Origin of the sequence: Azospirillum aestuarii (assembly GCF_016632405.1) — a bacterium.
Lineage (GTDB): Bacteria > Pseudomonadota > Alphaproteobacteria > Azospirillales > Azospirillaceae > Azospirillum > Azospirillum aestuarii.
The window spans coordinates 796,552-852,647 of the sequence record NZ_JAEPIV010000001.1 but is presented as its reverse complement, the minus strand read 5'-3'; the positions used below and the strand labels follow the sequence as shown (position 1 = coordinate 852,647).

Below are 56,096 nucleotides of genomic sequence, written 5' to 3'. Positions count from 1 at the left end.
TGGCGCGTTTCCATATCGGCAAGCAATCGGCGCAGGTGAAGCGGCGCTGGAAGATCCAGGACACCATCTCCTCGGTGATCGCCTCGGTGTCGCCGGCGGCGACCATGCTGGGGGAGCGGGGGGGAGCGGAAAAGCGCAAGACGTCAGGCGCTCCGGTCATCGTGGTGCGGCACCCCTATCATCTCCGCCATGTCTTCGAACTGATCCTGCAGACGCCGGACGACCTCGCGGCGGAGCGCCGGTTCCTCGAACTGCTGATGGGGCGCGTTCTGCGCAAGTACGGGGAGCAACTCGCGCAAAACCGCGGCTCCGCCTTTTCCTTTGAAAACGAAGCGCGTGAGTATTTCTTTGCGGGGTTCAAGCTGGAGCGGCAGATCAAGAAATACACAAGCCCTGAAGAACGGTTTGCCGCACTGCAATCGATCTACGTGAATTATTTCCATGGACGGAACTACTACCTTTACGCGCTGCTGCGCCGGGAGAAGATGGCGCCAGACAACAAGCTGTTCATGCTGAATTCCCGCGCCGTCTACTTCATGGCGCGGATCGGCTGGAACGGAGAGCTGCTGGACAAGCCCAACCCGCGCTCGCTGCCCAGCCGGGAAGACATCTTTTTCCTCGTTCAGCGTGACAAGACGGTCCTGACGCGCTATCGCAGCGATCAGGATTTCCAACGGCAGGTGAAGGCCGTCCTGGAAGCGTTTCCGGCGTAAGGGATTTTGTGCGATGCGGGCAGCGATTCTTCTGGCGGGCATGCTGATGGCCGGGACGGCCATGGCGGCGGACACCAGCGGGGAGGCCGCCAAGCCTGCGGACTGTGCCGGGGAAACGCCGGTGGCGCTGCTGCTGTGCCGCGACGCGTCTCTGGCGGCCACCGCCGAGATGCTCGATTCGGCGGTACGGGCGCTGACCGATGAGGCCGGGAAAGCGGGTGAGGAGGCGGTCGCCGCCGGCCAGCGCGCCTGGGTCCAGCGGCGGGACGCCGCCTGTCCGGTCGCGGAAACCGATCTCGCCGACCCGAAGAAGAGCAAGGACCGCGCCGCCTGTCTGGCACGCCAGATGGCCGAGCGCAGCAAGGCGCTGGAATTGGAACTGGCCGCCCGCCGCGCCCCGCTGGCCGACGAGCCGCTGACCGTCACCGCCTCCGCCCCGCAACGCCCGGTTCAGCCCATCGGCCAAGGCCAGGCCAAGCCGGTCTCGGCGAAGCGCACGGTGGATGTGCCGGCCCTGACCGGCCGCTGGGCCAAGGCCGATCCGGCCACCCGGACGCCGATCGACGATTGCCGGACCTCCTTCTTGGAGATCACCGGCGACGGCGCCTTCAGCCTGCACGATCCGCGCATTGCCGTCTTCCCGCTGGAAGGCCCGCTGGCGCCCGGCGAGGGCGACGTGGCGGAGGGGCTGTCCTTCGGCGGGGAGGAAGGGTTGCCGGCGGGCACGCTGCGCCTGGACGCCGCCGAGGCGCCGCGGCTGGACCGCCTGTTCCTGAGCCTTGACCAACCGGCCTTCGGCGCCACCTTCGTCCGCTGCCGGTAACGCTCGCGGCAGGCCCTCAACAGGCAAGCGGTTCCAGGCGAAGACGCAGGGTGCCGCTCAGTTCCTCACCCGGTTCGAGACGGCGCAGGCCGGTGTCGCGCTCCTCCGGATGGTTGACCGCGTCGGTCATGTGGGACACCGGCTCGACGCAGAGATAATCCTCGTCCGGTGGGGCATAGACGATGAGATGGCCGAATGGCCCTTCCGTCTCGATCGACAGCCGTCGGCCGAGCGTCGGCCAATCCAGCGCGGCCGCTCCGTCCCAGCCCGTGAAACCGTTGTCGAGGACGGTCCGGTCCATGACGATTCCGTCCGCAAAGGCCCAGCGGGGCGGCACCGCCACGCGCTCCACCGGAAGGATGGTCGGACCGTTCAGCCAGACGCCGGCGACCCAGGCGGTCAAACGGGTGCCCGGCGGCTTCGGGAAATAGGGGTGCAGCCCGATCCCGGCGGGCATCGGCGTATCGTCCTCGTTGACGAGAGAGAGAGTCAGGCTGGCCCCATCCTCCTCCAGCACCACGGTCTGCGTCGCGCGGTAGCGCCAGGGCCAGGCGTCGGCCGGGTGCCGGAAAACCATGCGCATGGCCGAGGCGCTGGCGTCCTCGACCGTCCAGGCGGCGCGCCAGCCATGGCCGTGGATGACGTGCGGGTTGCCGTCGCCGTCGAGCGGAAGCCGCACCCGCCGCCCGTCGAAGCTGAACTGCCCGCCGCCGATGCGATTGGAGAAGGGCACAAGCGGGAAGCAGCCCATGTCGTTGGCCGAACCGTGGCGCAACGCCCAATCGGAAGCCGGCCGCAAGAGGTCAATCGTTCGGTCCGCGCCGTGCCAGGCGAGGCGGGCCACGACGCCACCGCGCTGTGGGCACAGCGTGCATTCCAGAGAGCCGTTCGCAGCGCTGCGATGCAGCGTAAGGCTGTGGTCGCCGATTCCCTGGTCCAACTCGACCTGCTCCATCCGGACCTCGTGCCGGCGGTGGTTGGGCGCCGGTATCGGTTCGGGTATCGCACAGCCCGCAGGGGAAGGGAAGGGCGGGGCTGCGCGCAAAGGTGTGCCGTGGGCCAAGCCCAATGCCCCCTTGCGACACCTTTGCGCAAACATCCCCGGTCGTCGTGCAACCGTAACGATCGGCCATTTCGGCTCGCGTATACGGGCTGTTTACCGGATCGCGCGGATGATGACCGACCGTTCACGCCATCCGCCGCCGCGCCGATCCCGCCCAAAGGCCGCCCGTGTCAATGCCCGCCTCCAGGACGCCCGTCTCCGCCGGGGCAGCCGGCCCCGCCGGCATGCTCGACGAGGCGGCGCTGTGCCAGACGCTCGCCGATCACCATGGCGGGCCGGCGCGGATGGTCATCGGCATCGTCCTGCGTCCGCATCTCGACAGCCTCGTGCTGACTCCGATGGAGCTGATCCACAACAGCCGGCACATCAAGGCGCTCCAGGCCAAGGCCACGCTGATGGAATCCGCCCTGGGCCGGATCGCCACGGTGCAGGCCCGCCTTCCCGGCCAGGAGGCGAAGGCCCGCCGCCGTGCGCTGGACAACGCGCTTTCCGAAACCGTGGCGAAAGCCCGTGCCGCCCAACTCGCCTTCACCGGATTGGCGCGGGGGCGCGCCCTCATCGACCTCATCCTGCGCAGCGCGCCGGGAAAATCGCCGACCGGCGACGCGGGATTCGATTTGCGCGCGGCGGTTTGCCTGGAACTTGAGGACTGCCGGACCTGGGCGTCGAAGCTCGACGCGCTGATCCAGCTTTTTCCGGCGGAGCGGCAGGACGGCCTGTCCGCGGTGCTGGACGAGGTGATTGGCGATGTGCTGGCCTCGCCCGCCGCGACGCAGGAGCTGTTCGGAAACACGCCGGCCGGCGGCTCGCCGCTGGTGAGGCTGTGCGACCTTCTGTTCGGGCGCGTGCCGATGGAGGCGTTCGGGCCGAACCGGTTGGGCGTTCTTAACGGCCTGTTCCGCCAGGGGCGCTTGCCAGCCGCCCGCGACATGGTGCTGGAGCGCATCCGGCGCCAGCTTCGCGCGCCGCAGACGCTCGGGCGCGGCACGGCGGAACAGGAGGCCGACCTGCTGCGCGCACTGATGGGGCATCTGCTGACCCCGACAGGGCTGACCGGCGGGTCCGCCATGGCCGACGCGCTGACCGTCCGCTACTCCCGCCGGCTGGAACAAGGCGGGGCGAGCGCCTACCGGCGTTCCATCGTGGGGCTCAGCGAAACGCAGCCGGACCTGATCTGTCGAATCCACTACTTGGTTGCCGTCGCCACGGTGCCCGCCGCGGAGCGGCACATGGGCGAGATCGTGGACGCGTTGGACGCCGCGCTGAAGAACGAGCTGCTGGTGGAGAACATGGTGCTCCAGACGCCCGACACGGCGCTGGTGCGGCAGGCCCTGACCGGCGCGGTGGAGGCCATCCGCGGTTCGGCGCTGGCGGAGCATGATCGGGAACGGATCGCCGCCCGCGCGGATTCGGTGGTCGATGACTTCACCCGGCGGGGCCGGCTCGTCCAGCGGCTCCGCCTGATCGAACCGATGCCGCGCCGCCGGATCATTCGCCTTGCGGAACTCGCCTGTTCCGGCCTGATCGGCGACCACGGGGCGCTTTCGGTCCTGCGCCAGCACATTCTGGAGACGGCCCGCCAGCCGCAGTTCCAGGCCGAACTGGCCGGCGCCCAGGGCGACGACATCGCCCAGGCCGAGGTTCGCCGTCTGTACGAGCTGCTCGACCGTCTGAGCCAGATGCAGTTGCCTTCGGCCAAGCCATCGTCCCAGCGCGACTTGGCGACAGCACGGTCCGCCTTCGAGCCTTGCGGTGCGACGGCGCTGCCCACCGTCGTGGCTCCGCCGGTCCGCGGCATCGCCCTTCCGGTGAGCGCCGTCGCGGTGACGATGGATGCGCCGCCGGCCGGCAACGCCGCGTCGGGCCTGTGCCCGGCCTGCTTCGCGCCGAAGGCCCCGCGCGAGGTGTGCCGGGATTGCGGCTACCCGGTCCGCGTCCAGAACCGCAACGGGGTCCATCTGCTTCCGGGAACGCGGCTGCTGGGCCGCTATCTGGTGGGCCGTGTCCTGGGGCAGGGGGGCTTTGGTGCCACCTATCTCGGCTGGGACGAACGGCTTCAGATCAAGGTCGCGGTGAAGGAGTTCTACCCCACCAATCTGGTGTCGCGCGTCGCCGGATCGCCGGGCGTCGCTCCCTTCTCCGACGAGCATGCGGACAGTTTCTCCGCGGGGCTGGCGAAATTCCTGGAGGAGGCGCGGATGCTCGCCCGCCTGCGGGAGGTCAAGGAGATCGTCAGCGTTCAGGACTTCTTCGAGGAGAACGAAACCGCCTACATCGTCATGGAGCTTCTCGACGGACGGACTCTGAAGCGGCATGTCTCCGAAAACGGCGGGCGGATCGCCGCGCGCCCGACGCTGGCCCTGCTGTCACCGATCATCAAGGCGCTGCACGCCGTGCACGAGCAGGGCCTGATCCACCGCGACATCAGTCCCGACAATATTTTCCTGACCAGCTCCGGCGACCGCAAGCTGCTGGATTTCGGTGCCGCGCGCCACGCCGCGGGAAAGAGCGCCGACCTGACGGTGATCCTGAAGCCGGGCTATGCGCCGCCCGAACAATATGCGCCGGATGGAAAGCAGGGGCCTTGGACGGACGTCTACGCGCTGTGCGCCACCGCTTACTTCGCGCTGACCGGCAAGACACCCCCCGACGCCACCAGCCGTTTCATGAGCGACCGGGTGCCTCGTCTGGCCGAAGGCGGTGCCACGGTGCCTCCGGGGTTCGAGAAGGTTCTGTTGAGCGGCCTCTCGATGCGCTGGCAGGACCGTCCCCGCAGCATGCGGGATCTCCTGGTGGCGCTGACCGGGGCGATGAACGGGCCGTGACGACCCGGAGGAACGGGGCGGGAAACGGGGCGGTGCGCGGTTTCACCGCCCCAATCACCCGAATGAGGACCGCCGTGATCGGCGATCCTCATCTCCGGCGCCGTTACTTGGCGTCGGCGGCAACCTGCATCTTGACGATCTTGTCCGGGTCGCTGACCTGACCGTTGCGGGACTGGCTGCCCTTCTTGATCTTGTCGACGAACTCCATGCCTTCGACGACCTTGCCCCAGACGGTGTACTGCTTGTCCAGGAACGAGGACGTGGCGAAGCAGATGAAGAACTGGCTGTCGGCGCTGTCCGGGTCCGGCGTGCGGGCCATCGACAGCGTGCCGCGGACGTGCGGCTCGTTGCTGAACTCAGCCTTCAACTTCTTGCCGGAGCCGCCGGTGCCGGTGCCGGTCGGATCGCCGGTCTGGGCCATGAAGCCGTCGATCACGCGGTGGAAGACGACGCCGTTGTAGAAGCCCTGACGGGTCAGCTCCTTGATGCGGGCGACGTGGTTCGGTGCCAGGTCGGGGCGCAGTTCGATGACCACGCGGCCGTCCTTGAGGTCGAGATAGAGGGTGTTTTCCGGATCCAAGGCCTTGGCCTCCCCCTGAGCGAAGATGAATGTGGCGAACAGTGCCGCCATGAGAATGCGCGTCCACCGCAACATGCGAAACACTCCGATGTGCCGATTCCGCGGACGCGACCATAGGGGAAACCGGCGCCGATGCAAAGACGCCCTGCGGGGCTGCCTTCATCGGCGGGGTTCCGACCGGCGGCCAACCGTTGTCGCAACTCTGCATGGTCGCGCCGCGCCCGCGATGGACGATACACTGCCGTTCGGGTGTTCATACCCGAAAGAGACCGATGGCGATTTCGACGGCGAGGGGCAGGGCGTGCGGCAGCAAAGCGTGCGGCGGTTGAGGCGATGGCTGGTGTTGGTGAAACTGGCGCTGATCGGCGGCGCGGTCGCCCTGCTCGTTCAGAACCGGACCGATCTGGCCGGCTTCGCCGCCACACAGGCGCTGCGCCGCGCCGGCTTTCCGGACGCCGCCGTAACGGTGACCGACCTGTCCGTGGAGCGGACCCGCGCCCTGGTCCGTCTGGACCGGCAGGGTTCGGTTGGCGGCACCCTCACCGTCCGTCACCCGCTGGACGCCCTCATGGAAGGGCGAATCGAGCGCCTTGACCTTGGGGACGCCCGCCTGCGGCTGGACGCGGTCAAGGACGGCAGCCTGCGCATCGCCGGCTACCCGTTGACCGGTTCCGCCGGGACGGCGGGAAGCGGTGGCGCGGCGGGCGGTGGCTCCATCGCGATCCCCATAGACACCATTCAACTCGGCGATGCCGCGGTCACGCTGGCGACGCCGCGGGGGACGGCCATCGGGACCCTGCGCCTGACCATGACCCGCGATGGAGCGATTCACCGCGGGCAGGCGACGCTGACGGCTCCGGCCAAGGGGCTGCCGGTCCTCACCCATTGGACGGGTGCCGGCACCATCGCCGAGACGATGGGCACCCTGACGGCCAAGGCCCGCCTGACCTGGGATGGCGTGGCGTTGAAGGCCCAGGGCGACCTGCTGCTCGCGGACCTTGCTGGGCAATTCGGACCGGTGTCGGCCAGCGGAATCAACGGGGTGCTGTCCTTTCCCAGCCTGCTCCCCCCGGTGATCGCGGCGGGTCAGACGCTTGCGGTGAAGCTGCTCGACGTCGGGTTGCCGCTGACCGACGGCACCCTCCGCTTCGGCTATGGGGCGAAGGGTCGGCTGAGCGTGGAGCGCGCCGAATGGCATTGGGCCGGCGGCATTCTGCGGGCGGACCCCTTCACCATCGATCCGGTGGCGCCGCGGGGGACGGTGACGCTGCGGGCGGAGGGCGTCCATCTCGGCCCCATGCTGGCGATGGTCGCGGTGGACGGGCTGGAGGCGAGCGGAACGGTCAGCGGGCGCCTGCCGGTGCGCATCGGGGCCGATTCGGTCCATCTGAACGGCGGTTTGCTGGAGGCCGACGGTCCCGGCACGCTGCGCTACGACCCCGAGAACCCGCCCGGCTTCCTGAAGGGGGAGGAGGGCAGCCCGACGGCCCTGCTGATGGGGGCGCTGACCGACTTCCGCTACGACACGCTGAGCGCCACCGTCGAGGGGCAGGCCGGCGGAGAGCTGGCGGTCGGCATTGCCATCCGCGGCTCCAACCCGGCATTCTACGATGGCTATCCGGTCGCGCTTAATCTTAAGGTGAGCGGCGCGCTCGACCGGATTCTGCGGCAGAGCCTCGACACCTACCGCATCCCCGAGACGGTCCGCGACCGCATGACGGAGTTCCAACGAAGGAATCCATGAGACACACGGTTCGAAGCCGGCGCGTCCTGACCGCCGCACTCATCGCCGGGTTGGGAGCCGGATTGGGCGCCTGCACCCCGACCGTCAAGGTCGAGGCTCCCGACAAGCCCATCGAGATCAACCTGAACATCCGGATCGAACAGGAAGTCCGGGTGAAGGTCGAACGCGACCTGGAAAAGGCCATCGCGGACGATCCGGCCCTGTTCGGCCTGCCGCCGGCCCAGGACAGCTTGGGCGGTGCGAAGGGAGGGAAAAAGCCATGAAGCGCATGTTTGCCGCCGCCGGGCTGGTCCTGGCGCTCGCCCTGTCGGTTCCTGCGTTGGCCCCGGCCCAGGACGCCCTGGGCGCCGCCAAGGCCGCCGGGCAGATCGGCGAGCGGCCGGACGGGCTCGTCGGAGCGGTCCCCGGCGCGCCGGCCTCCGCCGCCCAGCTTGCCGAGCAGGTCAACGCCCAGCGCATCGCCCGTTACCGCGAGATCGCCGGAAGCAACGGCACCTCGGTGGATCAGGTCCAGGCCCTGGCCGGAAAGCAACTGATCGAGCGCACCCCCGCCGGCCAATATGTGCTGTCGGGCGGGCGCTGGGTCCGCAAGTAGGCCGCCAGCGGCGATGACCGCCGCCCTCTGCGCCCGGATCGGGGAGTGCCGTGCGGCCTTGGCCGCCATGCCCGGCAATTCCGTGGCGCTGGCCGGGCTGTTCGACGCGCTCGACGCGCTGGGCGAGGCCGGGACGCCGGAGGAGGCGGTGGCCCGCTCCGCCTTCGGCGAGGGACTGCGGCGACAGGGACGGGCGGCCGAGGCCGAGGCGCACCACCGCGCCGCCCTGTCCTGGCTGCCGGATTTCGGCGGCAACCATTTCAATCTGGGCCTGACGCTCCAGGCGCTGGGCCGCACCGCGGAGGCGGCCGATGCCTATGGCGAGGCCGCAAGGCTGATGCCGCGCTTCGCCCCGGCCCCCTGCAATCAGGGCGTCCTGCTTCGCGCGTTGGCCCGCCGCGAGGCGGCGGAGACGGCGCTGCGCCGGGCCTTATCGCTCGACCCCACTCTGGTTCCCGGCTGGCTCAATCTCGGCGCGGTGGTCCAGGAGTTGGGGCGGACGGAGGAGGCCGCCGGCTGTTACCGCAACGCCCTGGCCCTGCGTCCCGATCTGGCCGAAGCCCACGCCAATCTCGGGCTGGCGGTGAAGGAGGCCGGACGCCTCGCGGACAGCCTGCCGGCCTTCGAGCGCGCCCTGGCGCTCGGCCTGACCGACGCGGGCGGCGTGCTTGCCCAGCTCGTTCAGCAGATGCGGCATCTCTGCCGCTGGAATGGGCTGGCGGAGCGCTCCGCGCAGCTGGCCGCCCTGATGGGTGGCGGCGCGACACGGCAGGTCCATCCCTGGATCTTCCTTGGCGAAGGCGCCGGACCGGCGGCGGAACTGGCCTGCGCCCGCCGCTACGCGGAGTGGCGGACACGGGGCACCGCAGCCATGCCGGCCCAGCCCGATTCCGGACCGCGCGGCCGCCTGCGCGTCGGCTACCTGTCCGCGGACTATCACGAGCACGCCACCGCCGCCCTCATCGCGGAGCTGATCGAACGCCACGACCGGAGCCAACTGGAGGTTGTCGGTTACAGCTATGGCCCCGATGACGGCGGCCCGATGCGGCGCCGGCTCACCGCCGGATTCGACCGCTTCGTGGACATCTCCGACCGCTCACACGCCGACGCCGCGGCGCGCATCCGGGCGGACGGCATGGACATCCTGGTGGATTTGAAGGGATACACCCAGCACGCCAGACCGGAGATCGCCGCCCATCGGCCCGCCCCCGTGCAGGCGCAGTGGCTGGGCTATCCGGGGACGATGGGTGCCGGTTTCATCGACTACGTGATCGGCGACCCGCTGGTCACGCCGTTCGATCACCAGCCCTTCTATGCGGAGCGGATCGTCCAGCTTCCCGACTGTTACCAGCCCAACGACCGCAGCCGGCCGATCGGTCCGACTCCATCGCGCGCCGCTTGCGGCCTGCCGGATCGGGGCACGGTCTTCTGCTGCTTCAACGCCGCCTACAAGATCACGCCGGACCTGTTCGACCGGTGGTGCCGCCTGCTGCGCGCGGTGCCGGACTGCGTGCTGTGGCTGCTCGACAGCCACCCGGAGGCGAGCGCGAATCTGCGGCGGGAGGCGGCACGCCGCGGCGTGGCGGCGAGCCGGCTGGTCTTCGCGCCCAGGCGCCCTCCGGCCGAGCATCTGGCGCGCTGCCGTTTGGCCGACCTGTTCCTGGACACCACGCCGATCGGAGCCCACACCACGGCCAGCGACGCGCTGTGGGCTGGCCTTCCGGTGCTGACGGTGACGGGGGAAGGGTTCGCGTCCCGCGTCGGGACGAGCCTGCTGCGCGCCGTCGGTCTGCCCGAACTGGCCGTCCGTTCGCTCGCCGATTATGAAGTCACCGCCTTGCGATTGGCCGGCGATCCGGACGGCCTCACCCGGTTGAAGGCGCGCCTCACCGCGGAGCGTGAACGCGCGCCGCTGTTCGACACCGAGCGCTTCGCCCGTGCCCTGGAGCGCGCCTACGCGACGATGTGGGACATCCACATGGCCGGCAAGCCGCCGCGCCCGTTCGCCGTCCGGGACGAGGATTAAGGGAAGGGGCAGCGGTCGGCGGTCACCTCCACGAAGGAACGGGCGCCGGGCGCGAAGGTGAAACGGTACTCGCTGTTGTCGAGCACCACCGTCTGGTGCAGGGGCAGAACGCCCTTGGCGACCGTTTCCTTGCCACCCATGCCGGCGATCTTGATGGTCACCGGCTGCGACGGGTCGAACCAGCTTTCGGCGTTGCCCTGCGCGTTGCGCGACGATTGGCCCTCGCCGCTGACCGTCACCGCGCCGTTGTTGAAGCTGGTGCTGCGATTGCCCGATTTGAGGAGGGGGGTGGCCAGGGCGAAGCGCTTGGTTTCCGCCGGCTGGCAATTGCGCACCGCCTGGACCTGGGCGATCACGAAGGCGAGGCGGTTGGGGTCCATGCCGCCCTTCAGCCGCTCCGACACCAGGCCGGTCAGCCGCGCGAGATCGCCCGAGGGCACTTCGCGCTGGAGCCGGGCTTCCAGCTCCGCCGCGCGGGCCTCCGCAGTGCGGGCGGCGTGCTGCATCTGGCTGGCGAGCAGCTCAAGCTCCGCCTTCTGGCGCGACAGGGTGGAGATCTCTTCCCGCAACGTGACGTCGCGGCCCTTCAGCTGCTCGATGCCCATCTGGTAGGCGAACAGACCGACACCGAGGAGAACGGCGGCGAACAGACCGAACTTCGCGAACCCCGCCCAGAAGCGGCGGCGGTAACGGCGTTCGTAGTCGTAGCGTCCCAAGGCCATGTGCAGCAAACCCGAGCGGAAGACGAGGGGGCTATGGCTACCCAGATCGGCCGCCCGATGCAACCCCTTGACCTTGGCGAGAGACGCAACTCCAGGTCAGTTGCTGGCTCCGGACGGGCCAAGGAACCCGGCGCTGATGCCCGGCGTGCGGAACTCGCCCACATTCTTGAACACGAAGCGGAAGAAGATGGTGTTTCCTTCCTGCTCGCCGTTCTGGATCACGGTGTAGTCGCGCTGGGCGATGGTTTCGAAGATCAGGCATTCGTCCTGGTAGCGGAGCACGCCCGCGCTGGAGCGCGGCCCGGCATCGGGGCGGAAGGCCTGGGAATGGGACAGGCCGATCGACCAACGTTCTGAAAGCTGCGACGACACCGAGACGCCCGCCTGCTCCACCTCGTTCCGCTCGACGACGTAGGGGTTCTCGGTCTGGTCGACATAGGTGTAGGTGCCGGCAACGCGCAGCAGCGGCACGCCGGCCGATGCGTTGACCGAATGCCGGCGCGGCTTCAGCGTGTCGTGGTCGATGCGGAAGCTGTAATTCACGTCCAGCCAGTCCGCCGGGCGCAGGTCAAGGCGACCGACGTAATCCGACGACTTCTTGTCGAGGCCCGACCCGCCACGGAAGTTCTCCGTATCGTCGGCGCGGAAGCTCTGGCCGACGAACAGGCTTGCCGAACCGGTCTTGTAGCCCTGAAACGTCGTGCGCAGGCCGTAGGTGGCGCGAAGGCCGCCGTCCAGCCGGTCGATGCCGGTGAAGCGGTTGGGCATCAGCAGGTTGACCTCGTCGAACTCGACGTCGAGGCTGTCCTCGTTCGGGAAGGCCGGATCATTGTCCACCTTCGGCGACACGCTGATCTGTCCGATGGGCTCGATGGTCTGGAAGTTGTTCTCGCCATAGCGGACGAAGGGGTAACGGACCGTGGTCGTGGCCTGCGGGAAGAAGCGCAGACGCTGAACGCTGTCGTTGCCGGTCCCGCCGGCCGGGTCGTTCGGATCGAACCGCTGGGCGGTGTAGCCGGCCAGAAGGACGCTGCCTTCGACGGTGGTGACGAAACCCAGGTTGGAGTAAATGTCCCGCTGCCAGCCGGGCTGCACGGCCATCCGCTGGGTGTCGGGGCCGCCGCTGCCCGGCCGGGCGATCGCCAGCAGGCTGCTGTCCAGGGACCAGCGCCCGCCCAGCAGGCTGCCCGGCTCACCCAGCGCGTTGTAGCGCGCCTCGGGAAGCACGTACGGCTCCTGCACCGGATTGCCCCAGCGCAGATCCTGGAAGCTGTAGGCATTGACCGCGGCGTAGTTGCGCCCGTTGAAGCCTTCGACGAAGGCCCGGCTGGTCAGCACCTCGTCGCGGATGTTGAAGTAGCGGCGCAGATACAGCTCGTCGCTCGCCCGCTTCAGATCGAAGCCCCAGCGCCATGTCTCGTCGATGTCGAACAGGCCGCTGGCAAAGGCGTGGCCGCGCCAGCGGCGATCGTCGGCGCCCTTCAGCGTGCCGTTGGGAATCTCGCCCTGCGTCCCCGACGCGTCGAGCTGCAGCCGTCCGTTCTCGAAGCGCTTGCGGTACTGGCCGCCGAGGAACAGGCCCTGTTCCGAATAGCCGCCGACGTCGAAGGTCGCGTCCTGATCCGGCGCGATGTCCCAATAATAGTGGGAGATGACGCCGAAGCCGAGATTCGAGTTGTTGCGGAAGCTGGGCGTCAGGAAGCCGGAGCGCCGGTCCACCGTGGGATCGGGGTGGGACAGGTAGGGGGTGTAGAAGAACGGAACGCCGAACATTTCCATGAAGGCGTCGCGGTAGCGGACCTCGTGATCCTCGTTGTCCTGGACCACGCGGGCGGCCCGGATCTGCCAGACCGGCGCGCGGGTCGGATCGGACTTGCAGAGGTCGCAGGGGCTGTAGACGGCCCGGTTCAGGCGGATCAGGCGTCCGCCGCGGCGCTCGCCCTCGTTGCCGGCCATGCGGCTGTTGTCGGTCATCAGCACACGGACGTTCTCGACGAACGCGTCGCGCATGTCGTCGGTCAGTTCCGCGTAATTGGAGAACAGAATGTCGCCCGACGGCTCGACCAGACGGACATTGCCGGAGGCGATGACCACCTTGGTCTTTTGGTTGTAGGTGATCGTGTCGGCATGGACCGTCCGCGGTCCCTGCGACAGTTCGACGTTGCCCGACGCCGTCACAAGGCTGTTGGCCTCGTCGAAGGTGACCGAGTCCGCTCCCAGAAGAACTGGGGGGTCCTGCGGCTTTCCGTTGGACGGTCCCGGCGATGGAACGACGACTTCGAGCCGTTCGCCCTGATTCTGCCCGCCCGGCGGGGCGGCGTTCGCCTGTGGCACCGGAGCCGGAGGCTGCTGCGCGTCGGCCAGATCGGCCAGGACAATGCCGCAGGCGGCCATCAGGGCGACGATGCCTGATCGCAGGACCAGCGACCGGCGGTCCAACGGGCGGTGCATCTTCGGGCTGGTGGCGCGGACGCGCCGGGCATGTCGGGACGGGAGCTGGGACATGCCGAACGTTTGAGGTAACGAACCGGCCAAGTCAACGGTTTCGCGGGGCGTCTCGCGAATTGTCCAACGCCTGTTGCCGTAAGGCGGAGGCATGAAAAAGGGGACCGGCCGCGACAGGCGGACGTCCCCTTTTTCGTGCCCGGCCCGCCCCTTTTCAGGGCGGTTTCCGCAACCGTCAACCCTCTAGGCGAAGGCCTTGAAGGCGATGAGGGTGAAGGTGTCGCGCACCCCCGTCAGGGTCTGGATGTTTTCGGTCACGAATCGGCCGATGTCCAGATCCTGGGGCAGATAGCACTTCATCAGCAGATCGTACTGGCCGGAGGTGGAGTGCACCTCCGACACCTGCTCGATGTCCTGAACGGCCTGATCGGCCACCTGATAGGCTTTGCCAAGCTCACACTTGACCATGACGAAGATGGTCTGCATGGCGCTCAGCCCTCCTGCGAGGATTGCTCGGTGGACTCGACCGGGGTCGGGCGCCGCACGGAGCGGAGCATGAACGCCGGCATATGGTCGCCGAAGCCGATCACGGCTGTGTCGTCCTCGTCCTCGTCGCGGCGGCGGCGGCGGTCACGATCGCGGTCACGATCCCGGCGCGGTTCCTGGCGGCGGCTCTCGGCGGCGGCCAGCGATTCGCGCGGCTGGCGCTCCTCCCGAGGCTGGCGCTCCTCGCGCACCGGACGCTCCTCGCGGCTCGGCCGCTCTTCGCGCGGTTGACGGTCCTCACGCGGCTGACGATCGTCGCGGGCCTGACGCTCCTCGCGGGGCGCCCGTTCCTCGCGGTCCGGACGTTCGGCGCGCTCGGCGCGCGGCGCGCGGTCGCCGCGCTCCTTGTCCTTGCCGCGACCCCGGCTGCGGCCACGACGCGCCTCGTCCTCGCTGAGGAACTCGGCCGACTCGAGGCCGTCAATGGCGATCAACGGAATCTCCCGCTTGATGAGACGGCCGATAGCCGAAACCTGCTTGCCGTCCAGCGGACTGGCCAGCGTGAAGGCGCGGCCCGAACGGCCCGCCCGGCCGGTGCGTCCGATGCGGTGGACATAATCTTCCGCGCTGATCGGCACGTCGAAGTTGAAGACGTGGCTGAGCCCCTGCACGTCCAGGCCGCGCGCCGCCACGTCGGAACAGACGAGCAGCGTGATCTCGCCCTTCTTGAAGGCCTCCAGCGTCTCCGTCCGCTTCGACTGAACCATGTCGCCGTGCAGCGCGCCGGCGTTGAAGCCGTGGCTCTCCAGCGACTTCTGCAGGATGGCGACGTCGCGCTTGCGGTTGCAGAAGATGAAGGCGTTCTTGACGTCCTCGGTACGCAGCAGGTGGCGCAGCGCCTTGCGCTTGTCCTCCTCGTGCACCAGGACCATGGCCTGGGTCACCGTCTCCGACGGGGAGGCCGGCGGGGCGACGGTCACTTCCTTCGGGTTCGATAGGAAGGCGTCGGCCAGACGGCGGATTTCCGGCGGCATGGTGGCGGAGAAGAACAGCGTCTGGCGCAGCTTGGGCAGCTTGCTGACGATCCGTTCGATGTCCGGGATGAAGCCCATGTCGAGCATCCGGTCCGCTTCGTCAATGACGAAGACCTTGATGTCGTTGAGCATGATGTTGCCGCGCTCGAACAGGTCGATCAGACGGCCCGGCGTCGCGATAAGCACGTCCACCCCGCGGTCCAGCCGCTTCACCTGCTCGGTGAAGGTTTCGCCGCCGATCAGGAGCGCCATGCTGAGCTTATGGTGCTTGCCGTAGGTCTCGAAGCTTTCAGCGACCTGGGCAGCCAGCTCCCGAGTCGGCTCCAGGATGAGCGAACGGGGCATGCGCGCCCGCGCCCGGCCCGACGCCAGGATGCTGATCATCGGCAAGGTGAAGCTGGCCGTCTTCCCGGTGCCGGTTTGCGCGCAGCCGAGCACGTCGCGGCCTTGCAGGACCCAGGGAATGGCCTGTTCCTGAATTGGCGTCGGCTGGGTGTAACCCTTGTCCTCGATTGCCCGCAGGACGTCAGGTCCAAGCCCAAGTTCCGAAAAGAGCATCCAACCTGTTTCTGTCTGGAGTGCGAAAATCGTGCCGGTACGGCCCGACGAGTAGATGGTGCGGCAGAATATGAAGTCAAAGGGCGCTGTCAATAGACCTTGTGATGAAATCGCGCATTGTGCGGGCCCGGATGGGCCGCTTGGCGTTCCGCGTCCGCTCGGCTAGGCTATGAAAAGGCCGCGAAAACCGCGGAAATCCTGGGCCTGGGAGGGTGAAAGGGCAGGTTTTGGCCTTTTCCACCCCCCGGACCGGACAAGGAAAAAAGGCACCCCTCCGATGCTTCTGTCCTCCGAACGTTCCGTCCTGGTGGTGGTCGATATCCAGGAAAAGCTGATGCCGGCCATCGCCGAGTCCGCGCGGGTGGAGCGCAACGCCGCCACCCTGCTGAAGGCCGCCGCCCTGCTCGGCGTGCCGGCCTTCGCCACTGAACAGTATCCCAGAGGCCTCGGTCCGACGGCCGCCTCCCTGCGCGCCCTGCTGCCGCCGGACGGGGTGGTGGAGAAGATCACCTTCTCCGCCGCGCGGGAGCCGGCATTCCTGGAACGGCTGGAGCGGCTCGGCCGCCGACAGGTGGTGCTGGCCGGGTCGGAGGCTCATGTGTGCGTGATGCAGACGGCGCTGTCGCTGGTCGGGCTGGGGTTCGAGGTGGTGTTGGTGGCGGACGCCGTATCGTCGCGCGTTCCCGCCAACGCGGAACTTGGCATCGCCCGCATGCGCGCCGCCGGGGCGACCATCGTCAGCACGGAAATGGTCCTGTTCGAATGGATGGAGCGGTCGGACATTCCGGCCTTCAAGGCGGTGCTGGAACTGATCCGCTGACCGGATAAAGAACGTCAGAACGAGGAAGGACGAGGGATGAGCGACCGGATGCCTCTGATCCTGCTTCCCGGCATGCCGCTGGACGCCGCGCTGTGGGAACACCAGACCGACCATCTCGCCGATGTGGCGGAGCCGACCGTCGGCGACCTGACCGGCCACGACTCGGTGACCGCCCTTGCCGCCGCGCTGCTTGCGCAGGCGCCCGAGCGATTCGCGCTCGCCGGCTTGTCGATGGGGGGCTACGTCGCCTTCGAGATTCTGCGTCAGGCGCCGGAGCGGGTGGCGAAGCTCGCCCTGCTCGACACCAGCGCCCGTCCGGACACGCCGGAGCAGACCGCCACACGCCAGGACGCCGTTCGTCTGGTGGGGCAGGGGCGGTTGCGTCAGGTGGTGGCTGCCGGCATGCCGCGCCTCGTCCATCCCGACCGCACCGCGGACGCCGCCCTCGTCGAATCGGTTCAGGCCCAGGCCCAGCGGGTCGGGCCGGACGGCTATGCGCGCCAGCAGACCGCCATCATGAACCGTCCGGACAGCCGGCCCGGACTGGGAGCCATCGCCTGCCCGACGCTGGTGCTGTGCGGGCGGCAGGACGCCGTCACGCCCCCGGCGCTGCACGAGGAGATGGCCGGGAGCATCCCCGGCGCCCGCCTCGCCCTGATCGAGGATTGCGGCCATCTGTCGGCCATGGAGCGGCCGCAGGCGGTCACCGCCCTGCTGCGGCAGTGGCTTCTCTACGCCTGAACGCGGTCTCTCCCGCCTCAGCAGTCAGGACCCCCGCCGCAGCCGTCCAGGTCGGCGCGGCGGGCCGGAAAAAGGGAGAAGGTCATGTCGCTGATGAGCGACCGGAAATCCGGATCGTTCGGCCCCTGCGGACGGTCGAGCCAGCCGGTGGCCGAGGACAGGGGGCCGCCGCCCCGGCAGAAGGCTCCCTGGACCACGATGGGGCCGCCGGGCGGGCTGGTGCGCAGGGGCTGGCCACTGCACAGATACGAGTTCAGGGTCGTCTCGGCGGGGTTGAAAGCCAGGACGACGCGGTAGTCCGGCCGCGCCGTCTGGTTCGGCGTGGTGGTGAAGTTGGTGCGCACGCCGGAAATGCGGTTCTGCATGTTGGCGGTCACCAGCGGCCCGAAGGTCTGCGGGTCCATGCCGAAGGGATTGCCGAGGATCACCACCCGCAGGTCGCGGTCGGAGGCCGCGTAGGACACCTCGCTCAGCGTGTAGGCCGGGACGGGCAGGTCGGCCACGACACGTTCGTTGGTGCAGGCCGCCGCCATCGCGCAGAGGGCGAGAACGCTGGCACGGGACAGGAAGGTCATGGCTCGCCTGGGCTGCTGAGTGGACATGCAGTGAACGATCATGGGGCGCCGCTTCGGTACCGGCAAGCCCGCGCCCCCGGAAGAGCCAGGGCTCAGCCGACGGCGTATCCCGGCGGTGTCCAGTCGGTGCGCAGCCAGTTTCGGGCGGAGCGCTCGATCAGGTCCGGATAGTTGGTGACCTCCGCCGGGCCGATCAGTGGCAGGCCCATATCCTCGACGATGCGGGCGACCGAGGCGCTGTCCAGAGGCAGGCCAAACTGGCGGGCGCGGTGGGCGATGTCCATCTCCTGGCCCCAGTAGTAGACCCGAGTGGCACCGGTGTTATCCCTCATGCGGCGGACCTGCTCCAGCCGGTCGTCACCATAGAGCGGCTGCCAGATGTCGGCCATGAGGGTGTCCGCCGGCTCGTCGGGCTCATAGGCGACGGCGTCGCCCTGGACCACCGTCACTTTGGCGGCGGCTTCGGGCGGAAGCTGGCCGAACACGTCCATGGTGGCGTTCACCGCGATCACCTCGGGGTCGAGTTCCACAACGGTGACGCGTGTGACCTCGGGCCGCAGGGCGGCGTTGGCGGCAGCCCAGCCCATGCCGAGCCCCATGACCAGCGTGTGCCCCTTTGCGAAGCGGCAGCCGATCTCCTGGCTCTCGATCTCCATCGGGGTCATTGACATCCAGGTGCGCGACGCCGGCCCGTCGTGGCGGATCAGCCCGGCCATGTCGGTGACCAGCATCGCCTCGCTCCAGTAGCCCTTGCAGATCAGCATCGGAGCGAGCAGGAGTTCCCACCGCTCCCCTTTCCACGGGCGGTAGGTCGGGCGGAACAGGTCCGTCTGGTACAGGGCGAGCGTCGAGGTCATTCGTCCAGGGTCCCGTGGCGTTGATGTGCACGCCTGTGAGCGTACAGCGCCGCGGGTTACACGTCGATGTCGTCAACCCGGACGAATTTTGCGTTCTCCTGGATGAACTGGAACCGCAGTTCCGGACGGCGGCCCATCAGCTCCTCCACCCGCGTCTTCGTGGCCTTCACGTCCTCCGCCTGTTCGGGGTCGGCGGCGTTCGGCACGACGACGCGAAGCAGCGTGCGCTTGGCCGGGTCCATGGTCGTCTCGCGGAGCTGGGCCGGCATCATCTCGCCCAAGCCTTTGAACCGGCTGATTTCCACTTTCTTGCCCTTGAACGTCTTGTTCATGAGCTGGTCCTTGTGGGCGTCGTCGCGGGCATAAACCGACTTGGCGCCGTGGCTGATGCGGTAGAGCGGCGGTAGGGCTAGGTACAGATGCCCGTTCTGGATCAGCCCGCCCATTTCCCGGTAGAAGAAGGTCATCAGGAGTGAGGCGATGTGCGCGCCGTCCACGTCGGCGTCGGTCATGATGATGACCCGCTCGTAGCGCAGCTTGTCGCTGGAGAAGTCCTTGCCCACCCCGCAGCCCAGCGCCTGGGTGAGGTCGTTCAGCTCCTGGTTGGCCTTCATCTTGTCGGCGGAGGCCGAGGCGACGTTGAGGATCTTGCCGCGCAGCGGCAGGATGGCCTGGGTCTCGCGGTTGCGCGCCTGCTTGGCCGAGCCGCCCGCCGAATCGCCCTCGACCAGAAAGATTTCGGTCCCCTCCGGCGAATTGCGGGAGCAGTCGGCCAGCTTGCCGGGCAGGCGCAGGCGGCGGGTCGCGGACTTGCGTCCCAACTCCTTGGACTGCTTGCGTTTGGCGCGCTCCTCCGCCTTCTCGATCAGCCGTTCCAGCAGGGCCTTGGACGAGGAGGGGTCGCCGGACAGCCAGTGGTCGAAATGGTCCTTGATCGCTGCCTCGACCAGCCGGTGGGCTTCCGCCGTCACCAGCTTCTCCTTGGTCTGGCCCTGGAAATGCGGCTCGCGGATGAACACCGACAGCAGGATGCAGGCGTCGCCCATCACGTCGTCCGCAGTGACCTGGGCGGCGCGCTTGTTGCTGGTCAGCTCGCCATAGCCCTTCAGGCCGCGGGTCAGCGCGGCGCGCAGGCCGGCCTCGTGGGTACCGCCCTGCGGGGTGGGGACCGTGTTGCAGTAGGTGTGGGAGAAGCCCTCGTCATCCTCCGGCCAGGCGATGGCCCATTCCACGCGGCCCTGCTGGTTCGGGAAGTCCAGCGCGCCGGAGAAGGGCAGGCGGGTCAGCGTCCGGCGTTCCTTCAGGGCGGCGTTCAGATAGTCCAGCAGGCCGCCGGGGAAGTGCAGCGTCTCCTGCGCCGGGGTGGTGCTGTCGGGCGCCAGCAGCACCGGGTCGCAGCTCCAGCGGATCTCGACGCCCCGGTACAGGTAGGCCTTGGAGCGCGCCAGCCGGTACAGCCGGTGCGGTTCGAAATGGGCGGCCTCGCCGAAGATCTCGGGGTCGGCGTGGAAGCGGATGGTCGTGCCGCGGCGATTGGCCGCGCCCTGGCGGGTCAGCGGTCCCTGGGGCAGGCCGCGGCTGTAGTGCTGCACGTAGAGCTGGCGGTCGCGCGCCACCTCGACCGCCAGCCGGTCGGACAGGGCGTTCACCACCGACAGGCCGACGCCGTGCAGGCCGCCGGAAGTCTGGTAGACCTTGTTGGAGAATTTGCCGCCCGAATGCAGGGTGGTGAGGATGACCTCCAGCGCCGACTTGCCCGGGTACTTTGGGTGGTCGTCGATCGGGATGCCGCGCCCGTTGTCGCGCACCACCACCGTGCCGTCGATGGTCAGTTCCAGGTCGATGCGGCTGGCGTGGCCGGCCACCGCCTCGTCCATGGCGTTGTCCAGAACCTCGGCCACCAGATGGTGCAGCGCCCGGTCGTCGGTGCCGCCGATGTACATGCCGGGGCGCCGGCGGACGGGCTCAAGCCCCTCCAGAACCTCGATATCCTGGGCGGAATAGGTCTCGGCCTTGCGCGCCGTGTTCTCGAAAAGATCGCTCATGGCCCAGTTATAGGAATTTCGTCAGGGCTGCGCAAGCGCATGCGGTGGCTTCTATATACTCTCCGCACCATATTTTGTGATGCGCTTTTTCGACCCCAGAATGAACGAGGGCGGAGGCACGATGAGCGACGGCACCCCCACCGATCAATCCCCGGTCAAGCCGGACGTCACCCATCCGGACATGGAGGGCGGCCCGGCGCTGCGCACCATCGCCATGCCGGCGGACACCAACCCCAACGGCGACATCTTCGGCGGCTGGCTGCTGGCCCAGATGGATCTGGCCGGCGGCGTCGCCGCCCTGCGCCGCGCGGGCGGGCGGGTGGCGACGGTGGGGATCGAGGCGATGACCTTCCACAAGCCGGTCTATGTCGGCGACGAGGTGAGCTGCTTCGCCCATGTCACCAGGGTGGGCCGCACCTCCATCCGCGTGCGCGTCGAGACCTGGGTGCGCCGCCAACGCAGCGCGGGGGAGGCGATTAAGGTGACAGAGGGTGTGTTCACTTACGTCGCCATTGGCGAGGACCGCCGCCCGCGCGAGGTCCCGCCAGAGTGAATCGGCGCCCGCCTTCTTTCGAAGGTTGCGCACCGTGTCACCTTCCTTTGAGGGTATATGCCGCCTATTACTCGGCGGCGCGAAGAGCATGCTGCGGTGAATTCTTTCGGATTGCTTCTTTTCCGTTTGACCGAAGGAATCGCGTATGATTCCATCATACCGCCATGACCATGCTCCAGAACCTCACCGACTCGCTGAAACGCGCCGCGAAAAGCGCCCTTCGCCAGGCCATCGGGCCGGCCATCGGCTCCTGCGTCGTCGCCTACTTCGTCTATTACGCCGTCCAGGGGGACCGCGGGCTGCTCGCCATGAACCACCTGAAGGCGGAGATCGCCACGGCGGAATCCGTCCTGGATCAGGTGAAGGCCGAGCGCGAGCGAATGGACCGCCGCGCGCAACTGATGCGCAGCGACCACCTGGACCGCGACATGCTGGACGAGCGTGCGCGCACGATGTTGAACCTTTCCGGCCCCCGGGACGTCATAATCGCACTCCCTCCGGCGCAGGACGCAGGGGATGCTAGCGCTGAGAAGTAGGTCATATCAGTGAATTAACCGAAAGCCGGTTAACGCCGAATTTCGCGTTTAAAAACAGATATTTGCGTCTCTCGCGCTTGTCGTGTACTGTGCGCCCCGCATCCGCTTCCGGTGCGAGGGGGATGCACCCTCATAATTGGGATGTACCCTCGCAACGTGCTGCAGCCCTGGCTGTTCGCTTGCCGTCGCTGCATAAACCCTGGGGAGGAAACATGGCCGCGTCACGACGCCGTCCGAAGGCGCAGACTGACTCCGCGTCGAAGCAGGCCGCTTCGGCCGAGGATCTGATCAAGTACTACCGTGAGATGCTGCTGATCCGCCGCTTCGAGGAGAAGGCGGGCCAGCTGTACGGCATGGGCCTCATCGGCGGTTTCTGCCACCTCTACATCGGCCAGGAAGCCGTCGTGGTCGGCATCCAGGCCGCGCTGAAGGACAACGACGACGTCATCACCAGCTACCGTGACCATGGCCATATGCTGGCCTGCGGCATGGACCCGAAGGGCGTGATGGCCGAGCTGACCGGTCGCCGTGGAGGCTACTCCAAGGGCAAGGGCGGCTCGATGCACATGTTCAGCCGCGAGAAGAACTTCTACGGCGGCCACGGCATCGTCGGCGCGCAGGTTCCGCTGGGCACCGGTCTCGCCTTCTCGCACAAGTACAACAAGGATGACGGCCTGTCCGCGGTCTATTGCGGCGACGGCGCCATCAACCAGGGTCAGGTTTACGAGAGCTTCAACATGGCGGCGCTGTGGAAGCTGCCGGTGCTCTACGTGATCGAGAACAACAAGTACGCCATGGGCACCTCGCAGGAGCGCGCCTCGGCGGGCGAGCTGCACCAGCGCGGCGCGGCTTACGGCATTCCCGGCCATCAGGTCAACGGCATGGACGTCCTCGAGGTCCGCGAGGCCGCCGACAAGTGGGTCGAGTACATCCGCGCCGGCAACGGCCCGGTCATCCTCGAGATGAAGACCTACCGCTACCGCGGCCACTCGATGTCCGACCCGGCCAAGTACCGGACCAAGGAGGAGGTCGAGAAGATGCGGAGCGAGTCCGATCCGATCGACAACCTGAAGCGCGTCCTTCTGGAAGGCGCTTACGTGACCGAGGACCAGCTCAAAGAGATCGACCGCGAGGTCAAGGCCGTGGTGACCGAGGCTGCCGAGTTCGCGCAGCAGAGCCCCGAGCCCGATCCGGCGGAGCTGTGGACGGACGTCCTGGTCGAAGCCTGACGACAACGATAAGCAGGAGCGGCGCCGAGGGCCGGAGGCTTCGCCTTCCGGTGAACCCGCGCCGCCGGAGGTTGAGGAATGCCGATCGAAGTGCTGATGCCGGCGCTGTCGCCCACAATGACCGAGGGCAAGCTGGCGAAATGGGTCAAAAAAGAAGGTGACGAGGTCAAGTCCGGCGACGTGCTTGCCGAGATCGAGACCGACAAGGCGACCATGGAGGTCGAGGCGGTCGATGAAGGCCGCATCGGCAAGATCCTGGTCGCCGAGGGCACCGAGAACGTCGCCGTGAACACCCCCATCGCCGTGATCCTGGAAGACGGCGAGGATTCGGTGGAGAGCAAGCCGGCGGTCGAAGAGTCGACCCCGAAGGTCGCCGCCCAGCCGGTGGTCCAGGACAGCGGCGCCCGTCCGGACTCCACCCTGCCGACCGGCCCGACCAAGGGTCCCGCTGCCGCGCCGCCGGCGTCGGACGAGGACAAGTTCTTCGACAAGACGGTGAAGAAGACCGTCCGCGAAGCGCTGCGCGACGCCATGGCGGAAGAGATGCGCCGCGACCCGACCGTCTTCCTGATGGGCGAAGAGGTCGCGCAGTACCAGGGCGCCTACAAGGTGTCGCAGGGCCTGCTCCAGGAGTTCGGCGCCGACCGCGTCATCGACACGCCGATCACCGAGATCGGCTTCGCCGGCCTGGGCGTCGGTGCGGCCTTCCGCGGCCTGCGCCCGATCGTCGAGTTCATGACGTTCAACTTCGCGATGCAGGCGATCGACCACATCGTGAACTCGGCGGCCAAGACGCTGTACATGTCCGGCGGCCAGATGGGCTGCCCGATCGTGTTCCGCGGCCCGAACGGCGCCGCCGCCCGCGTGGCCGCGCAGCACAGCCAGGATTTCACGCCCTGGTACGCCAGCGTGCCCGGCCTGAAGGTCGTCGCACCCTACAGTGCGTCGGACTTCAAGGGCCTGATGAAGTCGGCCATCCGCGATCCGAACCCGGTCATCTTCCTCGAGAACGAGATCCTCTACGGCCAGTCCTTCGAGGTGCCGGAGAGCGAGGACTTCATCGTTCCGATCGGCCGCGCCAAGATCCGCCGCGCCGGCACGGACGTGACCATCACCGCCCATTCGCTGATGGTCAGCTACGCGCTCGCCGCCGCGGAGCTGCTGGAGAAGGACGGAATCAGCGCCGAGGTCATCGACCTGCGCACGATCCGTCCGCTCGACACCGAGACCATCGTCAACTCCGTCAAGAAGACCAACCGCCTCGTCACCGTCGAGGAGGCCTGGCCGACCTGCGGCATCGGCGCCGAGCTGTCGGCCCTGATGATGGAGCAGGCCTTCGACTATCTGGACGCCCCGGTGATCCGCGTGACCGGCCTCGACGTGCCGATGCCGTATGCGGCGAACCTGGAAAAGCTCGTTCTTCCTTCGCCGGACCGCATCGCGGAAGCGGCGAAGAAGGCCTGCTACCGCAAGTAAGGAGGGCGAGCGAATGACCATCCAGATTCTCATGCCCGCCCTCTCTCCCACGATGACCGAGGGCAACCTCGCCAAGTGGCTGAAGAAGGAAGGCGACGCGGTGAAGTCCGGCGACGTGATCGCCGAGATCGAAACCGACAAGGCCACCATGGAAGTCGAGGCGGCGGACGAAGGCCGTCTCGGCAAGATCCTCGTGCAGGCCGGCACGCAGGGCGTCGCGGTGAACACCCCGATCGCCGTGCTGCTGGAAGAGGGCGAGGACGACAGCGCGCTGAACAAGGCCGCTGCCCCGGCTCCCGCTCCGGCGGCAGCGCCCGCTGCGGCTCCGGCCCCGGCGGCGTCCGCTCCCGCCGCTGCCCCGGCGCCTCAGGCCGCCCCCGCCCCCGCCCATGGCGGTGGCCGCGTGTTCGCCAGCCCGCTGGCCCGCCGTCTGGCCGAGCAGGCCGGTCTCGACCTGAAGGCCGTCAAGGGCACCGGCCCGAACGGCCGCATCGTCAAGGCCGACGTCGAGGCCGCCAAGGCCGGCGGCACCGCCAAGGCCGCCGCTCCGCAGGCCGCCGCCCAGGCTCCCGCCGCCGCCCCGGCGGCTGCTCCGGCCGCCGCCGCTCCGGCCCCGAAGGCCGCGGGCATCGACGCCAAGGACCTGTCGGACAAGCTGGGCATGCGCTACAAGGCGCAGCCGAACAGCTCGATGCGCAAGACGATCTCGCGTCGTCTGACCGAGGTGCAGCAGACGGTGCCGGACTACTTCCTGGCCATCGACTGCGAGCTGGACGCGCTGCTGAAGGTCCGCGCCGACCTGAACGCCCGCTCCAAGGACTACAAGCTGTCGGTCAACGACTTCATCATCCGCGCCGCCGCGCTGACGCTGAAGAAGTTCCCGAACATCAACGCCGCTTGGTCCGACGAGGCCATTCTGCGTTACGACCACGTCGACATCTCGGTCGCCGTGGCCACCCCGACCGGCCTGATCACGCCCATCGTCAAGAAGGCGGAGACCAAGGGGCTGGCCGAGATCTCCAACGAGATGAAGGGTCTGGCGGAGCGCGCCCGTGACGGCAAGCTGAAGCCGGAAGAGTTCCAGGGCGGCACCTTCTCGATTTCGAACCTCGGCATGTACGGCATCCGGGAGTTCGCGGCGATCATCAACCCGCCGCAAGCCTGCATCATGGCGGTCGGCGCCGGTGAGCAGCGTCCGGTCGTGAAGAACGGCGCGCTCGCCATCGCCACCGTGATGACCGTCTCGGTCACCGTGGACCACCGCGTCGCCGACGGCGCGCAGGGTGCGGAATTCCTCGCGGCTTTCAAGAAGCTGATCGAGGACCCGCTGAGCATGCTGCTGTAAGGGGGCGCCGACCATGGCTGACATGAACTACGATCTCATCGTCATCGGCGGCGGTCCGGGCGGCTATGTGGCGGCGATCCGCGCCGCCCAGCTCGGTCTCAGCACCGCGGTGGTGGAGCGTGAGAACCTCGGCGGCATCTGCCTCAATTGGGGCTGCATCCCGACCAAGGCGCTCCTGCGCTCCGCCGAGGTGCTGCGCAACGCCAAGCACGCCGCGGATTACGGGCTGGTCATCCAGAACCCGTCCTTCGACCTGGACAAGGTCGTTCAGCGGTCCCGCAAGGTGGCGGGGCAGCTCAACGGCGGCGTCAAGCACCTGCTGAAGAAGAACAAGGTCGCCGTCATCGAGGGCGAGGCCAAGCTGCTCGGCAAGGGGCAGGTGGCCGTGACCAAGGGCGGTGCGGCGGTCGGCACCTTCGGGGCGAAGAACATCATCATCGCCACGGGCGCCCGCGCCCGCACCCTTCCGGGGCTGGAGGACGACGGCAACCTCGTCTGGACCTACCGCAAGGCGATGACCCCAAACACGACGCCGAAGTCGCTGCTGGTCATCGGCTCCGGCGCCATCGGCATCGAGTTCGCCAGCTTCTACAACGAGCTGGGCGCCAAGGTGACGGTGGTCGAGGTGATGGACCGCATCCTGCCGGTCGAGGACGAGGAAATCTCGGCCTTCGCCCGCAAGCAGTTCGAAAAGCAGGGCATGCGCATCATCACCAACGGCAAGGCCGGCAACCTGCGCAAGGGTGCCGACAGCGTGACGGTGGCGGTGGAAGCCAACGGCAAGACCGAGGACATCACGGTCGACCGCGTGATCCTCGCCGTCGGCATCGCGCCGAACACGGAGAATCTGGGCCTGGAGAACACCAAGGTCCAGACCGACCGCGGCCACATCAAGACCAACGCCAACTGCCAGACCGACGAGCCGGGCGTCTACGCCATCGGCGACGTGACGGGGGCTCCCTGGCTCGCCCACAAGGCCAGCCACGAGGGCGTCATCGCCGTCGAGCACATCGCCGGCAAGCACCCGCACGCGCTGGACATCCGCAACATCCCGGGCTGCACCTACTCGCACCCGCAGATCGCGTCGGTCGGTCTGACCGAGAAGAAGGCGAAGGAGGCGGGCTACGAGGTCCGCGTCGGCCGCTTCCCCTTCATCGGCAACGGCAAGGCCATCGCGCTGGGCGAGGCGGACGGCATGGTGAAGACCGTGTTCGACGCCAAGACCGGCGAGCTGCTGGGCGCCCACATGGTTGGAGCCGAGGTGACGGAGCTGATCCAGGGCTACACGGTCGCCAAGACCATGGAGACCACCGAACAGGAGCTGATGCAGACGGTGTTCCCGCATCCGACCCTGTCGGAGATGATGCACGAGTCGGTTCTTGATGCCTACGGCCGGGCCATCCACTTCTAAGTGGAGAGCCTGATCGCTGGTCGTTTTCTCCCTCGCCCTCCGGGGTGGGGGAGCAACGATTCGGGCGCCGTCATCATTTTGGCGGTGTTGTTTCGTTGCGGCCGATAATCAGACTTGACCGGTTGGTCATTCCGGCCTATCCGGCGGGACCGCGTCCGCCGGCCTTGCGCCGTCCCTTGCGCCGTCGGCGGCGCGTTACCGTTCAGCATCGGCGCTGCCACCGGGCAGCCCGTGGGAGCACTTCAGACCATGACCGTGGCCGATCACCCCGAGAAGCTTCGCCATCCCGAAAAGGCCCACAAGCCCGACAACCCGATCCAGCGCAAACCGGGCTGGATTCGCGTCAAGGCGCCGACCAGCCAGGAATACAACGAGACGCGCAACCTGATGCGCGGGCTCAAGCTCAACACCGTGTGCGAAGAGGCGGCCTGCCCCAACATCGGGGAGTGCTGGAAGCACAAGCACGCGACCTTCATGATCCTCGGCGCCGTCTGCACCCGCGGCTGCGCCTTCTGCAACGTCGGCACCGGCCGCCCGGACCAGCTCGACCCGCACGAGCCGGACAATGTGGCGGAGGCGGTGGCCCAGTTGAAGCTGAGCCACGTCGTCGTCACCTCGGTGGACCGCGACGATCTGGAGGACGGCGGGGCGGAGCATTTCGCCCGCACCATCCGCGCCATCCGCGCGGCGTCACCGGACACCACCATCGAGATCCTCACCCCCGACTTCCAGAAGAAGAAGGGTGCGGTGGAGGTGGTGGTGGAGGCGAAGCCCGACGTCTTCAACCACAATCTGGAAACCGCCCCGCGCCTCTACCCGACGATCCGTCCGGGTGCGCGCTATTTCACCTCGCTGCAACTGTTGGCGCGGGTGAAGGAGCTGGACCCGTCGATGTTCACCAAGTCCGGCGTGATGGTCGGGCTGGGCGAGACGCGCGAGGAGGTTGGGCAGGTAATGGACGATCTGCGCGCCGCCGATGTTGACTTCATGACGATCGGCCAGTACCTCCAGCCGACGCCCAAGCACGCGGCGGTGGACCGGTTCGTGACTCCGGAAGAATTCCAGAGCTACGCAACACTTGGCCGCGGCAAGGGTTTCCTGATGGTGGCCTCGACGCCGCTGACCCGCTCCAGCTACCACGCGGGGGCGGACTTCGCGATGCTGCGGGAGGCTCGCCTCCGCAAGCTCGCGGCAGCGGCGGGCTGAGAGGCGGCCGAAAGAGAAACGGAGCGGGTATGCCGACGCACGCGGAAAAGAAGGTTCTTCCCTACACGCCGGAACAGATGTACCGGCTGGTCGCCGATGTGGAGAAGTATCCGGAGTTCCTGCCCTGGTGCCTCGCCGCCCGCATCCGCCGCCGCGAAGGCAACGTGATGTTCGCGGACCTCGTGATCGGCTTCAAGATGGTGCGGGAACGCTTCACCTCGCGCGTGGAACTGGACGAAGAGAGCCGTCGCATCAACGTCCAGTACACCGAGGGGCCGTTCCAGTACCTGAACAATCACTGGCTCTTCACCCCCCACGAGGGCGGAGTCTGCGTCGATTTCTACGTGGATTTCGAATTCCGCTCGAAGATGCTGCAGAAGATCATGGGCGTTCTGTTCAACGAGGCGGTGCGCCGGATGGTGCAGGCCTTCGAGACCCGCGCCAACCAGCTCTATGGTGCCGGCTCTGCCCGGCCCGCCGCCGCACGGACCGCCTGAAGCCGGTTCTCCGTCAGCGAATCGCGGTTTCCGGGCGGGCGGTGCGCAGCCGTTCCAGCGCAGTCTGCACGGTCGCGAGGCGCACCGCCTCGCGGTCGCCGGGGAAGGTGTATTCCTTGTGCTTGGCCGCGCCGCGGCGGACCGCCGTAGCGATGTGGACGCGGCCCACCGGCTTATCCGGCGTCCCGCCGCCGGGGCCGGCGACTCCGGTCACCGCCACCGTCACGTCGGCCTTCGACTTCGCCAGCGCCCCCACCGCCATGGCCACCGCCACCTCCGGACTGACCGCGCCGTGGGCGTAGATCAGGCTGGGCGGCACGCCGAGCATCTCGGACTTTGCGACGTTGGAGTAGGTGACGAAGCCGCGGTCCACCACCTTGGACGACCCCGCGATGTCGGTCAGCGCGCCCGCGATCAGACCGCCGGTGCAGGATTCGGCGGTCGCCAGGGTGTAGCCGGCCAGTTCGTATTCGGCGAGGAGCTTGGCGGCGAGTTCGCGGATGTGATCGGGAAACATGCGGGTCCCTTTCGTCGTCGTGCGAAGTCCCCTCTCCCCTGAGGGGAGAGGGCTTGAAGGACACTATCCCGGAAGGCGGACCGTTGCCACCGCCTGCGCCGCGATGCCCTCGCCGCGTCCGGTGAAGCCCAGCCGCTCCGTCGTCGTCGCCTTCACGCTGACCCGGTCCACCGGCATGCCCAGAATCTCGGCAACGCGCGCGGTCATCGCCTCGCGGTGCGGGCCGACCTTCGGGCGCTCGCAGATGATCGTCACGTCGACATGGGCGATCCGCCCGCCGCGCGCCGTCACCAGTTCCGCCGCGTGTTTCAGGAACAGCGCGCTGTCGGCGCCGCGCCATTGCGGGTCGCTGGGCGGGAAGTGACTGCCGATGTCACCGGCGCAGAGCGCCCCCAGGATGGCGTCGGTGAGCGCGTGCAGCCCGACGTCGGCGTCCGAATGGCCGTCCAGCCGCTGCGTGTGCGGCACCCGCACGCCGCAGAGCGTGACGTGATCGCCCTCGGCGAAGCGGTGCACGTCGAAGCCCGATCCGGTGCGGATGTCGGAGAGGGCGGAGTCGAGCGCACGGGCGGCGCGGGTCAGGTCGTCGGGGGTGGTCACCTTGAAATTCTCCTCCCTGGCGGGCACCAGCGCGACCGGCAGCCCGGCGCGTTCGGCGACCGCCGCATCGTCGGTCAGCTCCAGCCCGGCGGCGTCGCGGTGCGCGGCCAGAATCTCGGGAAAGCGGAAACCCTGCGGGGTCTGGGCGCGCCACAGGCCGCTGCGGTCCACCGTGCCGGCCACCAGCCCGCCGTCCGGACCGCCATTGCCGCGCTTCAGCGTGTCGGCGACCGGAACGGCGGCCAGCGCCGCGGGGTGGGTGCCCAGCGCCGCGATCACCGCGTCGATGGTGTCGGCGTCGATCAGCGGGCGGGCCGCGTCGTGGATCAGCACGAGGTCGGGCGCCGATTCGGCCAACGCCGCCAGCCCGTTGCGCACCGAGTCCTGGCGGGACGCTCCGCCGGCCACCGGCTCGGGCAAGTCCAGCCCCGCGACCGCCGCATCATAGAGATCCCGGAACGCGGGATTGATCACGACGCGCACCGCGCTCACCTTGGGATGGCGCCGGAAGGCGTCGATCGTGCGGCGCAGAACGGGCTGGCCCGCGAGGTCGAGGTACTGTTTGGGCCGCTCGGCGCCGAACCGCTGGCCGGTGCCGGCGGCGACGATCAGCGCGATGCAGGAAGACGCGTTCATGGAAGACGCGTTCATGGAAGACATGGGGCGTTTCCCTGCCGTTTGGGCTATGGTATCCGCGCTTGACGGACCGTCCGCGTGACGCTTACGTCATGGCGGTCGCACGCAGCGGAGCCTAGCCGCTCACCGGCGTTCCGCCAAGAGCCGCCGAGGCCGGAGCAGCGAAGACTTGTCCAACAGCGACTTTGGGTTTCCGCAGAGGGAAGGGCACGGGTCCGCCGCATGTCGCAGAACATCGTCTACAGCCTGACCGCGCTGATGGCGCTGCTGCCGGCGTCCCTCTACCCCTACCACCGGATCGCGGGGCAGGGGGCGGACGGGCGGTCCGCCTATTTCTGGGGCGCCCTGGCGTTGGGCTTCGCCGGGCCGGCGGCCTGGGCGCTGACCCAGGTGGCGGGACGCTGGCACACCGGCCTGTCCACCGCGCTGTGGATCACCATTGCCGCCTGCATGCTGCTGTTCATAGCAATGAGTGCGCTGACCCGGTCGGCGTGGCGGCTGTCGCCGCTGCTGCTGCCCTACCTGCTGACCGTCGGCGCCTTCGCGACGCTGGCCCAGCAGGCCCCGGCGCCGGTCCTGCGCGGCGGGGCGCCGGGCATCTGGATCGACCTGCACATCGCCGTGTCGGTCATCACCTACGCGCTGCTGACCATGTCCGCCGTGGCATCGCTCGCCGCCTTCCTGCAGGAGCGGGCGCTGAAGTCGAAACGCCCGACCCCGCTGACTCGCTTCCTGCCCCCGGTGGCGGAAAGCGAACGGATGCAGCTCCATCTGCTCGCCGCGTCGGAGGCGGTCCTGGGCGCCGGTCTCGCCACGGGAATGGCGGTGCTCTATTACGAAACCGGCGCGCTGCTGCGCGCCGATCACAAGACGCTTTTGTCGGTCGCCAGCTTCGTCGTCATCGGCGGGTTGCTGCTGGCCCATGCCCGCACCGGCGTGCGCGGGCGGATGGCGGCGCGTCTCGTGCTGATCGCCTATCTGCTGCTGACCCTCGCCTATCCGGGCGTCAAGTTCGTCACCGACGTCCTGCTCGGCTAGCCGTTGCGCATGACAGCCACCGTGGCGCTCGCGGGATGTGCACTTGCAACATGCCGAAACGCTGTGCTACCGTGCACAAATTCTCATCATATCGCTAATGTGCCCATCAAGTGGGCAGGTGAACATGGCCATTCAAATCGGCACCATCTCGCTTGAGGGTCCGGTGATCCTCGCCCCTATGTCCGGCGTCACCGACCTGCCGTTCCGGAGGCTGGTGAAGCAGTCCGGCTGCGGGCTGGTCGTGTCCGAGATGGTCGCGAGTCAGGCGATGATCCGCGAGAACCGCCAGACCCTGCGCATGGTCGAATGCGAGCCGGAGCAGTTCCCCATGGCGGTCCAGCTCGCCGGCTGCGAGCCCGACGTGATGGCCGAGGCGGCGAAGCTGAACGAGGACCGTGGGGCGGCCATCGTCGACATCAATTTCGGCTGCCCGGTGAAGAAGGTGGTCAACGGCCACGCCGGTTCCTCCCTGATGCGGGACGAGGCGCTCGCCGCCCGCATCCTGGAGGCCACGGTGAAGGCGGTTTCCATCCCCGTGACGCTGAAGATGCGCAAGGGTTGGGACGAGACGAGCCTGAACGCACCGCGGCTGGCCCGCATCGCGGAGGAGTGCGGCATCAAGCTGGTCACCGTCCACGGCCGCACCCGCGAGCAGTTCTACAACGGCACCGCCGACTGGTCCTTCATTCGCTCCGTGAAGGAGGCGGTGTCGATCCCGGTGGTGGTCAACGGTGACATCGCGTCCTTCGACGCTGTGGACCGCGCGCTTGCCGAGTCCGGCGCCGATGGGGTGATGATCGGGCGCGGCAGCTACGGGCGCCCCTGGTTCCCCGCCCAGGTGATGCATTACCTGCGCACCGGCGAAAAGCTGCCCGACCCGCCGCTCGACCGGCAGCTCGACACGCTGCTGGAGCATTACGACGCCATGCTGACCCATTACGGCGTCGAAGGCGGGCTGCGCGTCGCCCGCAAGCATATCTCCTGGTACTCCACGGGCCTGCGCGACTCCGCCGAATTCCGGTCGGAGGTCAACCGCATGTCCGATCCCGAACGAGTGCGCGGCTTCATCCGCGACTTCTACGCCCCGGCGATCGAAAGGATGGCTGCCTGATGGCCCGTGCATCTGCCGCTGCTCCATTGCCCCGCCGCCCGGCGCGGCCCCGTGCGCCCTCCGGTTCCTACCGCCCCGTCCGCTCCTGCATCGATCCGTCCGTCATGCTGAACGCGCTCCCCGACCCGGTTCTGGTCGTCGACGGCTCCGGCGATATCCGCTACGTGAATCTGGAGGCGCAGGAGTTCTTCGGCCTGTCGGCCGCCATGATGGAAGGCATGCCCCTCGCGGAGCTGCTGCCGCCCAACAGCCCGGTCAGCCAGCTGATCGAACAGGTTCAGCAAGGCCGCCACCGCGCCTCCCAGGAGGGCGTCGTCATCGACACGCCACGCATCGGCCCGCACCACGTCACCGTGCGGGTCACCGCGCTGGGCGAGCCCGCCGACCATGTGCTGCTGACGGTCAACGAACGCACGCTGGCCCGCAAGATCGACAATTCGCTGACCCACCGCAACTCCGCCCGCTCGGTCACCGCCATGGCGTCGATGCTCGGGCACGAGGTGAAGAACCCCCTGTCGGGCATCCGCGGGGCCGCGCAGCTCCTGGAAGAGAATTGCAGCGAGTCCGACCGGGTGCTGACCCGGCTGATCTGCGACGAGGCCGACCGCATCGTCGCCCTGGTCAACCGGATGGAGGTCTTTTCCGACCAGCGCCCGCTGGAGCGCGACGCCGTGAACATCCACACCGTTCTGGAGCATGTCCGCAAGGTGGCCCAGAGCGGCTTCGCCCGGAACATCCGCTTCATCGAGCGTTACGACCCGTCACTGCCGCCGGTTTACGGCAACCGCGACCAGCTCATTCAGATTTTCCTCAATCTGATTAAAAATGCGGCAGAGGCTGCACCAGAATCGGGCGGCGAGATCATTCTCAGCACATCTTATCAGCACGGCGTTCGCATGGCTCTGCCCGGCGGCGACACCCGCCTGCATCTGCCGTTGCTGGTGTCCGTTCAGGATAATGGGGATGGCATACCCGACGACCTGCGCTCCAACCTGTTCGATGCGTTCATTACGACCAAGGTCAATGGGACTGGCCTGGGGCTTGCATTGGTAGCCAAAATCGTCGGCGATCACGGCGGTGTCATCGAATTTGACAGCCAGCCGCGCCGCACCGTCTTCAAGGTCTCGCTACCCATGTTCGATGAAGCGCAGATGAGCGGCGATCCTGCACCGGCCAGAGGCATCCGAGGGGCCATCGGATGAGTGCAGCCACAATCCTGGTTGCGGACGACGACCGCGCCATCCGCACCGTTCTGACCCAGGCGCTCGCCCGCCTCGGCCACGAGGTGCGCACCACCGGCAACGCCTCCACGCTTTGGCGCTGGGTGGCGGACGGGCAGGGCGACCTCATCATCACCGACGTGGTGATGCCCGACGAGAACGGGCTGGACCTGATCCCGCGGATCAAGAAGATCCGGCCCGACCTGCGCATCATCGTGATGAGCGCGCAGAACACGCTGATCACCGCCGTGAAGGCGGCGGAGCGCGGCGCTTTCGAGTATCTGCCCAAGCCCTTCGACCTGAAGGAGTTGGTCTCGGTCGTCGAGCGGGCGCTGAATTCCAACACGCCGCCGGCGGCCCTGCCCGCCGACGCCGGCGAGGCGGACGAGCAGCTTCCCCTGATCGGCCGCTCGCCGGCCATGCAGGAGATCTACCGCGTCCTTGCCCGTTTGATGGGCACCGACCTGACAGTGACGATCACCGGCGAGTCGGGCACCGGCAAGGAGTTGGTGGCGCGCGCGCTGCACGACTACGGCAAGCGCCGCAACGGTCCCTTCGTCGCCATCAACATGGCGGCCATCCCGCGCGAGCTGATCGAGTCCGAGCTGTTCGGTCACGAGAAGGGCGCCTTCACCGGTGCCACCAACCGCTCGACCGGCCGGTTCGAACAGGCGCAGGGGGGCACCCTGTTCCTCGACGAGATCGGCGACATGCCGCTGGAGGCGCAGACCCGCCTGCTGCGCGTGCTTCAGGAGGGCGAGTACACCACGGTCGGCGGACGTACACCGATCAAGACGGACGTACGCATCGTCGCCGCGACCCACCGCGACCTGCGCACCCTGATCCGCCAGGGCCTGTTCCGCGAGGATCTGTTCTACCGCCTGTGCGTCGTTCCCATTCGTCTGCCGCCGCTGCGCGAGCGTACGGAGGACGTGCCCCTTCTCGTCCGCCACTTCCTGAATCAGTGCTCGGCCCAAGGGCTGCCGGTGAAGAGCATCGACCAGCCCGCCATGGACCGGTTGAAGCGCTACCGCTGGCCGGGCAACGTCCGCGAGTTGGAGAACCTCGTCCGCCGCCTCGCCGCCCTCTATTCCCAGGAGGTCATCGGGCTGGACGTGGTGGAGGCGGAGCTTGCCGACACCACACCCGCCGCCCAGCCGGTGGAGGAGCCGCAGGGCGAGGGCCTGTCCGCCGCCGTGGAGCGCCACCTGAAGGACTATTTCGCCGCGCACAAGGACGGCATGCCGTCGAACGGCCTGTATGACCGGGTGCTGCGCGAGGTGGAGCGGCCCTTGATCGCGCTCAGCCTCTCGGCCACGCGGGGGAATCAGATCAAGGCGGCGCAGCTGCTCGGCCTCAATCGCAACACGCTTCGCAAGAAGATCCGCGACCTCGACATCCAGGTGGTGCGCGGGCTGAAGTGATCCGACGCCCGGCGGGTCGGCCGGGCGTCGCTCCCATCCCACAGCGTGTTGTTTTTGCGACAGGCTCCCGGTGCCTCTGCCGTTTGCAATGCTCCTTAGGGACTGTGCGAAAGGCAGAGGGGTTGCCGCTTGGCAGGACGGCAACAGCTCGTGTATCATTCTGGCAACAGACTGGTTGCCGGAAGTCATGTCGTCCACACCCCCTGAAACCGCCACGCCGCTTTGGCAGCAGTTCCTTCGCTGGGCAACCCGGGTCGGGTTGGCGAAGCGCCTTGCCTTCGCGCTGTCGTTGGCCGCTCTGGTGGCGGGCTTCGCGACCTACACGGCGCTGACGGAGAGCGCGCCCTTCGGGGAAACCAACCCGCGCACTGTCACGTGGCTGCTGACCCTCGATCTGGCGCTCCTGCTCCTGCTCGGCGTGCTGATCGCGCGGCGAATCGTCTATCTGTGGATCGGGCGGCGGCGTGGTCTGGCCGGGTCGCAGATGCATGTGCGGCTGGTCGCGGTGTTCAGCTTGCTCGCCGTCGCGCCGGCCATCATCATGGCCATCTTCTCCACGGTCTTCTTCTACGTCGGCGTGCAGTCCTGGTTCAGCGAGCGGGTGCGCACGGCGGTGAACGAATCGCTGGCTGTGGCCAGCGCCTATCTCCACGAGCACCAGCAGAACATCCGCGCCGACGCGCTCGCCATGGCGAACGACCTGAACCAGGAGGCGGCGCGTCTCGCCAGCGATCCCGAGCGGTTCGAGCAGGTGGTCGCCACCCAGGCCATGCTGCGCGCCCTGTCGGAGGCCATTGTCTTCAACGGGACGACCGGCGCCATCGTCGCGCGCTCCGGCTACACCTTCGCCCTGGAATTCGACCCGATCCCCGACGACAAGCTCGCAACCGCCCGCCACGGCGAAGTGGCGATGATCGTCAGCGAGAACGACGACCGGGTTCGCGCGCTGGTCCGGCTCGATCGCTTCGCCGACACTTATCTCTATGTCGGGCGCATGGTGGAGCCGCGCGTGCTCTCGCACATGGCCTCGGCGGAAGGGGCGGTGCGGGAGTTCGGTGCGTTGGAAAGCCAGCGCGGCAGCCTGCAGATCACCTTCACCCTGATCTTCCTCGTCGTCGCTCTGCTCCTTCTGCTGGCGGCGGTCTGGGCGGGGCTGATCTTCGCGACGCGGCTGGCGCGGCCGATCAGCGCCCTGATCGGCGCCGCGGAGCGGGTGCGCGCCGGCGACCTGACCGTGCGGGTGACCGAACCGCCGGGCGAGGACGAGCTTGGCCTGCTGTCGCGCGCCTTCAACCGCATGACGACGGAAATCGAAAGCCAGCGGCACGAGCTTCTGTCGGCCAACCGCCTGATCGACGAGCGCCGCCGCTTCACCGAAACCGTGTTGGGCGGCGTGTCGGCGGGCGTGATCGGCTTGAACGCGGACGGGCGCATCACACTGCCCAACTTTTCCGCCGCGCGCCTTCTCGGCGTCGAGGACGCGGAAAGCATGATCGGGATGAAGCTCGCCGACCTGTCGCCGGAGATGGGGGAGCTTCTGGACCACGCACCGGGCCGTCCCGGCCGGGTGGTGCAGGACCAGATTCAGATCCGCCGTCCCGGCACGACGCCGCTGACCCTGCTCGTCCGCATTTCCACCGAAGGGCGGGGCAGCGGGGAGATCCGCGGCTATGTCGTGACCTTCGACGACATCACCGAACTGGTGTCCGCCCAGCGCAAGGCGGCCTGGGCCGACGTCGCCCGTCGCATCGCCCACGAGATCAAGAATCCGCTGACGCCGATCCAGCTCTCCGCCGAACGTCTGCGCCGCAAGTACCTGAAGGAAATCACCAGCGACACCGAGGTCTTCACCATGTGCACGGACACCATCGTCCGTCAGGTGGACGACATCCGGCGCATGGTGGACGAATTCTCGGCCTTCGCGCGCATGCCGCAGCCGGTGATGAAGCCCTGCAACCTCAACGACCTCGTCCGGCAGGCGGTGTTCCTGCAATCCAGCGCGCACGCCGGGAAGATCAGGTTCGACATGGAACTTCCCCAGGGGCCGCTGACCGTGCCGTGTGATAGCCGCCAGATCAGCCAGGCGCTGACCAACCTGCTGCAGAACGCCGCGGACGCCATCGAAGGGCGCCCGGCGCCCGCCGAAGGCGCGGAGCTGACGCCCGGCCACGTTTCCATCCGGGTCGAGACCGATGCCGAGCGCATCGCCGTGATCGTCGAGGACAACGGCAAGGGCCTGCCGACCGAGGAACGCGACCGGCTGACCGAACCCTACGTGACGACGCGCGCCAAGGGCACGGGACTGGGGCTGGCAATCGTCAAGAAGATCATGGAGGACCACGGTGGCGTGCTGACCCTGGAGGACCGCGAAGGCGGCGGGGCGCGCGTCGGTCTGGTCATCCCCAACACGTCCACCAGCTCCGGCACGACCGCGGGCGACGCCCACGGCGGCGTTGGCACGCCGGCGGAGACCGGTGAAGAGAAGAGGCACGCAGCCCATGGCGCATGACATTCTGATCGTCGACGACGAAGCGGACATCCGGATGCTGATCGCCGGCATCCTGAACGACGAAGGCATGAAGACGCGCGAGGCCGCCGACGCCGATCAGGCGTTCGCGCAGGTCTCCACGCGCAGGCCCAGTCTCGTGGTTCTGGACATCTGGCTCCAGGGCAGCCGGCTGGACGGGCTCCAGATTCTCGAACAGCTGATGCGGGATCACCGGAACCTGCCGGTCATCATGATCTCCGGCCACGGCAACATCGAAACCGCCGTCTCAGCCATCAAGATCGGCGCCTACGACTTCATCGAGAAGCCCTTCAAGGCCGACCGGCTGCTGCTGATGGTGGACCGCGCCATCGAGGCGGCCCGGCTGAAGCGCGAAAACGAGGAGTTGAAGCTGCGGGCCGGCGGCGAGGTCGAGCTGATCGGCCGGTCCACCGCGGTCAATCACGTCCGTCAGAGCATCGAGAAGGTGGCGCCCACCGGTAGCCGCGTCCTCGTCACCGGCCCCGCCGGCTCCGGCAAGGAGGTGGTGGCCCGGCTGATCCACACGCGGTCGCGCCGGGCCGGCGGTCCCTTCGTCGGGCTGAACTGCGCCACCATGCGTCCCGACCGGCTTGAGATGGAGCTGTTCGGGACGGAGGCCGGGGTGGACGGCGGCGGCCGCAAGATCGGCACCTTCGAACAGGCCCACGGCGGCACGCTGCTGCTCGACGAGGTGGCCGACATGCCGTTGGAAACCCAGGGCAAGATCGTCCGCGCCCTGCAGGAGCAGGTGTTCGAGCGGGTTGGCGGCGGCCAGCGGGTCGAGGTGGACGTGCGCGTCGTCGCGACCTCCAACCGCGACCTCCAGGCGGAGATCGACCAGGGCCGCTTCCGCCAGGACCTGTTCTATCGCCTCGCCGTCGTGCCGATCCGCGTGCCCTCGCTGGCCGAGCGGCGCGAGGACATTCCACTGCTGGCCCGTCACTTCATGCAGCGCTCGGCCGAAGCCGCCGGCCTGCCGGCCCGTGAGTTCGGCGAGGACGCCATGGCCGCGCTCCAGGCCTACGACTGGCCGGGCAACGTGCGCCAGCTGCGCAACGTGGTGGATTGGCTGCTCATCATGGCGCAGGGCGACCCCAAGGAGCCGATCCGCGCCGACCAGCTTCCGCCGGAGATCGGCGCCATCACACCCACAGTCCTGAAATGGGACAAGGGCGGCGAGATCATGGGGCTGCCGCTCCGCGAGGCCCGCGAAGTGTTCGAGCGCGAGTATCTGCTGGCCCAGGTGACCCGCTTCGGCGGCAACATCTCCCGCACCGCCTCCTTCGTGGGGATGGAGCGCTCCGCCCTGCACCGGAAGCTGAAATCGCTTGGTGTGCACGGCAGCGAGAAGGGCAAGCTGTTCGTCGAGTAGGCTTTCCCAGCATCGTCAAGCAAAAGGCACCGTCTTTTCTCCTGAAGCAGGTTTCCCAAGCATGTCCCGAATCCGGACAGCTTGAGGGCCTGCTTTTTTCTTTGTCTGAGATCGGCGCCTGCTGCCTTGCGCCTTTAGTATGTACTTTTTTTTGGATTGCGCTGCGTAGTCCTTTCTTTCCAAGTGTATTTATTAACATTATTTTATTTATGAATTGTATAAATACAATCGTGTTTATATATTTTATGAAATAAAAAATAGTATTTTTGGTGTTGATAGAAGGAAATTTCCTAAATATTTATTGTTTTGTGGGCGCGCTTAACAACAAATGTGCAGAATTTTCCTTTACATCGAGGAGTTACAAAATGGCGACAACAGCCGTTCTGACTGTCAATTACACCGATAACCAGCTTGTTGCTTATTTGAATGGCGCTCAAGTTTACAACCGCATTGGCGGCGGCGAAGCGATCAACGAACAGGTCGTGCTGACCGGCAATCTTCAGGCCGGCGTGAATCAGCTTCTGCTGATCGGGGTGAATTTCAACGGGCCAGCCCATCTCCAGGGATCGGTCAACATCGACGGCCGGTCGCAGGACTTCAACTTCGACACCCGCAAGGACGGTGCTCCGGAGGGAGTCGTCACGCAATTCTATTACACGATCGACAACAGCTGACGCCAAGGCCAGCAAACACGTTTCCATTTCGCGATGACTACTTGGGGAGGGTGATGGGGCAGCCCGCATCCGTCACCCTTCTCCCTGCCCATGCTTGCATGTTGACCCGCATTTCCCTTCACGAACATAGAGTTGGTGCGCCCTACCGCAAAATGATAAGGTCCTTGGCTTGAGTGCCTGGACAATGGGCGGGGAAGGGTAAGAAGGCCGTGAAGGTCATCGTTTGCGGAGCCGGGCAGGTCGGCTCGAACATCGCGCGTTATCTGGCGTCCGAAGGCAACAACGTCACGGTGATCGACCATTCGCCGGAACTCATCCAGCGGATCAGCGACACGCTCGACGTGCAGGCCATGGTCGGCCACGCCTCGCACCCCGACGTTCTGGAGTCGGCCGGCGCGGGCGAGACCGACATGATCATCGCGGTCACCCAGATCGACGAGATCAACATGGTTGCCTGCGAGGTCGCGCACGCCCTGTTCAAGGTGCCGACCAAGATCGCCCGCGTGCGCAACCAGAGCTATCTGAAGCCGATCTGGGCGGACCTGTTCAGCCGCGACCACATGCCGATCGATGTCATCATCTCGCCGGAAATCGCGGTGGCGCGGGCCATCGCACGCCGGCTCCAGGTGCCGGGCGCCTTCGACATGATCCCGCTGGCGGACGGCAAGGTCCGCGTCGTCGGCGTGCTGTGCACGGAAAGCTGTCCGGTGCTGCACACGCCGCTGCGCCAACTGACCGGCCTGTTTCCCGATCTCGGGCTGGAGGTGGTGGCGATCATCCGCAACGACCGGTCTTTCATCCCCGGCGGCGACGACCAGATGCTGCCCGGCGACGAGGTCTACTTCGCCTGCGACAACCGCCATCTGAACCGCGCCATGGCCGCCTTCGGCCATGAGGAGGTGGAAGCCCGCCGCATCATCATCCTGGGCGGCGGCAACATCGGGCTGTGTCTGGCGGAGGAGCTTGAAGCGAAATACCCTCAGGTCACCGCGCGCATCATCGAGATGAACCGCAGCCGCGCCCAGTTCGTGGCGCAGCGCCTGTCGCGCACCATGGTGCTGCACGGCGACGGGCTCGACCCGGAAATCCTCGAGGAAGCCAACGTCCGCGCCACCGAGACGGTGGTCGCCGTGACCAACGACGACGAGGGCAACATCCTGTCCTCGCTGCTCGCCAAACGGCATGGGGCGAAGCGCGCCATCACGCTGATCAACAAGGCGTCCTACAGCTCGCTGGTGTCGCCGCTGGGAATCGACGCGGTGGTCAGCCCGCGGGCCATCACCGTGTCGAACATCCTCCAGCACGTCCGGCGCGGCCGCATCCGCGCGGTGCACAGCCTGCGCGACGGCTTCGCCGAAGTCATCGAGGCGGAGGCGCTGGAAACCTCCGCGGTGGTGAACACGCCGCTGCGGGAGGTGAAGCTGCCGTCCGGGGTCATCGTCGGCGCCATCGTGCGCGGCGACGAGGTCATCATCCCGCGCCCCGCCACGGTGATCCGCCCGAAGGACCGCGTCATCATCCTCGCCACCACCGGCCAGGTGAAAAAGGTGGAGAAGATGTTCGCCGTCCGGCTTGAATTCTTCTGATCGCCTCCCGTATCGTTTTCGGCACCAACAAAAAGAACATCCATGGCTCGATGGGCATACGTCAACGGCCGTTACCTGCCGCACCGGCAGGCGGCGGTCCATGTGGAAGACCGCGGATTCCAGTTCGCCGACGGCGTCTATGAGGTGGTGACCCTCCTCGACGGACGCTTCGCGGACCTGGACGGCCATATGGAGCGTCTGGGCCGCAGCCTGTCGGAGCTGCGCATGGACTGGCCGGCGGCGCCGCGCGTCGTGACGATGGTCGCCCGCGAACTGGTGCGGCGGAACGGCGTCCGCAACGGTTCGCTCTACATCCAGGTCACCCGCGGCGTCGCTCCGCGCGACTTCAAGTTTCCGGCGGACGTCCCGGCGACCCTGGTGATGACGGTCAAGCGGGTCACCGCCTTTGCAAAGCCGGAGCAGCTCGAGAAGGGTGTGGCCGTCGTCACGGTGCCCGACATCCGCTGGGGTCGGTGCGACATCAAGACGGTCGGTCTCCTCGCCCCGGTGCTGGCCAAGCAGCAGGCCGCCGAATTGGGCGCTTACGAGGCGTGGCTGACCGACCCGGACGGCACGGTGACGGAGGGGTCCTCCTCCAACGCCTGGATCGTCACGCAGGACGGCGTTCTGGTGACCCGCGCCCCGTCGCAGAAGATCCTGAACGGCATCACCCGCCAGTCGCTCCTGCGGTTGGCCGGCGAACGGGGAATCCCAATGGAGGAGCGCAGCTTTACGGTGGAAGAGGCGCTCGCCGCGCGCGAAGCTTTCGTGTCCTCCGCCGGCACCTTCGCGCTGCCGGTGACCCGCATCGACGGGAAGCCGGTGGGCGACGGCAAGCCGGGGCCGATCACCCGGACGCTGCGGCAGGCCTATCTCGATTATGTGGCCGGACGGAAGCCGTCATGAGCGACGCTGCCGCCGTCATCGACCGCCTGCCCGTTCTGCCGCGCGCCGTCCTCTACGACTGGGACAACACGCTGGTGGACAACTGGGGAACCGTGCGCGCCGCGCTGAACCACGCGCTGGTCACCTTCGGCCATCCGGCCTGGACGGAGGAGGAGGCGCGGGCGCGCATCAAGCAGTCGATGCGCGACAGCTTCCCCCGCATCTTCGGGGAGCGCTGGACCGACGCGCGCGACCTCTTCTACGCCTATTTCGAGGCCCATCACCTGGAGCATCTCCGGCCCCTGCCGGGTGCCGAATCCCTGCTGCGCGGCTTTGCGGAGCGTGGAATCTATCAGGCGGTGGTGTCGAACAAGACCGGCCGCTTCCTGCGGGCGGAAGCCGACGCGTTGGGTTGGACCGGCTATTTCGGCCGTCTGGTCGGCGCCCAGGATGCCGAATTCGACAAGCCGCACGGCGCGCCGGTGCTGATGGCTCTGGAGCCGGCGGACATTCCGCCCGGCCCGGACGTCTGGTTCGTGGGGGACGCCGACATCGACATGGAATGTGCCCATGGCGCGGGAATGGTACCGGTGCTAATAGGGGCGGGCGAGGGCAGCGGCTTCACCCGCTTCCCTCCGGCCCACCGGTACGACACGTGCCATGCATTGTGCGGCTTGGTGGGCAGCGGTGGTGACACCATATCGGATGACCAGTAGTCGAGACGGTTGCGACCAACCATACCTTATCGCTGCAGGGGGCGGGCTTCTAACAAGAGGCCCCAAAAAACACTGAAGAAGGGGGCGACATAAAATGTCTGAAAAAAGCCAAAATGTGCAGGACGTGTTCCTCAACCACGTCCGCAAGAACAAGACTCCCGTAACCGTGTTCCTCGTGAACGGTGTTAAACTTCAGGGAATCATCACCTGGTTCGACAACTTCTCGGTACTGCTGCGGCGCGATGCGCATTCGCAGCTCGTCTACAAGCACGCCATCTCCACCGTGATGCCCGCGCATCCAATCCAACTCTTCGAGCCGCCCAAGGAAGGTGAAAACGTCTGATTTTTCGACCAATGGCAATGGCCGGACGCCTGATGCCTCCGGCCGCGCCATCGTGGTCCACCCCGTCCTCCGCAATGAGGCGGACGGGGTCCTGCGCCATCCCGAATCCTGCCTGGACGAGGCGGTGGGCCTTGCCCGCGCCATCGATCTGGAGGTCGTGCACGCCGAATGCGCGCGGGTGAACCGCCCGCAGCCTTCGATCCTTCTGGGGTCGGGGACGGTGGAGCATTTCGCCCAGATCGTGGAGGAGACGGAGGCATCCCTCGTCATCCTCGACCACGCGCTGTCGCCGGTGCAGCAGCGCAATCTGGAAAAGGCCCTGAAGGTCAAGGTTATCGACCGCACCGGTCTGATCCTGGAAATCTTCGGCGCCCGCGCCCGCACGCGCGAAGGCATGCTCCAGGTCGAACTGGCCGCCCTGACCTACCAGAAATCGCGCCTCGTCCGCTCCTGGACCCACCTGGAACGCCAGCGCGGCGGCTTCGGCTTCCTCGGCGGTCCCGGCGAATCCCAGCTTGAGATGGACCGCCGGTTGATCGGCGACCGCATCGTCAAGATCAAGAAGGAGCTGGAGGAGGTCCGCCGGACCCGTGGTCTGCACCGCAAGGCCCGCGCCAAGGTGCCGTACCCCGTGGTGGCGCTGGTCGGCTACACCAACGCCGGCAAGTCGACGCTGTTCAACCGGCTGGCCAACGCCGACGTCTTCGCCAAGGACCTGCTGTTCGCCACGCTGGACCCGACGATGCGTCAGGTGACCCTGCCGTCCGGGCGCAAGGTGATCCTGTCGGACACGGTGGGCTTCATCTCCGACCTGCCGCACGGCCTCGTCGCCGCCTTCCGCGCCACGCTGGAGGAGGTCGACGCCGCCGACATCATCCTGCACGTCCGCGACGTGTCCCATCAGGACAGCGAGGCCCAGAAGGCCGACGTGCACGAGGTCATGAGCGACATGGGCATCGACCCGGAGGCCGACGACCGGGTGATCGAGGTGCTGAACAAGATCGACGCGCTGGACGAGGAGTCCCGCGAGGCGATCCTGGCCCAGACGGCCCGCAACCCGCGCGCGGTCGCGGTGTCCGCCCTGTCGGGGGCGGGGATCGCCGATCTTGATCGGCTGCTCGACCAGCGGATGAACGCCCACCGCCATGTGGTGGACCTCTCCGTCGAACTGGGGGATGGGGCGGCGCTCGCGTGGCTCTATGAAAAAGGTGAGGTGCTGGATCGGCGCGACGACGAGGCCCAAGCCCACATCCAGGTGGCCATCGACCCGGCGGATCTGGCCCGTTTCGAGAAACGGTTCGTGCACGGCTGATCTTTCGCCATAGAGGCATCGGGCGCGTCATAATTCGTTCGTGCACGTGCGACGACATGACGCGCCCGATTTCAGACCCGGCCTACGACGTCCGAGGTGTAGCCTTTTCCCAACGCGCCCCCGATATTCGAGACGGGGAGCCGATGGGTTATCCCCGGGAGGAGGCCCGCCTATGCGTTTGCAGACCGATCCAACACACTTTTCGATCACCGCCTTCCTGGCCGATCAGGTGACCCTGGTCGCCCGGCAGGAGCAGTTGTCGCCCGGTGCCGCGGTGCTGCGCATCCAGGAACTGTCGCGCGACAACGCTGGCCGCGCCCGTCTTCTGGAAATCATCAGTGACGCCTGGCGCAAGGAAACCAACCCGACCGAAAGCGGAAAGATCGCCGCCCTGCGGTCCGAACTGGCCGCCTGGGCGCTGCACGCTACCCCCAGCGACAGCCTGCCGCGCTCCTGACTGGGCGGGGAGGGTGCCGGGACGAAGATTTGTCCGTGGCTATGCAGCGGGCAGGGCGCCATAATGTGTGCTCGGCCCGCTTTCTCTTTCGTCCGGATTCCCTTGCGCGTCCCGCTCGTTCTTCTGCCCTTGGCGCTTTTGGCCTTTGCGGGCACCGCCGCCGCCGAACGGGTGCTGCCGCCGGGATTCGTCGAAGAGCCGCCGGTCGCGCCGGAAGATCCTCTGCCTCCTGAGCCCGCGGAGTTTCCCCCCGCCCCGTTCAGCCCGCTGGTCGTGGCACCGGACCCGAAGGAATTGCTGAAGGCCTGCAAGGAAGCCACCTTCACCGACTGTTTCCGCCTGTGGCGTCCGCCCCCGCCGCCGCCCAAGGACGAGACGCGGGAAGCGCGCGACGTGCCGCAGTCCCCGCCCGACCCGAACGCCCCGCGCAAGCCGCCGGAGCCCGGTCCGCTGACCGGCACGCCGCCCGCTCCGAACCCGGAGGCCGATCAAGCCACCTATGACGCGCTGGTCAAAGCGTTGAAAGACAGTGGTTTGGACGGCAAAGTCATGCTGCCGGAACCGCCGAAGGATGGCGGAACCGTCTTGAGACTCGACCCCCGATCCAACAAAACGGCACCGAAACCGTGACGAATTTTCCGATTCCCGACGTCGACCGCGTCTCCGCGATCATCCGCGAGGTCGCGGAGAGCGAGATCCTTCCCTATTTCCGCGATCTGGCGAACGCCGGCATTCGCGAGAAGACCGGACCCGCGGATCTCGTGACCCTGGCCGACGAAGCGGGCGAACGCGCCTTGACGCCGCGCCTGCTGGACCTGCTTCCCGGCAGCACGGTGGTGGGCGAGGAGGCTGTCTCCGAGGACAAGTCCCTGCTCGACCGCATCCACGGCGACGCGCCGGTCTGGATCATCGACCCGATCGACGGCACCCTGAACTTCGCGAACGGCCGTCCGCTGTTCGCGGTGATCATCGCCCTGGCCTGCCGCGGCGAGACGCTGGCCGGCTGGATCTACGACCCCTGCGACGGGCGCATCGCCACGGCGGTGAAAGGGCAGGGCGCTTACCTGAACGGCCAGCGCGTCACGGTCGCCCCGGCGGTCCCCCTTCCTGAAATGACCGGAGCCCTGTCGACTCGCTTCTGCGCCGAGGAACTGGGGCGCCAGCTGGACGAGCGCGGCCGCTCGCTCGGTCCGCGCGTCTGCCTGTCCAGCGCCGCGCAGGAATATCTGCGCCTGCTCGACGGCCGGGCGCATTTCTCGATGTACCACCGCCTGATGCCATGGGATCACGCGGCGGGCGTTCTGCTCCACGCGGAGGCCGGCGGCTACAGCGCGCTGTTCGATGGCTCGCCCTATCGTCCGACCGTCCTCAACGGTGGGGTGATGCTGACCCCCGACCGTGCGAGTTGGGAAGCGATGCACCGGCATCTGTTCGGTTAAGGCAGGGACGCACCGGACTACCGCAGACGTCCTCCGGCGGGGACCGGATTCGGCGGGAACTCCGCGAGCAAGGCGGCCTTATAGTGCCAGGATGCCGGAAACGGCCGCCGTGAGCCTTGCGGAGCGCCCGATCATGAAGGCCATTGCCCTGAAGCGCATGCTGTTGGTGGCGTCATTGCTGGCGCCCACAGCCTGCGCGGAGCGGATCGCCGACTGTCAGCCCACAGGCGGGACGGCGTTATTCGCCGCCGGGGTGGTGCGATGCTCCACAGACGCCGACACCGCGGATGTCGCATTGGAGCATGAGGAGGTTCGCGCGATCGACGCCGATCCAGTGCTCAGCGTGGCGCCGCCGCAGCGTCGAAAGGCACGGCCGGGCATACACGCGCAATCCACGGAGTGACCGGTACCTCGGTCCTTCGGAACCCGCCATCGCCAATGTGTGTTGGATCAACACAACAACGGCGGGTGATCCATGCAAACGGCCAACATCCATGATCCCTTGAGCATCGAGAACGTCTATCCACGAAGCGCCTTCGACAACGACGCGCGGCAGAACGCGCGGGACAAGGAGGCGGTGGAGCATGGGGTGATGATCCTGTCGATGCCGGACGCCGAAGGAAATTTCTCGCTGAAACCTTTCCAACGCCATGTCGGCGAGCCGGACGCGGCGACCCATTCGATTTTTCTGTCGCCGACGCTGGAAAGCTCCGAGTATGGAGCGCTCATTCCGAGCGACATCGGCTATGACGGGCCGATCGAACCGGCAGAGGCCCCCAGAACCTCCGGCGATCCTTACCGGTCCTTCGTCGAATCACTGATCCAGGCTGCCCGTGACGCGGATTTCCCACCGCCGCCGCCGGCCGAGAGTTTGAAGGGATTTCGTGGCGGCTGAAGCCGCGACACGGAGGGCGGCGGTTTGCTCGCCCTCCCCACCACTCCATGGCTGTATTTTCCATAATCTTGCTTATGAGATAAAGGCGCCCCGGTGGGGCGTGATTCCTTTTCTCATGGCATTGGGTCGGCTAAGGTCCCCATCCTGACCCGTTCCGCTGCCGAAGAAGATTCTCCCATGGCCCGCAACATCGACCGCCTGATCGACGTCATGGCCCGCCTGCGCGACCCCAACGGCGGATGCCCGTGGGACCTGGAGCAGACATACGCCACCATCGCGCCGCACACGATCGAGGAAGCCTACGAGGTGGCCGACGCCATCGAGAAAGGCGACATGCCGGCGCTGCGCGAGGAGTTGGGCGATCTGCTCTTCCAGGTGGTGTATTACAGCCAGATGGCCCGCGAGGAGACCCTGTTCGACTTCGACGAGGTCGCCGGCGTCATCGCCGACAAGATGATCCGCCGCCACCCCCACGTCTTCGGCGCCGAGGAGGTCAAGGGCGCGGACATGCAGACTTCACGCTGGGAGGACCACAAAGCCGCCGAGCGCGCCGCCAAGGCCGCCGAGGAAGGCCGCGCCCCGTCCGCCCTGGAGGGCGTCATTGCCGGCCTGCCCGCCCTCACCCGTGCCCTGAAGCTGCAGAACCGCGCCGCCCGCGTCGGCTTCGATTGGACCGACGCGCGGGACATCCTCGACAAGATCGAGGAGGAGGTCCGCGAATTGCGGCATGAGATGGACAGCGGCTCCGCCCCGGACCGGGTGGCCGACGAGTTGGGCGATCTTCTCTTCGCGCTGGTCAACCTCGCCCGCCGCCTGAAAGTCGAACCGGAATCGGCGCTGCGCGGCACCAACGCCAAGTTCGAACGCCGCTTCCACCGCATCGAGGCCCTGCTGTCCGAACAAGGCCGCACGCCCAAGGAGGCGACGCTGGAGGAGATGGAGGCCTTCTGGCAGCAGGCCAAGCGCGAGGAACGCGGCGAGTCCTAACCCGCCCTCACCGCGCCGCGCTGGTCTCCAACAGCGCCAGCAGGCCGGCCAGCAGATCGGTCGGCCGCGGCGGACAGCCGGGAATGCGCAGGTCGACCGGAAGCACCTCCTCCACCGGGCCGACGCAGGCGTAGCCGCCGGCGAACAGCCCACCGCTGACCGCGCAGTCGCCGCAGGCCACCAGCCATTTCGGGCCGGGTGTGGCGTCCCACGTGCGAACCAGCGCCTCGCGCATGTTGCGGGCGACCGGGCCGGTGACCAGCAGGACGTCGGCATGCCGCGGCGAGGCGACGAAGCGGATGCCGAAGCGCTCCAGATCGTAGATCGGGTTGTTCAGCGCGTGGATTTCCAGCTCACAGCCGTTGCAGGACCCCGCATCGACCTCACGGATCGACAGGCTGCGGCCAAGCCGCGCCTTGGCGGCCTTGTCCAGCTTTCCGGCCAGCTCCGCCAAAGCCGGATCGGCGGGGGCCGGAGCGGCTTCGGTGACCGGGCCGCCGGTCAGGGAGGTCAGGATGTGCTTCAGCATCGGCGGCCTCCTTACAGGTCGTGTCCCGCATAGGAACAGTTGAACGACTTGTTGCACAGCGGGAAGTCGGCGACGATGTTGCCCCCGATGGCCGCCTCCAGCAGCGGCCACTGGAACCAGGACGGATCGCGCGGGTGGCAGCGGGCGACGACGCCCTCCCCGTCCAGCCGCACCCAGGTCATGATCTCGCCGCGGAAGGATTCGACCAGGGCCATGCCCTCCCCGCCCCGGCCGGCCTCCAGCGCGACCGACGGATGGTCGAGGCCGCGCGAGATCGCCGGCAGGCGGGCCACGATCTGCTCGATCAGGGACAAGGATTGCTCCACCTCGCGGATGCGGAGCCAGACGCGGGCGTTCACGTCGCCCTCGGTCAGCACCGGCACCTCGAAGGTGAGTTCGTCATAGGGCGCGTAGCCGGGGCTCCGGCGGGCGTCCTGGTCGCGGCCGGAGGCCCGCCCGACATGGCCGCCGGCGCCGAAGCGGGTGACCAGCTCCGTGGACACGAACCCGGTGGTGACCGTGCGGTCCTGCAAGGACGCCTTACCGTCATAGATGGCGACCAGCGGCGGAAAGCGTTTGCGCAGCTCCGCCACCAACTCCAGCAGCAGGCCCGCGCCGCGCTCCGGCAAATCGGTGGCGACGCCGCCGGGGATCACCCGGTCCATCATCAGGCGGTGCCCGAAACAGGAGTCCGCCGTGCGCAGCACGCGCTCCCGCAGCTGGCTGGTCTGAGCCAGCATGAAGGCGAAGGCGGCGTCGTTGCAGATGGCCCCGATGTCGCCAAGATGGTTGGCGATCCGCTCCAACTCCGCCATCAGGGCGCGCAGCCACACCGCTCGCGCCGGCACCTCGATGCCGAGCGCAGCCTCGACCGCGCGGGCGAAGGCGAGGCTGTGCGCCACCGTCGAGTCGCCGGAGACGCGGGCGGCCAGCCTCGCCGCTTCCGCCACCGGCTTGCCCTGCATCAGCCCCTCGACGCCCCGGTGGACGTAGCCGAGCCGCTCCTCCAGCCGGACGACGGTCTCGCCGTTGGCAGTGAAGCGGAAATGGCCGGGCTCGATGATACCGGCATGGACGGGACCGACCGGAATCTGGTGCAGCCCTTCGCCCTCCACCGGCAGGAAGGTGTAGGGGCCGGGGTTGGGCGCCGGTGCCGCCGGCTGTTCGGACAGGGGACGGCGCACGTCCCAGGCGTCGTGGTCCAGCCAGGGGCGCGGGTCGGTCGTGCGCTCCGCCGTCAGGCCGTAGAGGTCGTGGGCGGTGCGCTCCAGCCGGTTGGCGGCGGGACGCACGGCGCTCAGGCTGGGGAAGCGGCTCTGCGGGCAGTCGAGGCTGACCACCGCGACGTCGCCGGAGAAATCCTCGCGGAAGGCGGCGTGGACCGCCTTCGGCTCCCCCCAGAGGCCGAGCAGGCTCCAGGCGTTGCCGGCCAATCCCTCGATCAGGCGCAGCCAGCCGTCGCGGCCCAGCCGGTAGCGCGGCCAGGGCCGGTGCCCCTCGACCGGTGAGCCGATGCGGTTCAACAGACCGAACAGCGGTTCTTCCCCGTACATGCCGCCTCCCCTACCCCAGCAGAGCCGCGACGGTCTGGAACCACGCGACCAGTGGCCCCGGCAGCCAGACCCCCGCCACCAGAACCAGCGCCAGATGCGCGTAGAGCGGAATCAACGTCCCCTGCACTGGCACCGACGCCACCGGGACGCCGCTGCCCTCCACCGTGCCGGGGGCTCCGAAGCACAATTGCTGGACCCGCAGCACCAGCGCCCCGAAGGCGACCAGGATGCCGAGCACCAGCGGCAGAGCCAGCAGCGGCTCCCGCGCGAAGGTGCTGGTGACCAGCAGGAACTCGCTCATGAAGACGCCGAAGGGTGGCAGACCGGCGATGGCCACCACCCCGGCCAGCAGGCCCCAGCCGAGCGCCGGATGGCTGACCGTCAGACCGGAAATCCGCTCGATCCGCTGCGTGCCCGTCACCTGCACGGCGTGGCCGACCGCATAGAAGATCGCCGACTTGGTCAGGCTGTGCATCGCCATGTGCAGCAGCCCCGCGAAGTTGGCGAGCGGTCCGCCCATGCCGAAGGCGAAGGTGATGATGCCCATATGCTCTATGGAGCTGTAGGCGAAGAAGCGCTTCACGTCGCGCCGCCGGTAGAGCATCAGCCCGGCCAGCAGCAGCGAGGCCAGCCCCATGGCGATCATCAGCGGCCCCGGCGCGATGGCCTGCCCGTTCGCCGCCAGCAGCATCTTGAAGCGCAGCACGGCGTAGAGCGCCACGTTGAGCAGCAGACCGGACAGCACGGCGGAAATCGGCGTCGGCCCCTCCGCGTGGGCATCGGGCAACCAAGCGTGCAGCGGCGCCAGCCCGACCTTGGTGCCGTAGCCGATCAGCAGGAAAACGAAGGCGAGATTGAGGATCGCCGGGCTGATCTTGGCGACGTGGCCCATCAGCTCCGTCCAGGTCATCGCCGCCATGCCCGGCCCCATCACCGGCTGGGCGGCCATGTACATCAGGATGGTGCCGAACAGGGCGAGCGCAATGCCGACGCCGCACAGGATGAAATACTTCCAGGCGGCTTCGATGCTGGCCGCGGTGCGGTACAGGCTGACCATCAGGACGGTGGTCAGCGTCGCCCCCTCCACCGCCACCCACATGACGCCCAGATTGTTGGCCGACAGGGCCAGCAGCATGGTGAACATGAAGGCTTGGTACATGGCATGGTAGAAGCGCAGCTTGCGCTCGTCCAACTTCCCCACCGCGATCTCGTGCGCGATGTAGCCGGCGGAGAACACGCTGGTGGTCAGCCCGACGAAGGCGGTGAGGGCGATCAGGTAGATGTTGAAGGCATCCACCACGAACAACGCGGTGCTCAACGGCTCCTGCCCGAACAGGACCAGGGACGCGAGCAGCGTGGCGGCGGAGAAGCCGATGTTCAGCCGCGCGCCCAGCCGGTGGCCGGGAATCAGGGCGAGGACGGCGGCGCCGATCAGCGGGGTGGTGACGATGACGGCGGCGGCGCTCAATCGCTTTCCCCCCGGAAGCTCTCGATCTTCTGCATGTCGAGCGTGTCGAACCGCTCGCGGATGTGGAACAGGAAGATGCCGAAGATGATGAAGGCGACCATGACGGAGAAGGCCACCGACATCTCGACGACCAGCGGCATGCCGGCGACCCCGACCGCCGCCAGGATCAGCCCGTTCTCGATGGACATGAAGCCGACCACCTGGCTGACCGCGTTGCGCCGGGAGATCATCATCAGCAGGCCGAGCAGGACGACCGACAGCGACAGCGCCAGATTCTCGCGGGTCAGGGCGGTGGCGTCGGCGGTCACCGGCAGAACCAGCAGGATCGACAGGGTGACCAGCGACACGCCCGCCACCATGGTCAGCCCGATGCCCAGCGCCGGTTCGATGCTGCGGTGGATCTTCATCTTCACGATGATGCGGTGCAGCGCCACCGGGATCAGGATGGCCTTGAGGACCAGGGTCAGCAGCGCAGTGATGTAGAGGTGCGGCTCCCCGTGGGAATAGGCCTGCCACGCCGCCGTCGCGGTCAGGGCGAGCGCCTGCATCGTGAAGACGTTGAGCAGGGAGAACAGACGCCGCTGATAGAGCAGGGCGAAGCTCATCAGCAGGACGACGGCCCCCAGCATGTGCGCAGCGTCATAACCTAGGTCGCTCACCTCACACCCCCCGCGACACGTAGAGGAAGATCGCGCCGAGCAGGCTCAGCAGCAGGGCGCCGCCGAGGAACTCGCCGACCCGGAAGACGCGCATCTTGGCGATGGAGGTCTCGAACAGCGCCAGCAAAACCCCGCCGAAGGCGAGCTTCGTCACGAAGACCAACACGCCCCCCAACGCCGCCATAACGCCTGATCCGGCGGTCGCCATGCCCCAGGGCGCGAAGACGCAGGCGATCAGCGCCATGTAGAGCAGCAGCTTGAGCATGCTCGCCGCCTCGACCAGGGCGAGGTGACGGCCGGAATATTCCAGCACCATGGCTTCGTGCACCATGGTCAGCTCCAGGTGCGTGGCCGGGTTGTCGATCGGAATGCGCGCGTTCTCGGCGATCGCCACCATGACCAGCGCGATCAGCGCGAGCGCGAGGGAAATGCGCAGCCCCACCGCGCCGGACATCATGAAATCGGCGATCTCGGCGAGCGAGGTACTGCGGACCAGGATCGCCACCGAGAAGACGATCATCAGCATGGCCGGTTCGGCGAGCGCCGCGATCATCATCTCGCGCGACGAGCCGATGCCGCCGAAACTCGTCCCCGTGTCCATCCCGGCGAGCGCCAGGAAGAATCGCGCGGAGCCGAGCAGAGCGATCAGCGCGATCAGGTCCGCCGTGGGGGCGAGCGCCAGTTGCGTGGTGAAGACCGGGACCAGCCCGGCGGCCAGCCAGATCGCCGTGAACATCATATAGGGCACGGAGCGGAACAGCCAGGAGGCGTTGCGGGCCAGCACCACCTCCTTGCGCAGCAGCCGCAGCAGATCGCGGTAGGGCTGGAGCACGGACGGCCCCCGCCGCCCGACCAGCCGAGCCTTCACCAGCCGCACCCAGCCGGTCAGCAGTGGCGCCAGGGCCAGCACCAGCACCATCTGCAGGATCTGATAGAGGGTGGCGAGCAGCAGCGTCATCGTTGCGTCACCGCCACCATCACCAGCAGCACGACCAGCGCCAGGAACATCAGGGTCAGGTAACGGCGGATGGTCATGAACTGCAACCGGTTGGCCCGGTCGGCCAGCCAAGTCACCGCGCGGGACAACGGCTCCACCACCACGAGCCAGGCCGGGTCGGTCCAGGTCACCGACAGGCGCGCGGGGCGCGTGTCGCCCGGTGCCGGCATCTCCACATGGTCGCGGGCGCGGAACACCGTGCTGCCGAAGGCGCGGCGGATCGGTTGGCCGAAGCTGGAGGCCGTGTATTGCGTGACCGCCGCCGGGTCCGGCCCGTCGAAGCCGCAGCCCCAGGGAATCGACCAGCGCACGCGGTCGCTCGCCTTGCGGTGGATGCCCAGCACCAGCACGACCGACAGCAGCGCGATCACCACCAGCATGATCAGGCCGTTGTAGGAGTTGCCGATTGCCGAGGTCGGGGCCAGCCAGAACCAGGGCTGGTAGGCGCGGCCGTCGAACGGCCCGGCCTCCACCAGCAGGCGCAGCGCCGGCTCGAATAGGCGGATCAGCGGGGTCGGCAGAACGCCGAGAACGACGCAGAGCACCGCCGGAACCGCCATGCCCAGCCGCATCGCCCGCCCAACCTCCACCGCTTCCGCGGCGGCGCGCGACCGTGGGCGGCCCAGGAAGGCGATGCCGTAGAGCCGGACGAAGCAGGCGGCGGCGAGCGCGGTGGCGAGCGCCAGGGCGGCGCCGACCACGGCGATCTCGATCTTTAGCGACCATTCCGACAAAGCCGGGGCGTTCAGGATGGCCTGGAACAGCAGCCACTCCCCGACGAAGCCGTTCAGCGGCGGCAGGGCCGAAATCGCCGCGGCGCCGATCAGGGCGAGGACGGCGGTGGTCGGCATCCGGTGGATCAGCCCGCCCAGCCGGTTCAGGTCGCGCGATCCCGTGGCGGTCAGCATGGCGCCCGCCGCGAAGAACAGCAGGCTCTTGAACAGGGAATGGTTGACCACATGCAGCAGCGCCGCCGCCAGGGCGAGTGCCGCGATCACCGGCGTGTGGGCGGCCTTGAAGACCAGCGCCAGCCCCAGCGCGATGACGATGGCCCCGATGTTCTCCACCGTCGAATAGGCAAGCAGCCGCTTCACGTCGTCCTGCATCAGCGCGTAGAGCACGCCCATCACGGCGGTCAGCGCGCCGAATCCCATGGTCACGCCGCCCCACCACCAGTCCGGCTCGCCCAGCAGGTCGAACAGCACGCGGATCATCGCGTAGACGGCGACCTTGGTCATCACGCCGGACATCAGGGCCGACACGTGGCTGGGTGCGGCCGGATGGGCCAGCGGCAGCCAGACATGCAGCGGCACCAGCCCGGCCTTCGATCCCGCCCCCAGCAGGATCAGCACCACGACCAGCGCCGCGGCCCCCGCCTCCGGCGCGTGGGCGCGCATGGCGGCGAAGCTGTAATCGCCGTGCGCCGTCGCCAGCACCCCGAAGGCCAGCAGCAGGCAGGCCGTCCCGAAGCTTGCCATGATGATGTAGAGGCGCGCCGCCTTCGGCGTTTCCGGCTCCCGGTGGGTGGACAGAACCAGCAGCCAGGAGGCCAGCGACATGAACTCCCAGGACAGCAGGAAGGTGAAGGCGTCGGCGGCGATCAGCACCATGTTCATGCCCGCCAGGAACAGCGGGTAGAGCGGCAGGACCGGGCCGTCCTGAGAGGCGCCGTGGGAATCGTGATGCGCCCGCTCGTACCCCCAGCCGAACAGGCTGGCGGTGATGCCGCCCAGATTGACGACGATCAGGAAGACGGCGGACAGCGCGTCGGCGCGCAGATGGGCTTGAATCCAGGGCAATCCAACCGGCAGGACCAGCGCCGCGTCCGGACCGCCCCCGGCCAGCCCGACCGCCGCCCACAGCGCGATCAGCGCGCAGGCCCCCGCCGTTCCGCCATAGACCACGGTGGACGCCTGCGGCAGCCGCTTCGCCGCGGCCCCGGCGACGGCCACAGCGAACAGAAAGGCGATTGCCGAAACGACCAGTCCCAAGGTTGCGAATCCGTTTGGATTAGGCCCACAATCAGTAAGGATGTTTCTCCCAACGAACGCAAGGGGAAAAACTCTGTCGCATTCATCTCGCGGATGCGCGTGCTTTGGGCGCCACGCGCACAGAAAAAAGGCGGCTCACCAAATGGGGAGCCGCCGAAGTCTGTTCGGGAGGAAACGCAACCAAGTTGCAGGGGAAGATATGCGCCCGTTAAGGTTAACGGCGCGTAAAGGGCGCGGGGTTTTTCTTTGACTATA

At 67.6% G+C, this 56,096-nt stretch carries 52 protein-coding genes (1 of these 52 running past the window's edge); 35 read left to right on the top strand and 17 right to left on the bottom strand.

What is annotated here, in order from left to right:
* A protein-coding gene (locus JJL56_RS03915; protein WP_247890252.1) for a hypothetical protein crosses the window boundary here: on the top strand, positions 1–713 show its 3' portion. The gene continues 475 nt to the left of window position 1, outside the view; the window shows 713 of its 1,188 coding nt (coding positions 476–1,188); the start codon falls outside the window, past its left edge; the stop codon is at positions 711–713.
* Between the two features lie 13 nt (positions 714–726).
* The gene (locus JJL56_RS03910; protein ID WP_145623500.1) at positions 727–1,536 is read left to right on the top strand and encodes a lysozyme inhibitor LprI family protein; all 810 of its coding nucleotides are present in this window, start codon (positions 727–729) and stop codon (positions 1,534–1,536) included.
* Between the two features lie 16 nt (positions 1,537–1,552).
* On the opposite strand, the gene JJL56_RS03905 is transcribed toward JJL56_RS03910, so the two are convergent.
* A complete protein-coding gene (locus JJL56_RS03905; RefSeq protein WP_200484229.1) occupies positions 1,553–2,491 on the bottom strand; it encodes an aldose 1-epimerase in 939 nt (312 codons plus the stop codon).
* Positions 2,492–2,772: 281 nt separating this feature from the next.
* Between JJL56_RS03905 and JJL56_RS03900 the strand changes: the two genes are divergently transcribed.
* A complete protein-coding gene (locus JJL56_RS03900) occupies positions 2,773–5,424 on the top strand; it encodes a serine/threonine-protein kinase (protein WP_200484228.1) in 2,652 nt (883 codons plus the stop codon).
* Between the two features lie 103 nt (positions 5,425–5,527).
* On the opposite strand, the gene JJL56_RS03895 is transcribed toward JJL56_RS03900, so the two are convergent.
* On the bottom strand, positions 5,528–6,079 hold the full coding sequence (locus tag JJL56_RS03895; protein ID WP_145623503.1) for a peptidylprolyl isomerase: 552 nt from the start codon (positions 6,077–6,079) through the stop codon (positions 5,528–5,530).
* A gap of 151 nt (positions 6,080–6,230) precedes the next feature.
* On the opposite strand from JJL56_RS03895, the gene JJL56_RS03890 reads away from it, so the two are divergent.
* Genes JJL56_RS03890 through JJL56_RS03875 form a run of 4 tightly spaced genes read left to right on the top strand, consistent with a single transcriptional unit; the run spans position 6,231 to position 10,369 of the window.
* Positions 6,231–7,748: an intermembrane phospholipid transport YdbH family protein gene (locus JJL56_RS03890; protein WP_247890916.1), complete on the top strand. Its 1,518-nt coding sequence runs from the start codon at positions 6,231–6,233 to the stop codon at positions 7,746–7,748.
* Positions 7,745–8,011, top strand: coding sequence for a YnbE family lipoprotein (locus JJL56_RS03885; RefSeq protein ID WP_200484226.1), 267 nt, complete (start codon positions 7,745–7,747; stop codon positions 8,009–8,011). The genes JJL56_RS03890 and JJL56_RS03885 overlap by 4 nt, the downstream gene beginning before the upstream one ends.
* Positions 8,008–8,343 carry a YdbL family probable chaperone protein gene (locus JJL56_RS03880; RefSeq protein WP_145623505.1) on the top strand — a complete coding sequence of 112 codons (336 nt, stop codon included), beginning with the start codon at positions 8,008–8,010 and terminating at the stop codon, positions 8,341–8,343. Before JJL56_RS03885 ends, JJL56_RS03880 begins: the two co-directional genes overlap by 4 nt.
* A 13-nt stretch (positions 8,344–8,356) precedes the next feature.
* Positions 8,357–10,369 (top strand): O-linked N-acetylglucosamine transferase, SPINDLY family protein, encoded by a 2,013-nt coding sequence (locus JJL56_RS03875; protein WP_200484225.1) that lies wholly within the window; start codon positions 8,357–8,359, stop codon positions 10,367–10,369.
* Here the strand turns inward: JJL56_RS03875 and JJL56_RS03870 are convergent.
* From JJL56_RS03870 to JJL56_RS03855, 4 genes are all read right to left on the bottom strand, one after another.
* The gene (locus JJL56_RS03870; RefSeq protein ID WP_145623507.1) at positions 10,366–11,091 is read right to left on the bottom strand and encodes a hypothetical protein; all 726 of its coding nucleotides are present in this window, start codon (positions 11,089–11,091) and stop codon (positions 10,366–10,368) included. The genes JJL56_RS03875 and JJL56_RS03870 overlap by 4 nt on opposite strands.
* 96 nt (positions 11,092–11,187) lie before the next feature.
* The gene (locus JJL56_RS03865) at positions 11,188–13,596 is read right to left on the bottom strand and encodes an LPS-assembly protein LptD (RefSeq protein ID WP_145623508.1); all 2,409 of its coding nucleotides are present in this window, start codon (positions 13,594–13,596) and stop codon (positions 11,188–11,190) included.
* 183 nt (positions 13,597–13,779) lie between these two features.
* Positions 13,780–14,022: an Lrp/AsnC ligand binding domain-containing protein gene (locus tag JJL56_RS03860; RefSeq protein WP_145623509.1), complete on the bottom strand. Its 243-nt coding sequence runs from the start codon at positions 14,020–14,022 to the stop codon at positions 13,780–13,782.
* A 5-nt stretch (positions 14,023–14,027) separates the two neighbouring features.
* On the bottom strand, positions 14,028–15,614 hold the full coding sequence (locus JJL56_RS03855; RefSeq protein WP_145623510.1) for a DEAD/DEAH box helicase: 1,587 nt from the start codon (positions 15,612–15,614) through the stop codon (positions 14,028–14,030).
* Between the two features lie 277 nt (positions 15,615–15,891).
* On the opposite strand from JJL56_RS03855, the gene JJL56_RS03850 reads away from it, so the two are divergent.
* Together JJL56_RS03850 and JJL56_RS03845 are read left to right on the top strand one after the other, a co-directional pair.
* Positions 15,892–16,434, top strand: a complete 543-nt coding sequence (locus JJL56_RS03850) for a hydrolase (RefSeq protein WP_200484224.1) — start codon at positions 15,892–15,894, stop codon at positions 16,432–16,434.
* A gap of 36 nt (positions 16,435–16,470) precedes the next feature.
* Entirely contained in the window at positions 16,471–17,175 is a 705-nt protein-coding gene (locus tag JJL56_RS03845) for an alpha/beta fold hydrolase (RefSeq protein WP_145623512.1), read from the top strand.
* 17 nt (positions 17,176–17,192) lie between these two features.
* Here the strand turns inward: JJL56_RS03845 and JJL56_RS03840 are convergent, their stop codons facing one another.
* From JJL56_RS03840 to parE, 3 genes are all read right to left on the bottom strand, one after another.
* The gene (locus tag JJL56_RS03840) at positions 17,193–17,750 is read right to left on the bottom strand and encodes a hypothetical protein (protein WP_145623513.1); all 558 of its coding nucleotides are present in this window, start codon (positions 17,748–17,750) and stop codon (positions 17,193–17,195) included.
* 92 nt (positions 17,751–17,842) lie between these two features.
* Entirely contained in the window at positions 17,843–18,607 is a 765-nt protein-coding gene (locus JJL56_RS03835) for a hypothetical protein (RefSeq protein WP_145623514.1), read from the bottom strand.
* 56 nt (positions 18,608–18,663) lie between these two features.
* The gene (gene parE, locus JJL56_RS03830) at positions 18,664–20,652 is read right to left on the bottom strand and encodes a DNA topoisomerase IV subunit B (RefSeq protein ID WP_200484223.1); all 1,989 of its coding nucleotides are present in this window, start codon (positions 20,650–20,652) and stop codon (positions 18,664–18,666) included.
* Positions 20,653–20,773: 121 nt separating this feature from the next.
* On the opposite strand from parE, the gene JJL56_RS03825 reads away from it, so the two are divergent.
* From JJL56_RS03825 to JJL56_RS03790, 8 genes are all read left to right on the top strand, one after another.
* Positions 20,774–21,205 (top strand): acyl-CoA thioesterase, encoded by a 432-nt coding sequence (locus JJL56_RS03825; RefSeq protein ID WP_425599114.1) that lies wholly within the window; start codon positions 20,774–20,776, stop codon positions 21,203–21,205.
* 164 nt (positions 21,206–21,369) lie between these two features.
* A complete protein-coding gene (locus tag JJL56_RS03820; RefSeq protein WP_200484222.1) occupies positions 21,370–21,741 on the top strand; it encodes an FtsB family cell division protein in 372 nt (123 codons plus the stop codon).
* Positions 21,742–21,953: 212 nt separating this feature from the next.
* Positions 21,954–22,970 (top strand): pyruvate dehydrogenase (acetyl-transferring) E1 component subunit alpha, encoded by a 1,017-nt coding sequence (gene pdhA / locus JJL56_RS03815; protein WP_186452810.1) that lies wholly within the window; start codon positions 21,954–21,956, stop codon positions 22,968–22,970.
* Between the two features lie 78 nt (positions 22,971–23,048).
* The gene (locus JJL56_RS03810; protein ID WP_145623516.1) at positions 23,049–24,446 is read left to right on the top strand and encodes a pyruvate dehydrogenase complex E1 component subunit beta; all 1,398 of its coding nucleotides are present in this window, start codon (positions 23,049–23,051) and stop codon (positions 24,444–24,446) included.
* Between the two features lie 13 nt (positions 24,447–24,459).
* The gene (locus tag JJL56_RS03805; protein WP_200484221.1) at positions 24,460–25,791 is read left to right on the top strand and encodes a pyruvate dehydrogenase complex dihydrolipoamide acetyltransferase; all 1,332 of its coding nucleotides are present in this window, start codon (positions 24,460–24,462) and stop codon (positions 25,789–25,791) included.
* A gap of 13 nt (positions 25,792–25,804) precedes the next feature.
* Positions 25,805–27,202, top strand: coding sequence for a dihydrolipoyl dehydrogenase (lpdA, locus tag JJL56_RS03800; RefSeq protein WP_200484220.1), 1,398 nt, complete (start codon positions 25,805–25,807; stop codon positions 27,200–27,202).
* A gap of 249 nt (positions 27,203–27,451) precedes the next feature.
* A complete protein-coding gene (gene lipA, locus JJL56_RS03795; RefSeq protein WP_145623519.1) occupies positions 27,452–28,408 on the top strand; it encodes a lipoyl synthase in 957 nt (318 codons plus the stop codon).
* Between the two features lie 29 nt (positions 28,409–28,437).
* Entirely contained in the window at positions 28,438–28,905 is a 468-nt protein-coding gene (locus JJL56_RS03790) for a type II toxin-antitoxin system RatA family toxin (RefSeq protein WP_145623520.1), read from the top strand.
* Positions 28,906–28,918: 13 nt separating this feature from the next.
* Here the strand turns inward: JJL56_RS03790 and JJL56_RS03785 are convergent, their stop codons facing one another.
* Positions 28,919–29,422 carry a CinA family protein gene (locus tag JJL56_RS03785; protein WP_145623521.1) on the bottom strand — a complete coding sequence of 168 codons (504 nt, stop codon included), beginning with the start codon at positions 29,420–29,422 and terminating at the stop codon, positions 28,919–28,921.
* Positions 29,423–29,485: 63 nt separating this feature from the next.
* Positions 29,486–30,658, bottom strand: coding sequence for a bifunctional 2-C-methyl-D-erythritol 4-phosphate cytidylyltransferase/2-C-methyl-D-erythritol 2,4-cyclodiphosphate synthase (locus JJL56_RS03780; RefSeq protein ID WP_200484219.1), 1,173 nt, complete (start codon positions 30,656–30,658; stop codon positions 29,486–29,488).
* Positions 30,659–30,880: 222 nt separating this feature from the next.
* Here JJL56_RS03780 and JJL56_RS03775 point away from each other — a divergent pair, with 222 nt between their 5' ends.
* The 18 genes from JJL56_RS03775 to mazG all read left to right on the top strand — a co-directional run bounded on the left by JJL56_RS03775 (position 30,881) and on the right by mazG (position 48,644).
* Positions 30,881–31,696: a cytochrome C assembly family protein gene (locus JJL56_RS03775; RefSeq protein WP_145623523.1), complete on the top strand. Its 816-nt coding sequence runs from the start codon at positions 30,881–30,883 to the stop codon at positions 31,694–31,696.
* 124 nt (positions 31,697–31,820) lie between these two features.
* Positions 31,821–32,807, top strand: coding sequence for a tRNA dihydrouridine synthase DusB (gene dusB, locus JJL56_RS03770; RefSeq protein WP_145623524.1), 987 nt, complete (start codon positions 31,821–31,823; stop codon positions 32,805–32,807).
* Positions 32,807–34,009, top strand: a complete 1,203-nt coding sequence (locus JJL56_RS03765; RefSeq protein ID WP_145623525.1) for a two-component system sensor histidine kinase NtrB — start codon at positions 32,807–32,809, stop codon at positions 34,007–34,009. The genes dusB and JJL56_RS03765 overlap by 1 nt, the downstream gene beginning before the upstream one ends.
* A complete protein-coding gene (gene ntrC / locus JJL56_RS03760) occupies positions 34,006–35,451 on the top strand; it encodes a nitrogen regulation protein NR(I) (RefSeq protein ID WP_145623526.1) in 1,446 nt (481 codons plus the stop codon). Before JJL56_RS03765 ends, ntrC begins: the two co-directional genes overlap by 4 nt.
* 187 nt (positions 35,452–35,638) lie before the next feature.
* The gene (locus JJL56_RS03755) at positions 35,639–37,960 is read left to right on the top strand and encodes a sensor histidine kinase NtrY-like (protein ID WP_145623527.1); all 2,322 of its coding nucleotides are present in this window, start codon (positions 35,639–35,641) and stop codon (positions 37,958–37,960) included.
* On the top strand, positions 37,950–39,350 hold the full coding sequence (gene ntrX / locus JJL56_RS03750) for a nitrogen assimilation response regulator NtrX (RefSeq protein ID WP_145623528.1): 1,401 nt from the start codon (positions 37,950–37,952) through the stop codon (positions 39,348–39,350). Before JJL56_RS03755 ends, ntrX begins: the two co-directional genes overlap by 11 nt.
* A 365-nt stretch (positions 39,351–39,715) precedes the next feature.
* Complete coding sequence (locus tag JJL56_RS03745; protein WP_200484218.1) at positions 39,716–40,024, top strand: hypothetical protein; 309 nt, start codon at positions 39,716–39,718, stop codon at positions 40,022–40,024.
* Between the two features lie 209 nt (positions 40,025–40,233).
* Positions 40,234–41,610 (top strand): Trk system potassium transporter TrkA, encoded by a 1,377-nt coding sequence (trkA, locus tag JJL56_RS03740; RefSeq protein ID WP_145623530.1) that lies wholly within the window; start codon positions 40,234–40,236, stop codon positions 41,608–41,610.
* Between the two features lie 42 nt (positions 41,611–41,652).
* Positions 41,653–42,516, top strand: a complete 864-nt coding sequence (locus JJL56_RS03735; RefSeq protein ID WP_200484217.1) for a D-amino-acid transaminase — start codon at positions 41,653–41,655, stop codon at positions 42,514–42,516.
* On the top strand, positions 42,513–43,211 hold the full coding sequence (locus JJL56_RS03730; RefSeq protein ID WP_145623532.1) for an HAD family hydrolase: 699 nt from the start codon (positions 42,513–42,515) through the stop codon (positions 43,209–43,211). The genes JJL56_RS03735 and JJL56_RS03730 overlap by 4 nt, the downstream gene beginning before the upstream one ends.
* A gap of 94 nt (positions 43,212–43,305) precedes the next feature.
* On the top strand, positions 43,306–43,554 hold the full coding sequence (gene hfq, locus JJL56_RS03725) for an RNA chaperone Hfq (RefSeq protein WP_035675971.1): 249 nt from the start codon (positions 43,306–43,308) through the stop codon (positions 43,552–43,554).
* Positions 43,555–43,606: 52 nt separating this feature from the next.
* Complete coding sequence (hflX, locus tag JJL56_RS03720) at positions 43,607–44,866, top strand: GTPase HflX (protein WP_145623533.1); 1,260 nt, start codon at positions 43,607–43,609, stop codon at positions 44,864–44,866.
* 172 nt (positions 44,867–45,038) lie between these two features.
* A complete protein-coding gene (locus JJL56_RS03715) occupies positions 45,039–45,323 on the top strand; it encodes a hypothetical protein (RefSeq protein WP_145623534.1) in 285 nt (94 codons plus the stop codon).
* Positions 45,324–45,452: 129 nt separating this feature from the next.
* Positions 45,453–45,953, top strand: coding sequence for a superantigen-like protein SSL4 (locus JJL56_RS03710; protein WP_247890915.1), 501 nt, complete (start codon positions 45,453–45,455; stop codon positions 45,951–45,953).
* Entirely contained in the window at positions 45,950–46,762 is an 813-nt protein-coding gene (locus JJL56_RS03705) for an inositol monophosphatase family protein (RefSeq protein ID WP_200484215.1), read from the top strand. Before JJL56_RS03710 ends, JJL56_RS03705 begins: the two co-directional genes overlap by 4 nt.
* Before the next feature lie 133 nt (positions 46,763–46,895).
* Positions 46,896–47,165, top strand: coding sequence for a hypothetical protein (locus JJL56_RS03700; protein WP_247890914.1), 270 nt, complete (start codon positions 46,896–46,898; stop codon positions 47,163–47,165).
* A 72-nt stretch (positions 47,166–47,237) separates the two neighbouring features.
* The gene (locus JJL56_RS03695; protein ID WP_200484213.1) at positions 47,238–47,657 is read left to right on the top strand and encodes a hypothetical protein; all 420 of its coding nucleotides are present in this window, start codon (positions 47,238–47,240) and stop codon (positions 47,655–47,657) included.
* Positions 47,658–47,834: 177 nt separating this feature from the next.
* Entirely contained in the window at positions 47,835–48,644 is an 810-nt protein-coding gene (gene mazG, locus JJL56_RS03690; RefSeq protein WP_145623539.1) for a nucleoside triphosphate pyrophosphohydrolase, read from the top strand.
* Positions 48,645–48,651: 7 nt separating this feature from the next.
* On the opposite strand, the gene JJL56_RS03685 is transcribed toward mazG, so the two are convergent.
* The 6 genes from JJL56_RS03685 to hyfB are packed head-to-tail and all read right to left on the bottom strand — an operon-like array spanning position 48,652 to position 55,841.
* Positions 48,652–49,173, bottom strand: coding sequence for an NADH-quinone oxidoreductase subunit B family protein (locus JJL56_RS03685; protein WP_035676043.1), 522 nt, complete (start codon positions 49,171–49,173; stop codon positions 48,652–48,654).
* A gap of 11 nt (positions 49,174–49,184) precedes the next feature.
* Entirely contained in the window at positions 49,185–50,726 is a 1,542-nt protein-coding gene (locus JJL56_RS03680) for a hydrogenase large subunit (RefSeq protein WP_200484212.1), read from the bottom strand.
* A gap of 10 nt (positions 50,727–50,736) precedes the next feature.
* A complete protein-coding gene (locus JJL56_RS03675; protein ID WP_200484211.1) occupies positions 50,737–52,194 on the bottom strand; it encodes a hydrogenase 4 subunit F in 1,458 nt (485 codons plus the stop codon).
* On the bottom strand, positions 52,191–52,853 hold the full coding sequence (locus JJL56_RS03670; protein ID WP_145623542.1) for a hydrogenase-4 component E: 663 nt from the start codon (positions 52,851–52,853) through the stop codon (positions 52,191–52,193). Before JJL56_RS03670 ends, JJL56_RS03675 begins: the two co-directional genes overlap by 4 nt.
* A gap of 1 nt (position 52,854) precedes the next feature.
* Positions 52,855–53,811: a respiratory chain complex I subunit 1 family protein gene (locus JJL56_RS03665; protein ID WP_200484210.1), complete on the bottom strand. Its 957-nt coding sequence runs from the start codon at positions 53,809–53,811 to the stop codon at positions 52,855–52,857.
* A complete protein-coding gene (gene hyfB / locus JJL56_RS03660; protein WP_200484209.1) occupies positions 53,808–55,841 on the bottom strand; it encodes a hydrogenase 4 subunit B in 2,034 nt (677 codons plus the stop codon). Before hyfB ends, JJL56_RS03665 begins: the two co-directional genes overlap by 4 nt.
* Positions 55,842–56,096: the final 255 nt, after the last annotated feature.

What these genes read in the sequence shown, in the direction of transcription:
- mazG (WP_145623539.1), top strand. Translation starts at nt 47,835, where the DNA reads ATGGCCCGCAACATCGACCGCCTGATCGACGTCATGGCCCGCCTGCGC.
- lipA (WP_145623519.1), top strand. Translation starts at nt 27,452, where the DNA reads ATGACCGTGGCCGATCACCCCGAGAAGCTTCGCCATCCCGAAAAGGCC.
- JJL56_RS03715 (WP_145623534.1), top strand. Translation starts at nt 45,039, where the DNA reads ATGCGTTTGCAGACCGATCCAACACACTTTTCGATCACCGCCTTCCTG.
- JJL56_RS03695 (WP_200484213.1), top strand. Translation starts at nt 47,238, where the DNA reads ATGCAAACGGCCAACATCCATGATCCCTTGAGCATCGAGAACGTCTAT.
- JJL56_RS03735 (WP_200484217.1), top strand. Translation starts at nt 41,653, where the DNA reads ATGGCTCGATGGGCATACGTCAACGGCCGTTACCTGCCGCACCGGCAG.
- pdhA (WP_186452810.1), top strand. Translation starts at nt 21,954, where the DNA reads ATGGCCGCGTCACGACGCCGTCCGAAGGCGCAGACTGACTCCGCGTCG.
- JJL56_RS03855 (WP_145623510.1), bottom strand. Translation starts at nt 15,614, where the DNA reads ATGCTCTTTTCGGAACTTGGGCTTGGACCTGACGTCCTGCGGGCAATC.
- dusB (WP_145623524.1), top strand. Translation starts at nt 31,821, where the DNA reads ATGGCCATTCAAATCGGCACCATCTCGCTTGAGGGTCCGGTGATCCTC.
- JJL56_RS03905 (WP_200484229.1), bottom strand. Translation starts at nt 2,491, where the DNA reads ATGGAGCAGGTCGAGTTGGACCAGGGAATCGGCGACCACAGCCTTACG.
- lpdA (WP_200484220.1), top strand. Translation starts at nt 25,805, where the DNA reads ATGGCTGACATGAACTACGATCTCATCGTCATCGGCGGCGGTCCGGGC.
- JJL56_RS03745 (WP_200484218.1), top strand. Translation starts at nt 39,716, where the DNA reads ATGGCGACAACAGCCGTTCTGACTGTCAATTACACCGATAACCAGCTT.
- hfq (WP_035675971.1), top strand. Translation starts at nt 43,306, where the DNA reads ATGTCTGAAAAAAGCCAAAATGTGCAGGACGTGTTCCTCAACCACGTC.
- JJL56_RS03755 (WP_145623527.1), top strand. Translation starts at nt 35,639, where the DNA reads ATGTCGTCCACACCCCCTGAAACCGCCACGCCGCTTTGGCAGCAGTTC.
- JJL56_RS03875 (WP_200484225.1), top strand. Translation starts at nt 8,357, where the DNA reads ATGACCGCCGCCCTCTGCGCCCGGATCGGGGAGTGCCGTGCGGCCTTG.
- JJL56_RS03890 (WP_247890916.1), top strand. Translation starts at nt 6,231, where the DNA reads ATGGACGATACACTGCCGTTCGGGTGTTCATACCCGAAAGAGACCGAT.
- parE (WP_200484223.1), bottom strand. Translation starts at nt 20,652, where the DNA reads ATGAGCGATCTTTTCGAGAACACGGCGCGCAAGGCCGAGACCTATTCC.
- JJL56_RS03825 (WP_425599114.1), top strand. Translation starts at nt 20,774, where the DNA reads ATGAGCGACGGCACCCCCACCGATCAATCCCCGGTCAAGCCGGACGTC.
- JJL56_RS03870 (WP_145623507.1), bottom strand. Translation starts at nt 11,091, where the DNA reads ATGGCCTTGGGACGCTACGACTACGAACGCCGTTACCGCCGCCGCTTC.
- JJL56_RS03860 (WP_145623509.1), bottom strand. Translation starts at nt 14,022, where the DNA reads ATGCAGACCATCTTCGTCATGGTCAAGTGTGAGCTTGGCAAAGCCTAT.
- JJL56_RS03780 (WP_200484219.1), bottom strand. Translation starts at nt 30,658, where the DNA reads ATGAACGCGTCTTCCTGCATCGCGCTGATCGTCGCCGCCGGCACCGGC.
- JJL56_RS03835 (WP_145623514.1), bottom strand. Translation starts at nt 18,607, where the DNA reads ATGACCTCGACGCTCGCCCTGTACCAGACGGACCTGTTCCGCCCGACC.
- ntrC (WP_145623526.1), top strand. Translation starts at nt 34,006, where the DNA reads ATGAGTGCAGCCACAATCCTGGTTGCGGACGACGACCGCGCCATCCGC.
- JJL56_RS03895 (WP_145623503.1), bottom strand. Translation starts at nt 6,079, where the DNA reads ATGTTGCGGTGGACGCGCATTCTCATGGCGGCACTGTTCGCCACATTC.
- JJL56_RS03665 (WP_200484210.1), bottom strand. Translation starts at nt 53,811, where the DNA reads ATGACGCTGCTGCTCGCCACCCTCTATCAGATCCTGCAGATGGTGCTG.
- JJL56_RS03840 (WP_145623513.1), bottom strand. Translation starts at nt 17,750, where the DNA reads ATGACCTTCCTGTCCCGTGCCAGCGTTCTCGCCCTCTGCGCGATGGCG.
- JJL56_RS03730 (WP_145623532.1), top strand. Translation starts at nt 42,513, where the DNA reads ATGAGCGACGCTGCCGCCGTCATCGACCGCCTGCCCGTTCTGCCGCGC.
- ntrX (WP_145623528.1), top strand. Translation starts at nt 37,950, where the DNA reads ATGGCGCATGACATTCTGATCGTCGACGACGAAGCGGACATCCGGATG.
- JJL56_RS03685 (WP_035676043.1), bottom strand. Translation starts at nt 49,173, where the DNA reads ATGCTGAAGCACATCCTGACCTCCCTGACCGGCGGCCCGGTCACCGAA.
- JJL56_RS03805 (WP_200484221.1), top strand. Translation starts at nt 24,460, where the DNA reads ATGACCATCCAGATTCTCATGCCCGCCCTCTCTCCCACGATGACCGAG.
- JJL56_RS03880 (WP_145623505.1), top strand. Translation starts at nt 8,008, where the DNA reads ATGAAGCGCATGTTTGCCGCCGCCGGGCTGGTCCTGGCGCTCGCCCTG.
- JJL56_RS03765 (WP_145623525.1), top strand. Translation starts at nt 32,807, where the DNA reads ATGGCCCGTGCATCTGCCGCTGCTCCATTGCCCCGCCGCCCGGCGCGG.
- JJL56_RS03775 (WP_145623523.1), top strand. Translation starts at nt 30,881, where the DNA reads ATGTCGCAGAACATCGTCTACAGCCTGACCGCGCTGATGGCGCTGCTG.
- JJL56_RS03790 (WP_145623520.1), top strand. Translation starts at nt 28,438, where the DNA reads ATGCCGACGCACGCGGAAAAGAAGGTTCTTCCCTACACGCCGGAACAG.
- JJL56_RS03865 (WP_145623508.1), bottom strand. Translation starts at nt 13,596, where the DNA reads ATGTCCCAGCTCCCGTCCCGACATGCCCGGCGCGTCCGCGCCACCAGC.
- JJL56_RS03810 (WP_145623516.1), top strand. Translation starts at nt 23,049, where the DNA reads ATGCCGATCGAAGTGCTGATGCCGGCGCTGTCGCCCACAATGACCGAG.
- JJL56_RS03845 (WP_145623512.1), top strand. Translation starts at nt 16,471, where the DNA reads ATGAGCGACCGGATGCCTCTGATCCTGCTTCCCGGCATGCCGCTGGAC.
- JJL56_RS03820 (WP_200484222.1), top strand. Translation starts at nt 21,370, where the DNA reads ATGACCATGCTCCAGAACCTCACCGACTCGCTGAAACGCGCCGCGAAA.
- JJL56_RS03680 (WP_200484212.1), bottom strand. Translation starts at nt 50,726, where the DNA reads ATGTACGGGGAAGAACCGCTGTTCGGTCTGTTGAACCGCATCGGCTCA.
- JJL56_RS03700 (WP_247890914.1), top strand. Translation starts at nt 46,896, where the DNA reads ATGAAGGCCATTGCCCTGAAGCGCATGCTGTTGGTGGCGTCATTGCTG.
- JJL56_RS03850 (WP_200484224.1), top strand. Translation starts at nt 15,892, where the DNA reads ATGCTTCTGTCCTCCGAACGTTCCGTCCTGGTGGTGGTCGATATCCAG.
- JJL56_RS03785 (WP_145623521.1), bottom strand. Translation starts at nt 29,422, where the DNA reads ATGTTTCCCGATCACATCCGCGAACTCGCCGCCAAGCTCCTCGCCGAA.
- JJL56_RS03900 (WP_200484228.1), top strand. Translation starts at nt 2,773, where the DNA reads ATGCCCGCCTCCAGGACGCCCGTCTCCGCCGGGGCAGCCGGCCCCGCC.
- JJL56_RS03885 (WP_200484226.1), top strand. Translation starts at nt 7,745, where the DNA reads ATGAGACACACGGTTCGAAGCCGGCGCGTCCTGACCGCCGCACTCATC.
- JJL56_RS03910 (WP_145623500.1), top strand. Translation starts at nt 727, where the DNA reads ATGCGGGCAGCGATTCTTCTGGCGGGCATGCTGATGGCCGGGACGGCC.